At 40.7% G+C, this 57,671-nt stretch carries 56 protein-coding genes and 1 other annotated feature (2 of these 57 cut by a window edge); of the genes, 50 read left to right on the plus strand and 6 right to left on the minus strand.

All coding sequences use genetic code 11. The features are described 5' to 3' along the window. The 9 genes from J2T50_RS03875 to J2T50_RS03915 all read left to right on the plus strand — a co-directional run. Positions 1–310 carry the end of an ABC transporter permease gene (locus tag J2T50_RS03875; RefSeq protein WP_253363930.1) on the plus strand. It extends 497 nt beyond the left edge of the window, so only the last 310 of its 807 coding nucleotides appear in the window; its start codon lies beyond the left edge, outside the window; its stop codon occupies positions 308–310. Then, positions 310–1,542 (plus strand): ABC transporter ATP-binding protein, encoded by a 1,233-nt coding sequence (locus tag J2T50_RS03880; protein ID WP_253363931.1) that lies wholly within the window; start codon positions 310–312, stop codon positions 1,540–1,542. Before J2T50_RS03875 ends, J2T50_RS03880 begins: the two co-directional genes overlap by 1 nt. A 49-nt stretch (positions 1,543–1,591) precedes the next feature. Beyond that, the gene (locus tag J2T50_RS03885; protein ID WP_253363932.1) at positions 1,592–3,010 is read left to right on the plus strand and encodes a glycosyltransferase; all 1,419 of its coding nucleotides are present in this window, start codon (positions 1,592–1,594) and stop codon (positions 3,008–3,010) included. Continuing rightward, the gene (locus J2T50_RS03890; protein ID WP_253363934.1) at positions 3,010–4,755 is read left to right on the plus strand and encodes a rhamnan synthesis F family protein; all 1,746 of its coding nucleotides are present in this window, start codon (positions 3,010–3,012) and stop codon (positions 4,753–4,755) included. The genes J2T50_RS03885 and J2T50_RS03890 overlap by 1 nt, the downstream gene beginning before the upstream one ends. Next, on the plus strand, positions 4,752–6,380 hold the full coding sequence (locus J2T50_RS03895; RefSeq protein WP_253363936.1) for an LTA synthase family protein: 1,629 nt from the start codon (positions 4,752–4,754) through the stop codon (positions 6,378–6,380). The genes J2T50_RS03890 and J2T50_RS03895 overlap by 4 nt, the downstream gene beginning before the upstream one ends. 80 nt (positions 6,381–6,460) lie before the next feature. Further along, positions 6,461–7,732, plus strand: coding sequence for a hypothetical protein (locus J2T50_RS03900; RefSeq protein ID WP_253363938.1), 1,272 nt, complete (start codon positions 6,461–6,463; stop codon positions 7,730–7,732). Next, positions 7,729–9,264 carry a glycosyltransferase family protein gene (locus J2T50_RS03905; RefSeq protein WP_253363940.1) on the plus strand — a complete coding sequence of 512 codons (1,536 nt, stop codon included), beginning with the start codon at positions 7,729–7,731 and terminating at the stop codon, positions 9,262–9,264. Before J2T50_RS03900 ends, J2T50_RS03905 begins: the two co-directional genes overlap by 4 nt. Continuing rightward, the gene (locus tag J2T50_RS03910) at positions 9,261–10,433 is read left to right on the plus strand and encodes a hypothetical protein (RefSeq protein WP_253363943.1); all 1,173 of its coding nucleotides are present in this window, start codon (positions 9,261–9,263) and stop codon (positions 10,431–10,433) included. The genes J2T50_RS03905 and J2T50_RS03910 overlap by 4 nt, the downstream gene beginning before the upstream one ends. 96 nt (positions 10,434–10,529) lie before the next feature. Beyond that, complete coding sequence (locus J2T50_RS03915) at positions 10,530–11,006, plus strand: EbsA family protein (RefSeq protein ID WP_253363945.1); 477 nt, start codon at positions 10,530–10,532, stop codon at positions 11,004–11,006. On the opposite strand, the gene J2T50_RS03920 is transcribed toward J2T50_RS03915, so the two are convergent. After that, entirely contained in the window at positions 11,003–11,197 is a 195-nt protein-coding gene (locus J2T50_RS03920; protein ID WP_253363947.1) for a ferredoxin, read from the minus strand. The two genes, J2T50_RS03915 and J2T50_RS03920, sit on opposite strands and share 4 nt — an antisense overlap. Before the next feature lie 49 nt (positions 11,198–11,246). Between J2T50_RS03920 and J2T50_RS03925 the strand changes: the two genes are divergently transcribed. The 5 genes from J2T50_RS03925 to rplT all read left to right on the plus strand — a co-directional run bounded on the left by J2T50_RS03925 (position 11,247) and on the right by rplT (position 13,758). After that, entirely contained in the window at positions 11,247–11,747 is a 501-nt protein-coding gene (locus J2T50_RS03925) for an SAG1386/EF1546 family surface-associated protein (RefSeq protein WP_253363949.1), read from the plus strand. 8 nt (positions 11,748–11,755) lie between these two features. Further along, a complete protein-coding gene (cmk, locus tag J2T50_RS03930; protein ID WP_253363950.1) occupies positions 11,756–12,433 on the plus strand; it encodes a (d)CMP kinase in 678 nt (225 codons plus the stop codon). 26 nt (positions 12,434–12,459) lie between these two features. Then, positions 12,460–12,584: a sequence feature (ribosomal protein L20 leader region), on the plus strand. A gap of 15 nt (positions 12,585–12,599) precedes the next feature. Further along, positions 12,600–13,130, plus strand: coding sequence for a translation initiation factor IF-3 (gene infC / locus J2T50_RS03935; protein ID WP_253363952.1), 531 nt, complete (start codon positions 12,600–12,602; stop codon positions 13,128–13,130). Between the two features lie 26 nt (positions 13,131–13,156). Beyond that, complete coding sequence (rpmI, locus tag J2T50_RS03940) at positions 13,157–13,357, plus strand: 50S ribosomal protein L35 (RefSeq protein ID WP_222347870.1); 201 nt, start codon at positions 13,157–13,159, stop codon at positions 13,355–13,357. 41 nt (positions 13,358–13,398) lie between these two features. Then, complete coding sequence (gene rplT, locus J2T50_RS03945) at positions 13,399–13,758, plus strand: 50S ribosomal protein L20 (protein ID WP_253363954.1); 360 nt, start codon at positions 13,399–13,401, stop codon at positions 13,756–13,758. 170 nt (positions 13,759–13,928) lie between these two features. On the opposite strand, the gene J2T50_RS03950 is transcribed toward rplT, so the two are convergent. Continuing rightward, entirely contained in the window at positions 13,929–16,076 is a 2,148-nt protein-coding gene (locus tag J2T50_RS03950; RefSeq protein WP_253363955.1) for an LTA synthase family protein, read from the minus strand. A 118-nt stretch (positions 16,077–16,194) separates the two neighbouring features. Between J2T50_RS03950 and J2T50_RS03955 the strand changes: the two genes are divergently transcribed. From J2T50_RS03955 to J2T50_RS04030, 16 genes are all read left to right on the plus strand, one after another. Further along, positions 16,195–17,358 carry a class I SAM-dependent rRNA methyltransferase gene (locus J2T50_RS03955; protein ID WP_253363956.1) on the plus strand — a complete coding sequence of 388 codons (1,164 nt, stop codon included), beginning with the start codon at positions 16,195–16,197 and terminating at the stop codon, positions 17,356–17,358. Continuing rightward, positions 17,355–18,029, plus strand: coding sequence for a type I 3-dehydroquinate dehydratase (gene aroD / locus J2T50_RS03960; RefSeq protein ID WP_253363957.1), 675 nt, complete (start codon positions 17,355–17,357; stop codon positions 18,027–18,029). The genes J2T50_RS03955 and aroD (J2T50_RS03960) overlap by 4 nt, the downstream gene beginning before the upstream one ends. Then, positions 18,030–19,196: a chorismate synthase gene (aroC, locus tag J2T50_RS03965; protein WP_253363958.1), complete on the plus strand. Its 1,167-nt coding sequence runs from the start codon at positions 18,030–18,032 to the stop codon at positions 19,194–19,196. A 68-nt stretch (positions 19,197–19,264) separates the two neighbouring features. Continuing rightward, entirely contained in the window at positions 19,265–20,365 is a 1,101-nt protein-coding gene (locus J2T50_RS03970) for a prephenate dehydrogenase (RefSeq protein WP_253363959.1), read from the plus strand. Between the two features lie 11 nt (positions 20,366–20,376). Next, a complete protein-coding gene (locus J2T50_RS03975; RefSeq protein ID WP_253363960.1) occupies positions 20,377–20,715 on the plus strand; it encodes a YlbF/YmcA family competence regulator in 339 nt (112 codons plus the stop codon). 158 nt (positions 20,716–20,873) lie between these two features. Further along, the gene (locus tag J2T50_RS03980) at positions 20,874–21,860 is read left to right on the plus strand and encodes a LacI family DNA-binding transcriptional regulator (RefSeq protein ID WP_253363961.1); all 987 of its coding nucleotides are present in this window, start codon (positions 20,874–20,876) and stop codon (positions 21,858–21,860) included. Next, positions 21,853–22,764: a ribokinase gene (gene rbsK / locus J2T50_RS03985; protein ID WP_253363963.1), complete on the plus strand. Its 912-nt coding sequence runs from the start codon at positions 21,853–21,855 to the stop codon at positions 22,762–22,764. The genes J2T50_RS03980 and rbsK overlap by 8 nt, the downstream gene beginning before the upstream one ends. Beyond that, on the plus strand, positions 22,739–23,137 hold the full coding sequence (gene rbsD, locus J2T50_RS03990; RefSeq protein WP_253363965.1) for a D-ribose pyranase: 399 nt from the start codon (positions 22,739–22,741) through the stop codon (positions 23,135–23,137). The genes rbsK and rbsD overlap by 26 nt, the downstream gene beginning before the upstream one ends. A 15-nt stretch (positions 23,138–23,152) precedes the next feature. Next, a complete protein-coding gene (locus tag J2T50_RS03995) occupies positions 23,153–24,631 on the plus strand; it encodes a sugar ABC transporter ATP-binding protein (RefSeq protein ID WP_253363967.1) in 1,479 nt (492 codons plus the stop codon). Between the two features lie 22 nt (positions 24,632–24,653). Further along, positions 24,654–25,574: an ABC transporter permease subunit gene (locus J2T50_RS04000; protein ID WP_435533066.1), complete on the plus strand. Its 921-nt coding sequence runs from the start codon at positions 24,654–24,656 to the stop codon at positions 25,572–25,574. Between the two features lie 59 nt (positions 25,575–25,633). Further along, positions 25,634–26,602, plus strand: coding sequence for a substrate-binding domain-containing protein (locus J2T50_RS04005; RefSeq protein ID WP_253363971.1), 969 nt, complete (start codon positions 25,634–25,636; stop codon positions 26,600–26,602). A 469-nt stretch (positions 26,603–27,071) separates the two neighbouring features. Continuing rightward, positions 27,072–28,031: an ABC transporter substrate-binding protein gene (locus J2T50_RS04010; RefSeq protein WP_253363973.1), complete on the plus strand. Its 960-nt coding sequence runs from the start codon at positions 27,072–27,074 to the stop codon at positions 28,029–28,031. A 15-nt stretch (positions 28,032–28,046) separates the two neighbouring features. Continuing rightward, positions 28,047–29,021: an ABC transporter substrate-binding protein gene (locus J2T50_RS04015; RefSeq protein WP_253363975.1), complete on the plus strand. Its 975-nt coding sequence runs from the start codon at positions 28,047–28,049 to the stop codon at positions 29,019–29,021. A gap of 11 nt (positions 29,022–29,032) precedes the next feature. Then, positions 29,033–30,001 (plus strand): ABC transporter substrate-binding protein, encoded by a 969-nt coding sequence (locus J2T50_RS04020; RefSeq protein ID WP_253363977.1) that lies wholly within the window; start codon positions 29,033–29,035, stop codon positions 29,999–30,001. Positions 30,002–30,053: 52 nt separating this feature from the next. After that, entirely contained in the window at positions 30,054–30,938 is an 885-nt protein-coding gene (locus J2T50_RS04025) for an ABC transporter permease (protein ID WP_253363979.1), read from the plus strand. An 8-nt stretch (positions 30,939–30,946) separates the two neighbouring features. Continuing rightward, a complete protein-coding gene (locus J2T50_RS04030; RefSeq protein ID WP_253363981.1) occupies positions 30,947–31,750 on the plus strand; it encodes an ABC transporter ATP-binding protein in 804 nt (267 codons plus the stop codon). 27 nt (positions 31,751–31,777) lie between these two features. Here J2T50_RS04030 and J2T50_RS04035 read toward each other — a convergent pair whose 3' ends face one another. Then, positions 31,778–32,683 (minus strand): LysR family transcriptional regulator, encoded by a 906-nt coding sequence (locus tag J2T50_RS04035; protein ID WP_253363983.1) that lies wholly within the window; start codon positions 32,681–32,683, stop codon positions 31,778–31,780. Between the two features lie 155 nt (positions 32,684–32,838). Between J2T50_RS04035 and J2T50_RS04040 the strand changes: the two genes are divergently transcribed. The 6 genes from J2T50_RS04040 (at position 32,839) to J2T50_RS04065 (ending at position 39,148) form a co-directional block, all read left to right on the plus strand. Further along, positions 32,839–33,681: a sugar phosphate isomerase/epimerase family protein gene (locus tag J2T50_RS04040; protein WP_253363985.1), complete on the plus strand. Its 843-nt coding sequence runs from the start codon at positions 32,839–32,841 to the stop codon at positions 33,679–33,681. A 71-nt stretch (positions 33,682–33,752) separates the two neighbouring features. After that, positions 33,753–34,610 carry an SDR family NAD(P)-dependent oxidoreductase gene (locus J2T50_RS04045; RefSeq protein ID WP_253363991.1) on the plus strand — a complete coding sequence of 286 codons (858 nt, stop codon included), beginning with the start codon at positions 33,753–33,755 and terminating at the stop codon, positions 34,608–34,610. Between the two features lie 62 nt (positions 34,611–34,672). Beyond that, positions 34,673–35,983 (plus strand): MFS transporter, encoded by a 1,311-nt coding sequence (locus J2T50_RS04050; RefSeq protein WP_253363993.1) that lies wholly within the window; start codon positions 34,673–34,675, stop codon positions 35,981–35,983. Positions 35,984–36,058: 75 nt separating this feature from the next. Then, the gene (locus J2T50_RS04055) at positions 36,059–37,273 is read left to right on the plus strand and encodes an MFS transporter (RefSeq protein WP_253363995.1); all 1,215 of its coding nucleotides are present in this window, start codon (positions 36,059–36,061) and stop codon (positions 37,271–37,273) included. 15 nt (positions 37,274–37,288) lie between these two features. Continuing rightward, positions 37,289–38,173 (plus strand): shikimate dehydrogenase, encoded by an 885-nt coding sequence (locus tag J2T50_RS04060; protein ID WP_253363998.1) that lies wholly within the window; start codon positions 37,289–37,291, stop codon positions 38,171–38,173. Between the two features lie 102 nt (positions 38,174–38,275). After that, positions 38,276–39,148 carry a quinate/shikimate dehydrogenase gene (locus J2T50_RS04065; RefSeq protein WP_253364001.1) on the plus strand — a complete coding sequence of 291 codons (873 nt, stop codon included), beginning with the start codon at positions 38,276–38,278 and terminating at the stop codon, positions 39,146–39,148. A 37-nt stretch (positions 39,149–39,185) separates the two neighbouring features. Here J2T50_RS04065 and J2T50_RS04070 read toward each other — a convergent pair whose 3' ends face one another. Beyond that, entirely contained in the window at positions 39,186–40,046 is an 861-nt protein-coding gene (locus tag J2T50_RS04070) for an MBL fold metallo-hydrolase (RefSeq protein ID WP_253364003.1), read from the minus strand. Positions 40,047–40,379: 333 nt separating this feature from the next. Here J2T50_RS04070 and J2T50_RS04075 point away from each other — a divergent pair, with 333 nt between their 5' ends. Together J2T50_RS04075 and J2T50_RS04080 are read left to right on the plus strand one after the other, a co-directional pair. Beyond that, the gene (locus tag J2T50_RS04075; protein WP_366515776.1) at positions 40,380–41,198 is read left to right on the plus strand and encodes an alpha/beta hydrolase; all 819 of its coding nucleotides are present in this window, start codon (positions 40,380–40,382) and stop codon (positions 41,196–41,198) included. A 27-nt stretch (positions 41,199–41,225) separates the two neighbouring features. After that, a complete protein-coding gene (locus J2T50_RS04080) occupies positions 41,226–42,563 on the plus strand; it encodes an SLC13 family permease (protein WP_253364007.1) in 1,338 nt (445 codons plus the stop codon). A 26-nt stretch (positions 42,564–42,589) separates the two neighbouring features. Here the strand turns inward: J2T50_RS04080 and J2T50_RS04085 are convergent, their stop codons facing one another. After that, positions 42,590–43,480 (minus strand): LysR family transcriptional regulator, encoded by an 891-nt coding sequence (locus J2T50_RS04085; RefSeq protein ID WP_253364009.1) that lies wholly within the window; start codon positions 43,478–43,480, stop codon positions 42,590–42,592. Positions 43,481–43,639: 159 nt separating this feature from the next. Between J2T50_RS04085 and aroD (J2T50_RS04090) the strand changes: the two genes are divergently transcribed. From aroD (J2T50_RS04090) to J2T50_RS04140, 11 genes are all read left to right on the plus strand, one after another. After that, positions 43,640–44,413 carry a type I 3-dehydroquinate dehydratase gene (gene aroD / locus J2T50_RS04090; RefSeq protein WP_253364011.1) on the plus strand — a complete coding sequence of 258 codons (774 nt, stop codon included), beginning with the start codon at positions 43,640–43,642 and terminating at the stop codon, positions 44,411–44,413. A gap of 5 nt (positions 44,414–44,418) precedes the next feature. Next, positions 44,419–47,328 carry an oxidoreductase gene (locus J2T50_RS04095; RefSeq protein WP_253364013.1) on the plus strand — a complete coding sequence of 970 codons (2,910 nt, stop codon included), beginning with the start codon at positions 44,419–44,421 and terminating at the stop codon, positions 47,326–47,328. Between the two features lie 132 nt (positions 47,329–47,460). Beyond that, positions 47,461–48,738, plus strand: coding sequence for a 3-phosphoshikimate 1-carboxyvinyltransferase (gene aroA, locus J2T50_RS04100; RefSeq protein WP_253364015.1), 1,278 nt, complete (start codon positions 47,461–47,463; stop codon positions 48,736–48,738). Positions 48,739–48,753: 15 nt separating this feature from the next. Beyond that, positions 48,754–49,254, plus strand: coding sequence for a shikimate kinase (locus tag J2T50_RS04105; RefSeq protein WP_253364017.1), 501 nt, complete (start codon positions 48,754–48,756; stop codon positions 49,252–49,254). Then, on the plus strand, positions 49,245–50,072 hold the full coding sequence (gene pheA / locus J2T50_RS04110) for a prephenate dehydratase (protein WP_253364019.1): 828 nt from the start codon (positions 49,245–49,247) through the stop codon (positions 50,070–50,072). Before J2T50_RS04105 ends, pheA begins: the two co-directional genes overlap by 10 nt. Before the next feature lie 12 nt (positions 50,073–50,084). Then, complete coding sequence (locus tag J2T50_RS04115) at positions 50,085–51,443, plus strand: LCP family protein (RefSeq protein ID WP_253364021.1); 1,359 nt, start codon at positions 50,085–50,087, stop codon at positions 51,441–51,443. Positions 51,444–51,530: 87 nt separating this feature from the next. After that, positions 51,531–52,886: a 23S rRNA (uracil(1939)-C(5))-methyltransferase RlmD gene (gene rlmD, locus J2T50_RS04120; protein ID WP_253364023.1), complete on the plus strand. Its 1,356-nt coding sequence runs from the start codon at positions 51,531–51,533 to the stop codon at positions 52,884–52,886. 342 nt (positions 52,887–53,228) lie between these two features. After that, positions 53,229–54,458 (plus strand): NADH:flavin oxidoreductase/NADH oxidase family protein, encoded by a 1,230-nt coding sequence (locus J2T50_RS04125; RefSeq protein WP_253364025.1) that lies wholly within the window; start codon positions 53,229–53,231, stop codon positions 54,456–54,458. A gap of 1 nt (position 54,459) precedes the next feature. Continuing rightward, positions 54,460–54,777 (plus strand): ArsR/SmtB family transcription factor, encoded by a 318-nt coding sequence (locus J2T50_RS04130; RefSeq protein ID WP_253364026.1) that lies wholly within the window; start codon positions 54,460–54,462, stop codon positions 54,775–54,777. A gap of 1 nt (position 54,778) precedes the next feature. Next, the gene (locus J2T50_RS04135) at positions 54,779–55,453 is read left to right on the plus strand and encodes a type 1 glutamine amidotransferase domain-containing protein (protein ID WP_253364027.1); all 675 of its coding nucleotides are present in this window, start codon (positions 54,779–54,781) and stop codon (positions 55,451–55,453) included. A gap of 434 nt (positions 55,454–55,887) precedes the next feature. After that, on the plus strand, positions 55,888–56,406 hold the full coding sequence (locus J2T50_RS04140; protein WP_253364028.1) for a ClbS/DfsB family four-helix bundle protein: 519 nt from the start codon (positions 55,888–55,890) through the stop codon (positions 56,404–56,406). A gap of 136 nt (positions 56,407–56,542) precedes the next feature. Here J2T50_RS04140 and J2T50_RS04145 read toward each other — a convergent pair whose 3' ends face one another. Continuing rightward, positions 56,543–57,073: a TetR/AcrR family transcriptional regulator gene (locus J2T50_RS04145; RefSeq protein WP_253364030.1), complete on the minus strand. Its 531-nt coding sequence runs from the start codon at positions 57,071–57,073 to the stop codon at positions 56,543–56,545. A gap of 168 nt (positions 57,074–57,241) precedes the next feature. Between J2T50_RS04145 and J2T50_RS04150 the strand changes: the two genes are divergently transcribed. Beyond that, on the plus strand, positions 57,242–57,671 hold part of the coding region annotated (locus J2T50_RS04150; protein WP_253364033.1) for a YPDG domain-containing protein (this coding region is incomplete at its 3' end). 3,397 nt of the annotated region lie beyond the right edge of the window; 430 of 3,827 annotated nt are visible.

Here is a 57,671-nt window from a genome sequence, read left to right on the forward strand (position 1 = left end):
GTTCCGTGATTTGGGACAAATTTGGGAAGTTGTGATGCAGGCAGGCCTCTATGCAACGCCAATCATCTACTCAATTGGATTTGTTAGAGAGCGCAGTGTGCTAGCTGCTAAACTCATCATGCTCAACCCGCTCGCACAGATTATCCAAGATGCACGTTATATCTTGATGGATAGAGCTAATATTCCAATCTGGCAATTGTCACATAACTGGATGTATATCCTTTTCCCATATGTGGTTCCAGTTTTTGTTTTTGCGATTGGTTTGATGGTATTCAATAAAAATGCCAAACGTTTTGCGGAGATTATCTAATGACAGACAAAAATATTGCAGTAAAAGTAGACCATGTCAGCAAGTTTTTCCGCTTGCCGACAGAACAGACCTACAGCTTGCGAACAGCTATGGTCAACCGTTTTAAAGGAATAAAAGGCTACCGGGAACAACATGTTCTAAAAGACATTTCTTTTGAAGTTGAAAAAGGAGATTTCTTTGGGATTGTTGGACGAAATGGTTCAGGTAAGTCTACTCTCTTAAAAATCATTTCTCAGATTTATGAGCCTGAAAAAGGTTCTGTAACCATTGATGGGAAATTAGTTTCCTTTATCGAGCTCGGTGTCGGATTCAACCCTGAATTGACTGGTCGTGAGAATGTCTACATGAATGGAGCTATGCTTGGCTTCACAACTGAAGAAATTGATAGCATGTATGACGATATTGTCGAGTTTGCAGAGTTGAAAGACTTCATGAACCAAAAACTCAAGAACTACTCAAGCGGGATGCAGGTGCGACTTGCCTTTTCCGTAGCTATCAAGGCACAAGGTGATATCTTGATTTTGGACGAAGTTCTTGCGGTCGGAGACGAAGCCTTCCAGCGTAAGTGTAATGATTATTTCATGGAGCGCAAAAAAAGCGGCAAGACAACTATCCTTGTAACCCATGACATGGGCGCAGTAAAAAAATATTGTAACAAGGCAGTCTTGATTGAGCATGGCTTGGTAAAAGCTTTGGGCAATCCAGAAAATGTAGCCAATCAATACAGCTTTGATAACACAGCTCCTCTTCACCATGAAAATCATGAAACAGAAGAAGTGGTCGAAGAAGTAGAGGAGGAAAAAGCAAGAGTGGAGAACTTCCAGTTGCAGCTCTTGAGTCCTGCTCAAATAACACCAAAAGATACTATTCATTTTCAAATTGATTATGATGTATTAGAAGACATTGAGACGTATATCGCCCTGTCCTTGACAGACATCGACCGAAATATCTGGATTTACAATGATAACTCGATGGATAGCAAGCAGTCAGGTTCTGGTCACAAAACGGTGCACTATACTTGCTCGATGCCGACAGTTAATGACTTGAAAATGAAATTAGAAGTGACAGTCCGTGACCAAGATGGCAATATGTTGGCTTTTTCGGATGCTACTCAGATGCCGATTATCTTTATCGCGCGTGATGATATTGCTCCAGATGACCTTTCTGCCTTGGATTCAGCAAGTGGCTTGATTCAGCGAAATGGTCAGTGGACATTCCACAATGAAAAATAAGAAAGAGTGGCCAATTCAGTTGGAACTCGTTTGAATGGAAGAGGTTTTTATGACAGAAACTCCACTTGTTTCTATTATTTGTACAGTCTACAATAAGGCGCCGTGGTTGCAGCAGACTCTAGGGAGTCTTCTTGCACAAGAAACGGATTTTCTATTTGAAGTGCTGATTGTGGACGATGCCTCAACGGATCATTCGGTACAGATTATTCAAGAGGTTGCGCAGTCTCATCCTGAGCAAGTTCGTGTATTTCTAAATGAGGAAAATCAAGGAATTTCCAAGACTTGGGTTGCGATTTGTCAGGAAGCAAGAGGCCATTACATTGCGCGCTGTGATGGGGATGACTTCTGGTTGGACCCTCACAAATTACAGAAACAATTGACTTTGTTGCAGGAAACGGGTGCTAAGTGGTCCAATACAGATTTTGATATCTATGATGAAAATGGCAACTTTGTTTCAGCTGCTGGTTTCCAAAATGGGACGATTCCATTAGCAGATACCTTTGAGAAGATGTTAGCAACTCGTGGTTTTACTATGGCTTCCACTTGGCTTGTCGAGCGTCAATTGATGCTGGAAGTCAATAGTCAACTAGATCTGACAACGTCTGACGACACTTTTAATCTGCAGATGGACCTGTTCCAACGAACGACATTGGCCTATCTTCCAGAAGCAACAGTGGCTTATCGGATCAACCAAGGCTCTGACTCGCGCCCCAAAGATTTTCAAAAGTTAGAACATCGCTTTAACAAGCTCTTGGAAACGCAAAATGATTATCTCGACAAGTATCCGACCAGTGATTACCGTGAGATGTTACGGATTTTATTGGAGCGCAACAACAACTATGAATTGACTCTGACACAGCAAGCGGCTGGTTTGGAACAACTTGGTTTTGAGCGGGTGACTATTTATTTTGATTGTGATGACAAAGGCTTTAATCAAGAGGAGATTTTACAAGTACCATTAGAGAAAAATGGGAAAGTAGCTATCCACTTGCCAGACAATTGCCATCGTATTCGGATTGACTTGTCTGAACGCCCTAGTTTTTATTCATTCGTAAAATTGCAAGCTGACTCTACTCAAACGCGTTTGCTTCCTCAGTACATGAATGGAAGTGTCTTGAGTGGGAATGTCATTTTCCCAAGCCCAGACCCACAGATGATTTATGAAATCGATACGGAGATGTATGGCCGTGATTTCACCTTGTCGTATGAAGTGGCTGAACTCAATAATCTCTACTCGGACGATTATCTTGCTAAAGTATTGGCACAAGGTTGGGCCAATGAAAAACTCTTGGTTCATGATTTGACACACGAAAAAGTTGCGACCATCCAAGAATTGTCACAACTTCGATCATTGGTAGAGAAGCAACAAGTAGACTTAGAAGAAGTGACCCTTCTCTATAATGCCGTCACTCATTCCCGTCGTTGGACCATTCCAACAAAAATAATCAATTTCTTTAGGAGAAAGTAATGAAGCGCCTACTCTTATATGTGCATTTCAATAAATTCAATTCACTTAGTGCGCATGTCACCTACCAACTGGAACAAATGCGACCACTATTTTCAAAGGTTATTTTTATCTCAAATAGTGAGCTGGCTGCAGATGTGGAGTCGGGATTGCGGGAGCGTCAATTGATTGATGACTGCGTCCGCCGTGAAAATGTTGGATTTGACTTTGCGGCATGGCGAGATGGGATGAATGTCATTGGTTTTGATACTCTCAAAGAATATGATTCCGTAACGCTCATGAACGATACCTGTTTTGGCCCCTTGTGGGATATGAATGAGGTTTACCAACGTTTTGAAAATGACCCTGAAGTGGATTTCTGGGGAATGACCAATTTCAGAGCCAATTCACAATTTCGTGAGCACATCCAAAGTTACTATCTTTCTTTTTCAAATTCCGTTATTCGGTCTCAAGTCTTCCAGGATTTTTGGATGAATCTCCAAAACTTTACAAATGTACAAGATGTTATCGACAACTATGAAACACGTGTGACAACAGTTTTGACAGATGCTGGATTCAAGTACAAGACGGTATTGGATACAGTTGATTTGGATACAACGGGGATGTTGCATCCAGACTTCTCTTACTACAATCCAACGGCGATTTTGAAGCACAAAGTTCCGTTTATCAAGGTCAAGACAATTGATGCCAATCAGCATATCACGCCATATATTTTGGATGAAATTGACCGTTGTTCAGATTACCCAGTTGATTTGATTGTGACACACATGTCCAATATCAATTATCCAGACTTCAAATATCTCTTGGGGCGCAAGTACTTAAAACCAGCTCAAGCAGATTTTTCAGGTCAAAAGGTTGCTGTTCATCTACATGTTTTCTATGTGGATCTGTTGCAGGAGTTTTTAGATGCTTTTGGTCATTTTCATTTTGACTATGATTTATTTATCACGACAGATGTGGCTCAAAAAGAAGAGGCTATTCAAGCAATTTTGGACGAAAACAATCGTCCGGCCCAGATTTTTGTCACAGGAAATATCGGTCGGGATGTCTTGCCCATGCTGAAATTGAAAGAGCAGTTGCAGGACTATGATTTCGTTGGTCATTTCCATACCAAGAAGTCTAAGGAAGCAGATTTTTGGGCCGGCGAGTCTTGGCGGAAAGAATTGATTGAGATGTTGATTGTACCAGCAGATAATATTTTGGCAAACCTTATCCAAGAAGATAGTTTGGGAATGGTGATTGCCGATATTCCGACCTTCTTCCGCTACAATAAAATTGTGGATGCCTACAATGAAAATCAAATCGCTCCAGCTATGAATGACTTGTGGGAGCAGATGGGCTTGCAGAAAGCTATCGATTTTAATGCCTTGCACACCTTTGTCATGTCCTACGGAACCTATGTTTGGTTCAAGTATGACGCCCTCAAGCCTCTTTTTGATCTGAACTTGACGGATGAGGATGTGCCAGCAGAACCTCTGCCACAAAATTCCATTCTTCATGCTATCGAACGTCTTTTGATTTATATTGGATGGGTTAAGCAGTACGACTTCCGCATTGCTCCAAACCCAGTCCCATTAACAGCCTTCATTGACAACAAATTGCTCAATGAAAGAGGAGATGCGCTTCCTCATACCTATGTCAACTTTGACCACTTAGGAGGTATCAAAGGCGCAGCTAAATATATTTTCATCGGACCAGCGCGTGCGATAAAATATATTTTAAAACGATTAAGGAGCAAAATGAATTGAAATTTTTTGAAAATAGAAAAGGATTTCTACTGACCATCAGTAAGTATATCTTTTCATCTATCCTCCTATGTCTAGCCTACACGTCAAATGGAGGAAAACGATTTTTAATTGTAGGCTTGCTAGAGCTTGTTATCATTGCTATGATGACAAATGCGCTACTAAAAGTAGATAAGAAATGGACTAATATTGCAGCTTATTTATTCAATATTGTCTTGCTGTTTTTATACAATGCCCAAAATTTAGTCATGTTCTTTGGTCGTTCCTTTACGACCTTGGTCATGCTTACAAATTTGGAATCCTTAGAATCACTCAAAGGAAATGCCCTGGCTATTGGAGTTGGAGTTCTAGCCTTGCTCGTCTTCACCTTCTTGCCAGTTTCACGATTGGAATTTAAGCTTGTACGGACAAGTTGGATTTTGTCAACGGTATTATTGTTGGAGTTGGCAATGACAGCTTTATACGGCAATAGTTATTCGCCTATTTTTGCGGTTTATCGTTTAGGATTAGATGCCCGCGTGTACCAGCAACAAATGGCTGCGATAGCGGATCAACCAGACCAGACGAAGAAATTCTATAAACCAGAAATCAAGTCTTCCATCGAAAAACCTGATAGCTTGCCTGACCAACCAAATGTCGTCTTGATTTTTGCAGAAGGGCTGTCTCAGAATATCATTGATGATGAGCGTAATGTGATGCCGCATTTGAAGGAATTACAAGCCAAATCATTGAATTTCACAAATTATTACAATCACACTTTTGCGACTTATCGTGGATTGATTGGGCAATTGTATTCAGGATATCAGTTAAATAACTATGATTCAAATAGTCTTATTTCCATGCAAGATATTTTGGCAGATCAAGGTTACCAAACGACCTTTATCAATACTGAGCCTGCAAACACACAATTTACAACTTACTTAGAGAGCTTGAATTTCCAAGAGCTGATCAATGATGCTTCTAAGGCTGATGGTGTGAATGGTAGCTTGACAGATAAGACAGCTTTTGATGTCCTTTATAAGACCATTTCGCAGAAAAGCAAATCAGAACAACCGTTCTTTACAGCCATGTATACCTACGGAACACACATGAGCTTTGATACAGCGGACAAGAGTTTTGGAGATGGCAGTCTGGATTTATTAGATCGATTTTACAATTTTGACTACCATTTCAATAATTTCTTGAAGAAATTTGACGAAAGCGGGTTGTCTGAAAATACGATTTTGGTCTTTACAGCTGATCATTCAACTTTCCAAGATAAAGACTTTACTCAGGCTTACCCAGATTATCCTCGTGTTAACTCGGATGTTGACCGTATGCCACTCTTTATCTACCATAAGGGAGTGTTGGACTATGATCGAGATGTTGAGGGACGCAACTCTCTCAGCATGGCACCAACTGTTCTGGATTATTTAGATATTAGCGCACCAAACTACTTCTTGGGTCAATCATTGTTCTTCTATAAGGAAAACAATAACTCATTTGATACGGTATTTTATGACAATGCCTATCTGTTGAGTACAGACCATGCAGCAATTAGCAGTTTATCTGAAACGAATGAGCAAACGGTTCGAACATTGTTGGACCAGTATTTTGCAGCAAAAACTCAGCTACCTCAAAAACCCTAGAATAGAGCGAGGAGGCGTTGACAAGCCTCCTCTTTTTTAATAAACTTTAAGAAAGTATAATGAATAATATTGGAGAATACATGAGAATAGAAAAACTAAATAAAAAAGCTTTGGTGACAATGGGGCTAATCTTGTTTTCCTGGCTGTTCTATTTTTTTATGATGAAATTTGAGTATAAGAATGATGACGCCTGGTTTTTGCATCGCATACAGAAATTGTACCATTATGATGTCATCAATTTTTCAGTAAAACGGTATGAATTATGGACTTCGCGGACCTTAATTGAGGCGGTCTTGGTATTCCTTGTTCAGTTTCCTTTTTTATGGAAATGTGTGACAGCCTTTGCCTTCAGTATAGCGAGCATCGTACCGAGTCTGATTTTTCAACCACTTCATAAAGTGGATTATCGGACATTACTCTTGTCCTATGCCTTCATGTGGGTCATTCCAATGGAAGTCTATAAAGACGCTGGCTGGATTGCGACCACGACCAACTACATCATCCCTTATTCCGCTTTCTTGCTTCTTGCCTATACATTTGCAAAACGTTTTCGAGGGGAGAAGTTAAGTCGGAATCTCTATGTTTTCAGCTTGATTTGTTTGCTCTACGCGGCAAACCAAGAACAATTAGCCTGTGTCATCCTAGGGAGTTTAGTTCTGTGGAGCCTGTATTTCATGTTTTACGAGAAGAACACTTCTAAAGTTCGCTTCGCATTGATTCCGTTAGTCTTATCTGTTCTTAGTTTTGTCAATATCTTGGTATCACCCGGGAACAAAGTTCGAACAGCTGCAGAAATTAAGCGATTTTTCCCAAATTTTAGTCAGATGTCACTTCTTACAAAATTGAAACTAGGAATCAGCGACACGATGAATACCTTGTTCTTTGAAGCCAATCTTCCTTTTCTAGTTTTGTTGGTATGTTTACTTATCATCTGCCTTCTACTTAGAAAGAAACTTGCTGCTTTCTTTACCATTTTCCCTCTCTTTATTGTCTTAAAGAACTGGAATCCAAGTCGAGAAGTACTGATTTTCCGTCATCAGGCAGACGTAGCTGCGTCAAAAGGAGTTTTCCTCCCTGCAACCATATTTGTCTTTGCTATTGGCTCCCTCTGCATGATCGGAATTTTATATTTCTTGTTCACCGATAAGATGAAGTCACTATTCGCTATTTTGTTAATGGGCATCGGTGTGTGCACGCGTTTGATGATTGGTTTTTCTCCAACGATATTTGCATCTGGGAAGCGTACCTATTTCTTAATGTATATGAGTTTTCTGTTTGTCATCCTATTTATTTTTGTATTTCAGGAAAAATATAGACGTCCTCAATCTAGTCTGGGGGAAAATATCGTATGAAACACCTAGGTAAATTTTTAGGTAATAGCCTACTGATTTGGTCTTTGTGTCTGTTATCGCTCTTGTCCCTAGCATCTATCTTTTACCGTACTCAGTTGCCAATGGATGGTTCTGAATTGGCCGTTATCCAGAAAAATGGCTTGATTTTTTGGGCGGGTCTTGTAGTTTTTGCTCTCTTACTTTGGGTTCTAATTCATTTTTTATTGGAATTAGATGCGTCCCATCTACTTATTGGAGGCTTCATTTTTTACGCTGTAGTTGGGCTCTTTTTGATTTTTCATCAAAATAACCTTCCGCGGCATGATGCACTTGCAGTTCTAGAAGTAGCAAGAGCAGTTAATCGAAATGAATTTTCTCCTTTAACATCATTGAATGGCTATATTTTCAAATATCCTCATCAATTGGGCTTAGTAACATTTGAGCGCGGAGTACTAGCGGTATTTGGTCAAGCCAATACTCAAGTCTTCTTCTATATCAATTTACTGTTTGCATTAGCAGATAATTATTTGCTTTATCTATTGGCAAAACGACAATTTCCAAAGACAAGAGTTGGCAAGATAACAGTGATTCTTTCATTCTTATTTTTACCACAGATTTTTTATATTTTATTTGTCTATGGATTGACCTATAGCATACTCTTTGCTTTACTTGGTCTTCTATTTTTACAATCCTATTTTCAGCATCGTCGCCTTGTATCGGTCGGCTTAGCGCTTATCAGTGTTACAGTAGCTTATCTTCTCCGCAGCAATAATTTGTTGTTATTGCTGTCAATTGTTGTTGTTCTTTTTTTAGATTATCTTCAAAATCACTATGCAAAAAGTCTGATTGTGGCAGCGACAGTGTTAATAGTACCAATGGGAGCAAGTAAATTAGTAACGTATTCTTACCAAGCTCAGACTGGCGTAACTTTGGAGGGAGAGCCTAAGATTGCTTGGGTTGCGATGGGACTGGATGATAATCCTATCTACAATCGTATTCCTGGCTGGTATGACGCTTACCTAGAAACAGTTTACACTGAACATCAAGGGAATGCGAAGGCTATCAAGCGAGCTAGTCAGCAAAAAATAAAAGAGCGGATCCAATATATGAGACAAAATCCGCTATATACAATACAATTTTTTAAAAATAAATTTTTATCGACATGGACGGATAGTTTATTCCAGTCAGTCTGGTCTGGTCCATTACCTCGCTCGAAAGTAGAAGGGCAAAAGGTAGAGGGCGAGACGATGGCCTCTCTTTATAAAGGTGGAGCTATCTGGAAAAATATCTATCTTTATTCGGCTGGGCTATTGACTGTAATTTACATATGTAGTATAGTAGGGGTTGGAGAGGTAATGCGTCAGCGACAGGGAGTAACAATCGTACTTGTTATTCTAACCTACCTTTCAGCAGGTTTTCTTTTCCATCTGATATGGGAGACGAAAAGTCAGTATGTTTACCCCTATATTTATATGTTGTTACCACTAGCGGCATTGGGAGTAGATCGGCTCTATAGAAGAACAAAGGGGGACAGTTCTGAGGAGAAAATATGAAAAAGGATTCATTCAAAAAATTACTGATCGGTATTCTAGTAGGTCTTTCCACACTAGTTTCAGTAGGTGTGCATGCAGATACCACGATTTATCGTTTGTACAATCGCATAAATGGTGAGCACCTCTATACAGCTGATGCCAATGAAAAAGAAGTTCTTTTCCGACAACACGGATGGGGCTATGAAGGCGAATCATGGCATGCACCAGATGCAGGTCAAGGAGCACCTGTCTATCGTCTCTATAATCCAAGATTGCAAAATCACCTCTATACAATCGATACCAATGAAGTTGCTGTTTTGACGAGTAAGCATGGCTGGAAAACAGATAATGGAGGTCGTCCGGTATTCTACTCAGGTGGGAATGTGGCGATCTATCGTGTTTACAATAAAGCACTTCGTGGGCTACACCATTTGACAACGGACACCAATGAATACAATGTATTACCAAGTCATGGTTGGAGACAAGAAGGTATTAAATTAAATGCGATACGAGTAGGTGTGCCAATTCGTACTCAATATTATGAAGCACTTCCATCTGGTGCAAGTAACATCGAAAACACAGGTTCACAGTATACGCTAGAAGCAGATGTTTCTGTATCGGGAAGCGGTACCGGCTACCATGCAAAAATCTTAGCAGTTAGCCCAGTTTCAGGCATTAGTTTCGGTTTGCAATATGATGTAGCAGCGCGTGCACCTCATACAGGGAAAACATCGTTTATGGTGGAAAATATTGGCAACAATACCGCAGGTGGACAAGCTTACCAATGGACTGGACTTTATGCTCAAAACAAGGGAACAACCTACCACTTGATGCTAGCTGTTCAACGCGATGGTAGCTATGCAGCTTATATCAATGGAGCAGTAGTCGCTCAAGGTAGAAATGCGGCGATGGCTAACCGTACAGATATTGCTTTACGAGTAGAAGGTTCTGGACGTAAGAACGGTGATAGTATCAATGCCGTCTTCTCAAATATCAAACTTAAAACAAATGGAGTCTATCAAGCAAATAAAGGCTGGGGAACTCATGAATTTCGTACAAATCCAGGCATCGTTGCCCAAGGCAACACAGGTCGGATTACCATTGATGGAACGGTAACTGGTCTAACGCCACTTCAGGATTGGGACAATGCTTATGGAATTGTATCAAGTATTATCCAGTTTGTAGGATAAAAGCTAGTTTATCTAGCTTTTTCTTTTTCCCGTTTTAAAAAAATTACATGGAAAAATCCCCCTCTTTATGCTAAAATAATAAGGAGGAGGAAGACCATGATAAAAATATTTGGTAAAGTACGCTATCATTGGCAACCGGAGTTGTCCTGGTCCATTATTTACTGGTCAGCAGCGCTGTCACTTTTTTTTATTGGGCTTTCTATGCTTTTTGAAAAGTTACAGTTATCGCGCTCGATATTAGGTCTGTTTGGCATCTTTGTCCTACTGGCTTTAGTTGGTCTTCATCGCTATTTTGTTATTGAAGATGAGAATTTGGAAATTGCTTCGGTCAACCTTTTTGCCATAAAAAAAATCCCTATTAAAGAGATTGAAAAGGTGTCGGTGACTTATTTGTCGATTGAATTGTTTTGTCGTCAATATCCGAATGGAAAAATTTTCTACATGAGAAAATGGCCTAAAAAATACTTTGTCAATGCCTTGGCTTTAAATCCACATTTTGGTGGAGAGGTAGAGTTATCAGACCATCTCATCAAGCAAGATTATTTTGAAGAATATTACGCTCAAAAAGACTAGTCTGCAATAATAGCCTTTGTCGGGCAGGATTTGCTAGCTAATAAAATATCGGTATCGTCTGGAAATGTTTTTTCAAGTTCAGAACTGTCGGAAAACAGGACGATTCCATCATCATCGTAATCAAATACTGGTGAATAGGTTTGGCAGAGTCCGCAAGCGATACATTTTTCAGGTAATAATTTAACTTTCATACTGCTATTGTAATCAAGATTTATAGAAAACACAAGGAGAAACAGTCAAATGTCACAAGAACCATGGAACGAAGAAATTTACGAAACTGCTGATAGTAGCGAATCATCACGTCGCAGCCGTAGTGGCCGTAAAAAAGCGAGCACAACCATTTTTACCATTTTAATGAGTATCTTTATTGTTCTCGTTGTGGCGATTATTGCCCTATCTGTCTACCTTTCGAGCGGAGGTAGCAAGACAAATTCGAGCCAAGAATTTTACAATACAAGTAAGTCCGCGAGTGCGAGCTCATCAAGTAGTAGCAGTTCATCATCTACTTCGACAACAACTGAAGAAAGTAGTACAGAAGCCTCTAACGAACAAACAAGCACAAGCTCTACAACAGTTGCCGCTACCGATGGTTCAACTTTGACGGTTAATGCTGGTGAAGGGGAAGCTTCTATCGCAGCCCGTGCAGGTATTTCCATGGCTCAATTAGAGAGTCTCAATCCAGACAAAATGTCAACGGGTTCATGGTTTGCCAACCCAGGTGATATCGTTCGTATCAAGTAAGGAGAATCATGAAATCTATTCAAATTGCGATTGACGGCCCAGCATCAAGTGGGAAAAGTACGGTTGCTAAAATCATTGCGAAAGATTTTGGATATACCTATCTTGATACAGGTGCGATGTACCGTTGTGCGACTTATTTGGCTCTGAAAAATGGACTGACCAATCAAGACGTACCGAAAATATTAGCTGAATTAGCCAATCATCCAATCAGTTTTGGAAAAGCAGCTGATGGCACTGCCCTTGTCTTTCTAGGGGATTGCGATGTCAGCTTGGCCATTCGACAAAATGATGTGACCAATAACGTTTCGTGGGTATCGGCGATCCCAGAAATTCGTGAAGAATTGGTGGCACAACAACGTCGGATTGCTGCTGAGGGTGGCATTGTCATGGATGGTCGTGATATTGGAACAGTTGTTTTGCCGGATGCAGAGTTGAAGATTTTCTTGGTTGCTTCTGTGGAGGAGCGTGCGCTACGCCGCTTTAAGGAAAATCAAGAAAAGGGAATCCCGACTGACTTGGAAACATTGAAAGAAGAAATCGCGGCGCGTGACTTTAAAGATAGCCACCGCGAAGCTTCACCATTGAAACCTGCCGAGGATTCTATTACATTTGACACGACAGGTGTTTCTATCGACGGTGTTGTTCAATTTATTTCAGAAAAAGCAAAAGAAATTCTTGACAAGTAGTGTATCTACTGGTATACTAGTAACAATGAGAAAAGCAGAAGTGAGAGCTTCTCGCCTTGCGACTAACGTTGTCTGGCTCTACGGTTACAATTTCTTTTGAAATGATAATGTAGGGACGGACTTGTGAGCAAGTCCGTTTCGTTTTTCTCGAAAAAAATATAAAGAGGTGAATACCATAGCAAAGCAAGATTTGTTCATCAATGATGAAATTCGTGTGCGTGAAGTTCGTCTTATCGGTATCGAGGGTGAACAGTTAGGCATCGAACCGCTCAATGAAGCACAAGCATTGGCCGACGCTGCTAACGTTGACTTGGTTCTGATCCAACCGCAAGCTAAACCACCTGTTGCGAAGATTATGGACTATGGGAAGTTCAAATTTGAGTATCAGAAGAAACAGAAAGAACAACGGAAAAAACAAACTGTTGTTACTGTGAAAGAAGTTCGCTTGAGTCCAACGATTGATAAAGGCGACTTTGATACGAAACTTCGCAATGCCCGTAAGTTCCTTGAAAAAGGAAACAAGGTAAAAGTATCTATTCGATTTAAAGGTCGGATGATTACGCACAAAGAAGTTGGAGCGAAAGTCTTGGCTGAGTTTGCTGAAGCAACACAAGATGTTGCTATTATCGAGCAACGTGCTAAGATGGATGGACGTCAAATGTTCATGCAACTTGCCCCAATTTCAGAAAAAAAATAAGCTTAGAAAGCTAAAGGAGAAAAATCATGCCAAAACAAAAAACTCACCGCGCATCAGCTAAACGTTTCAAACGTACAGGTTCTGGTGGCTTGAAACGCTTCCGCGCCTTCACATCACACCGTTTCCACGGTAAGACTAAAAAACAACGTCGTCACCTTCGTAAAGCAGGTATGGTACATGCTGGTGACTTCAAACGTATCAAAGCTATGCTTACTCGTCTTAAATAAGACAAGACTTGAAATTAGAGAATTATTCGGAGGATAAATAAATGGCACGTGTTAAAGGTGGCGTTGTTTCACGCAAACGTCGTAAACGTATTTTAAAATTAGCTAAAGGTTACTACGGTTCAAAACATCTCTTGTTCCGCACTGCGAAAGAACAAGTAATGAACTCTTACTACTATGCATACCGTGACCGTCGTCAGAAAAAACGTGATTTCCGTAAATTGTGGATCACTCGTATCAACGCGGCTGCTCGTATGAACGGTTTGTCATACTCTAAATTGATGAACGGCTTGAAAAAAGCTGAAATCGATGTAAACCGTAAAATGCTTGCTGACTTGGCTGTGAACGATGCTGCAGCATTCTCAGCACTTGCTGATGCAGCAAAAGCAGCTTTGGCTAAATAAGCTGATAAAGCAATAAATAACGGAACCTAGGTCTTGACCAAGGTTCTTTTTATATTTTGCATATTAAAATAGATAAAAAAAGAATGAACCTGAGCTTAGTCCTAGGTTCAGGTTCATTCTTTTTTTAGAATTAGCAGTTTTACGTAGGGTGACTGAATATTTTCATTCCTTTACTTTTGGGAGGTAGAAGAGCTGCTTGTCGTTGAGCTATCCGGATGAAGATCCTTGTAACTTGGCGATTTGTAGAACTCTGCCGTAGTTTTTTCACCATGCTTACTGTAGATGCTAGTTGATTTATCAGCTAATTTATCTCGGATAGCTTCTAGGGCATCCATTGAGTCTTTGTAGCTGAAGGTGCTTGTATCAACAGTTGGTAAGCCGTTGTTCAAGAAGCGAAGTAGGTCACCTGTTTGGACAGCATCGCTTGCGGCCAATTGGGCATCAGCTGCTGCTTTAGAGGCTTCTATTTCTTTTTTGGTCGATTCATCTGGATTTGTGATTTCTTGACCTGTTTCAGTATAGTAGACTTTTCCACCAGTACTAGTGAACTTCGGTGTTATAAAAGCACCAGATGTACGCGTTGCAACGACTTGTTTGTGCTGTGGTGAGAGCAAGTCTTGTCCAACTTGGATGTATTTACTTGAATCAATACCAAGTAAGTGCTCAAGGGTTGGAAGGTTGTCTACATCACCACCATAGGTATCGATGATTTTTCCTTGTTTCATACCTGGTACGACGACCATATATGGAACACGTTGAAGCATCATATTGTCATAATCCGTCCAAGTCTCCGCATCTTTTCCAAGAAGAGGAGCGAGTTCGGTGTTACGGGAATTAGAGATTCCGTAATGGTCACCGTAAAGAACAATGATGGAATTGTTGTAGATTCCGACTGCTTTTAGATAGTCAAAGAAGGACTTGACAGAAGAGTCTAGGTAGTTAGCGGTAGCAAAATATCCATTGATAGTCTCGTCAGGCGTCTCTGCAAATGGGAAGCCGAGTTCGTCACCTTTGAGGTTGGACATGTAGGGATAATGGTTGGACACCGTGATAAATTTGGTGTAGAAGGGTTGTTGCATTTGCTCCAAGTATTGAATGGAGTCAGCAAACATGTTTTTGTCGTTTAGTCCATATTGGAAGGAGTTGTCTTCGGTTTGTTTTCGGAAATAGGACGAATCGAAGAAGTAATTGTAGCCCCATTGTTTGTAGGTGTTATTGCGGTTCCAGAAGGTTGCAGAGTTCCCGTGAAAGACTGCAGAAGTATAGCCGCCTTCTTGATTTAGGATGTGTGGTGCAGCTTGGGCAGTATTGCTACCACCGTATTGCACCATGTAGGAACCTTGGGAAAGACCGAAAAGTGAATTTTCCATGGTTGTCTCGGCGTCAGATGTTTTTCCGGCCTTGACTTGGTGGAAGAAGTTAGAGAAAGCAAATGTTTCAGATGAATGGTAGAGAGAGTTGAGGAAAGGTGTTACCTCGTACTCAGAGTTGTTGACTTTTAATTTGTAGTCAATTAGAAACTGTTGGAAGCTTTCCAAATGCAGATAGATGACATTGCGTCCTTTAGCAATACCAAACAGATTTGGATTTGGCGCAGCATAGTTGGCTTTGACATACTCTTGTACTTTGACCAAGTCATCTGCAGTTGCTTCAGAGCGGTCCTTGTGAGCGTTGTAGGTTTGATTGGCATTGTAGGCTAGAAAGGCAGGCAAACCAAGCCCCCGTACAATGTAGGTATTAGAGAAACCACGGGTTAGGAGTTCAGGTCGGTCGATTTCAGCTAAGAATAGATTGGCCGAAAAAAGCATGGTAGACAGAGCTGTCACAGCAAAGCTAGCCCGTTTGTTGAAGGGACGTTGGTCCATGACAAATTTTTTCTTAAATTTTAGGTAGAAGAAGTAGAAAAAGTCACTAAAGTAAAGAATATCCCAGGGAGTGAACAATTTAAAGGCGGATTCTCCCAAGCCCCCTGCTACACTCTTACTAGCCATAATTGTCGAAATTGAAATATAATCCGAAAATTCACGGTAGTAGATGGCGTTTGAAAATAGCCAAATGAAGAGTAAAAAGTAGATGGTGCTCGAAACTCGGTAGAAAGCCTTTGTATTCTTGATATAGAGGGCCAGTCCGATGAGCAGGAGCGCCAGCGGCAAAGGATTGATGAAGGCAATGAAGTTCTGGTAAAATCCTTCTGTATCTAGTTTAAAATTCGTTGCGTAGGCAACCAAGGTTTTTACCCAGTATAGAAGAACCAGACTTAGGATAAACCCAAGTCGAGTTTGCAGTACTTCATTGAATCGCTTTTTTATGTTTTTCACAGAAATTTCCTCATACAATATCTATAAAATCACTGACTATTATACCACACTTTTTATTGGACCATGAACTACAAAAGTTTTTTTGAGATATACTAGTGAATTTGTTATAATGTAGTTTATGGAAACAGTAAAACTCAATCGAATTGGTCAAAGGAAAATCAAGCAAGGCATCTGTGTCTTGGAAGAGTCAGATGTCCTCTCTCTTCCTGTTAGCAATCAGTATGTCCGTTTGTCTGATGAAAGTGGAAAAATCATGGGGCAGGGCTACCTTTCTCAGCAAAATAAAGGAATTGGATGGGTGATTTCATCTCAACAATTTACAGCCAATCCCGCCTTCTTCCAGGATTTATTTTCCAAAGCAGAAGCCAAACGTCAACACTATGCTCAATCAGAGTTGACAACAGCCTATCGTCTTTTTAATCAGGATGGAGATGGATTTGGTGGTTTGACCATTGACTTTTATGACCAATATGCGCTCTTTACATGGTATAATGAATTTATATACTCACAAAAAGAGATGATTCTCAAGGCATTTCAAGCGCAGTTTCCACAGATTCTGGGAGCTTATGAAAAAATTCGTTTTAAAGGGCTTGGTTTTGAATCTGCACATTTATACGGAAATGAAGCGCCTGAGACATTTTTAGTGAAAGAAAATGGCGTCAACTACCAAGTATTTTTGAACGATGGTCTCATGACAGGTATCTTTTTAGATCAACATGAGGTTCGTGGAAGCTTGGTGGATGGTTTGGCCTTAGGCGAGTCCCTTCTCAATATGTTTTCCTATACAGCAGCTTTTTCTGTGGCAGCAGCCATGGGAGGCGCTGTAGAGACGACATCTGTTGACTTGGCCAAACGTTCGAGAGAGCTATCAGAAGCGCATTTTGTAGCTAATGGATTGCCACTAGACAATCACCGATTTGTTGTTATGGATGTCTTTGAGTATTTCCGTTATGCTAAACGAAAAGGACTTTCTTACGATGTCATCGTGATTGACCCACCGAGTTTTGCTCGCAATAAAAAACAAACTTTTTCAGTTGCTAAAGACTACCATCGCTTGATTGAACAAGCTTTGGGCATTTTAAATCCAAATGGTATTATTGTCGCATCTACAAATGCGTCCAATCTAACACCTGAGAAGTTCAAAAAAGAATTACAAAAAGGATTTGGCAAAACCAAATTCCGCTATTTACAAACCAATCGCTTACCTGCTGATTTTGCAGTTAATAAAAATGATGAAAGTAGTAATTACCTCAAGGTATTTACGATACAGGTAGAAAAATGAAGATAGTCGTACCGATTATGCCACGAAGTATGGAAGATGTTGAAGCGCTTGATATGGGGCGTCTTGCTGCCGCTGATTTGATTGAATGGCGTGCAGACTACCTTCCTAAGGAAGATATTTTACGGGTTGCACCAGCGGTTTTTGAGAAGTTGGTTGGTCGTGAAGTTATTTTTACGCTTCGGACTAGTCGTGAAGGCGGCTTGTTGGACATCTCAGATGCAGATTACATTTCCTTGATTAAGGAAGTTGCTAGTCTCTATCAGCCAGAGTTTATTGATTTTGAGTATTATTCTCACAAAGAAGTCTTTGAAGAAATGATGGAATTTCCAAATCTGGTTTTGAGTTACCATAATTTTCAAGAAACACCAGAGAATTACATGGAAATCATGTCTGAGTTAACGAGCTTCTCACCAGCAGTGGTGAAAATGGCCGTTATGCCTAAGACGGAGCAAGATGTTTTGGATGTCATGAACTATACTCGTGGATTTAAGACGCTGAATATGGAGCAGTCTTACGCAACCATGTCTATGGGGAACTTAGGGAAACTATCACGTTTGGCGGGTGTCTTGACAGGATCATGCTGGTCATTTGCTAGTCTGGATGAGGCTAGCGCACCAGGTCAGATTTCCCTGACGAACATGAAAAAATTCTTAGAGGAATTGGAGAACTAGATGAGGTATTTGACAGCGGGTGAATCCCATGGACCACGTTTAACAGCGATTATCGAAGGAGTGCCAGCAGGGCTTTCTCTGACTGCAGACCATATCAATGCGGACCTGAAACGTCGTCAAGGCGGTTATGGCCGTGGCGGTCGGATGAAAATTGAGACTGACCAAGTGGAAATCACATCAGGCGTCCGTCATGGAAAAACGACAGGAGCTCCCATTACACTCAATGTAACCAATAAGGACCACCAAAAATGGCTAGAAATCATGTCTGTTGAAGACATCGAGGACAAGCTAAAAAGCAAACGTCGGATTACACACCCACGCCCAGGTCATGCAGATTTGGTCGGAGGAATCAAGTATCGCTTCGATGATTTGCGAAATTCTTTAGAACGTTCATCAGCGCGTGAAACGACCATGCGTGTGGCTGTTGGTGCAGTTGCCAAGCGGATTTTGGCGGAACTAGACATGGAAATTGCCAATCATGTTGTTGTTTTTGGTGGCAAGGAAATTGATGTACCTGAAAATCTGACGGTTTTCCAAATCAAAGAATTGGCTAGTCAGTCGGAAATTTCAGTTGTCAACCAAGAACGTGAGCAGGAAATCAAAGATTATATTGACCAAATTAAGCGTGAAGGAGATACCATTGGTGGTGTTGTCGAGACAATTGTCGGTGGTGTTCCAGCTGGTCTAGGTTCATTTGTCCAATGGGATAAAAAACTAGATAGCAAGTTGGCGCAAGCAGTTGTGTCTATCAATGCTTTTAAGGGAGTTGAGTTTGGAGTTGGTTTCCAAGCTGGTTACCGTAAGGGCTCTGAAGTCATGGACGAAATTCTGTGGAATGAAGATGATGGCTATACCCGCCGTACCAATCATCTTGGTGGTTTTGAAGGTGGCATGTCCAATGGTCAGCCGCTGATCATTCGTGGTGTCATGAAGCCTATTCCAACTCTTTATAAACCGTTGATGTCAGTAGACATTGAAACACATGAGCCTTACAAGGCAACGGTTGAGCGCTCAGATCCGACGGCTCTTCCAGCTGCGGGTGTGGTTATGGAATCAGTTGTCGCAACCGTCATCGCAACAGAAGTACTGGAGAAATTCTCTTCGGATAATATGGAAGAGTTGAAAGAAGCTGTTGCAGCTTACCGTGACTACGTAAAACATTTCTAAATCACTCTGGGTAGAACCTACTCGGAGTGTTCTACTATATGGTGAACATGGAAATAAAAGGAGGTCAGATGACCAAGACAATTTATATAGCAGGACTGGGTTTGATTGGAGCATCGCTTGCTTTGGGAATCCGTCGTGACCATCCTGATTACCGTATTTTGGGTTATAACCGCGGTGAAGCATCACGAACGATTGCACTGGAAAGCAATATGGTGGATGAAGCAACGGATGATTTTGCGGCATTTGTACCTCAAGCCGATGTGATTATCTTGGCGGTGCCCATTAAGCAGACCATTGCCTTTTTGAAGGAATTAGGGCAGTTGCCACTCAAAGATACAGCCCTGATTACAGATGCGGGTTCGACCAAGGCGGAAATTGTCGCAGCTGCTGAGCGCTACTTGCCAGAGACGGCCAACTTTATCGGAAGTCATCCTATGGCAGGGAGTCATAAGACGGGGGCCATTGCGGCGGATGTTCTTCTCTTTGAAAATGCTTATTTTATCTTCACACCAAGCCGATTAACCAAAAAGGATGCGGTACCTCGTTTGATGGATCTCCTATCTGGTCTCAAGGCACGCTTTATTGAAATTGATGCTCAGGAGCACGATCGAGTTACCAGTCAAATTTCTCATTTTCCCCACATTTTGGCTTCTAGTTTGATGAATCAAGCTGGTCAGTATGCTGGTGACCATCCCTTCACCAATAATTTTGCGGCGGGTGGTTTTCGCGATATGACACGGATTGCAGAAAGTGAACCTGGCATGTGGACGAGCGTTCTCATGACCAATCAAGAAGCAATTTTGGAGCGGATAACAGAATTTCAGGCAAGACTGTCTCAAGTCGCAGCCCAGATTGCCGCCGGCGACGAGGATGCGATTTGGGCATTCTTTGACCAGGGAAGTCGGACTCGTAAGGAGATGGAAATTCATAAACGAGCGGGAGTGGATTCATTCTACGACATTTTCATCAATGTGCCGGATGAAGAAGATGTGATTCTCATGATATTGGAATTATTGCGCGGGACATCTGTGGTCAATATTCGTATCAATGAAGAAAACCGAGAAGACATCAACGGTATTTTACAAATTACATTTAAAAATAAAGAGGACTTGGAACGTGCAGCTAGAGTTGTTCGTGAAAATACAGACTACCAAGTCTTTATTGGTTAGGAGGAACCATTATGTCAACAAATATCTATGATATCGCAAATCAATTAGAGCGTGCAATCCGCCAATTACCAGAGTACAAGGTAGTGGAGCTTGCAAAAGAAGCTGTAGAAGCTAATCCAGAAGCCAAGCAAATTTTTGCGGCTTATATGGATTTCCAGCAAGAAATCCAAGCTGTGTTGCAATCAGGACAAATGCCATCTAGCGACTTGCAAGCAAAAATGCAAGAATTCGGCCGTCAAATCGAAGGTAACCCTATCTTGACCGAATATTTCACCAAACAGCAACAGCTATCCCTCTACGTTTCTGACCTAGAAAAATTAATTTTTAAACCATTGCAAGATTTGTTGTGATGGCTACAGAATGCAGGAATAGAGTTAAATTCTTATCCTGCTTTTTTATTGTTGTTCCATTATTTCAAAAAAATTTTTAAAAATGGTTGACAAAATCAGAGAAAACGGTTACAATTCAAAATATGAGAACGTTCCCATGTTTTTAGAAAAGAGGAGATATGACTACAATACGGCAAGTTGCTAAAACAGCAGGAGTTTCGACTTCCACTGTTTCTAGATACATTTCTCAAAATGGTTATGTTAGTCAAAAGGCAGCCCAGGACATTGAAAGAGCGATAAGAGAACTTAATTATGTTCCGAATTTTATGGCTCAATCATTAAAAACGAAAAAAAATCAGTTAGTTGGATTACTTTTACCTGATATATCAAACCCGTTCTTTCCAAGATTGGCGCGTGGAGTAGAGGAATTTCTTAAGGAAAAAGGCTATCGTGTCATGCTAGGAAATACCAACAATAAAGGACAACTAGAAGAGGAGTATCTAAATGTTCTATTGCAATGTAATGCAGCTGGAATTATCACAACTCATGATTTTACAAAAGAATATCCCGAAATTTCGATACCTGTTGTTGTTGTAGATAGGGTCACTCAAGAAACCCAGTATGGCGTTTTTTCGGACAATGAAGCTGGTGGACGCTTGGCAGCTGAAGCTGTTTGGCAAGCTGGCTCTCGACATATTTTACTTGTTCGAGGACCCTTGGATAAAGCGGAAAATTTGAACCAACGTTTTCAAGGGAGTTATGATTTTCTTGAGAAACATCAGGCTAAATTTTCGATTTGTGATAGTAGCAGTTTTGACTTTGACCAGATTCAGCTGGAGGCTAGGGAACAATTAGCTATACACCCAGATATTGATAGTATTATTGCACCTTCGGATATTCATGCTATCGGTTATATCCACGAGGTACTCAATTGTGGCAAGCGTATTCCAGAAGATATTCAAATTGTAGGATATGATGATATTTTGATGAGCCGTTTTGTTTATCCTGCCCTATCAACGATCCATCAGTCATCCTATAAGATGGGACAAAAGGCAGCCGAGTTAATCTATAAAATTACAAATCAGTTGCCTGTACAAGAAAATCGGATTAAATTACCTGTTCATTATGTTGAACGCGAAACAGTTAGGAGGGAAAAGGATGAGTAAAATAGTTGTTATTGGTAGTATTTCCATGGATTTGGTCATGGAAACAGACCGCATTGCACTAGAGGGGGAAACAGTTTTTGGTCAACGTTTCTCCATGGTTCCCGGTGGAAAGGGGGCAAATCAAGCTGTTGCTATCGGTCGCTTGAGTCAAGTTGGTGATGAAATTATCATGCTAGGATCAGTTGGACAAGATTCATTTGGCTCAGTATTATTACAAAATTTAAAGGATAACAATATTTCTGTGGGCAATGTGGGAACGGTACCACAATCTTCAGGTGTAGCTCAAATTACTCTTTACAATGATGATAATCGTATCATCTATTGTCCAGGAGCCAATGGTGAAGTTGATCCAAAGAATTGGACGAACGAATGGCAAGCATTTGAGAATGCAGCGTTAGTGGTTTTGCAAAATGAAATTCCGCATGAAGCAAATCGTGCAATTGCAGTATTTTGTAAGGAACACGGTATTAAGATACTCTATAATCCTGCACCTGCTCGGTCAACAGACCTAGAGTTGTTGGATTTTGTGGATTACTTTACTCCTAACGAACATGAATGTCAGGAATTATTCCCAGACGAATCACTTGAAGAATTACTAGAGCAATATCCAGAGAAATTAATCGTAACTCTAGGAACACGAGGTTCTATCTACTCAGATGGAAAAAAAATTCATCAGATTCCTGCTTTAAAAACGAAACCAGTTGATACAACAGGAGCAGGAGATACTTTTAACGGAGCGTTTGGATATGGTTTATCTCAAGGTCTTCCAGTCTTTGAAGCTCTAAAATTTGCTACACTAGCCTCTCATTTGTCTGTCCAAAAATTTGGTGCGCAGGGAGGTATGCCAACGATGAAAGAAATGAAAGAGAGTTCATATTATGAAAAAAACTGGAATTTTGAATAGTGATTTAGCAAAACTAGCGGATGACTTGGGACATACAGACCGAGTGTGTATCGGAGATTTAGGTTTACCAGTACCGAGTGAAACGCAGAAAATCGATCTTGCTTTGAAAGTGGGTGATCCCAAGTTTCAAGAGGTATTGGACGTTTATTTAGAGCATATCTTGGTTGAAAAAGTCATCCTAGCAGAAGAAATTAAAACGGCTAACCCAGAACAGTTAACAGCCATCTTAGGAAAATTAGATGCTGATGTAGAGGTTGAATATGTTAGCCATGAGGAGTTAAAAAATAGAAATAAAGAAGTAAAAGCGATTATCCGAACGGGTGAGAATACACCGTACTCTAATATCATTTTACAATCAGGAGTCATCCTCTAGAAAGGACACTTATTCATGAAAATTAACATGAAGGATATTTCCAAATCATTTGGTTCCAATCATGTATTGGAGAAAATTGATTTGACATTAGAGTCTGGGCAAGTTCATGCTCTAATGGGGGAGAATGGGGCTGGCAAGTCAACCCTAATGAATATTTTGACAGGTCTTTTTCCAGCAAGCTCAGGGACTATTGTAATTGATGGTGTAGAACGAACATTTTCAAATCCTCAGGAAGCCGAAGAGTTTGGGATTAGTTTTATTCATCAAGAAATGAATACTTGGCCTGACATGACTGTTCTAGAAAATCTGTTCTTGGGACGTGAAATTAAAAACAGTTTTGGTTTGTTGCAGGAAAAAAAGATGAGAGAAAAGGCGCAAGAGGCTTTCAATCGATTGGGGGTAATGATTCCTCTAGATGTTGCTATCGGTACGCTATCTGTTGGTCAGCAACAAATGATTGAAATTGCAAAGAGCTTGTTGAATCAACTGTCTATTCTGATAATGGATGAACCGACAGCAGCTTTGACGGATCGTGAAACAGAGCATCTATTCCAAGTCATTAATAGCCTGAAAAAAGAGGGGGTAGGGATTGTTTACATTTCTCATCGAATGGAAGAAATCTTTAAAATTACTGATTTAATCACTGTTATGCGAGATGGAATTGTCGTCGATACCAAAGAAACTATATTAACAGATCCTGATGAATTGGTTAAAAAAATGGTTGGTCGAGAATTGGAAGATTATTATCCAGAAAAGAAATCTGAAATTGGAGAAGTTGCTTTCGAAGTAGAAAATCTTTCTGGTACAGCGTTTTCTAATGTATCTTTTAAGATACGAAAAGGAGAAATTCTTGGATTTTCTGGCCTGATGGGAGCTGGTCGCACCGAGGTCATGCGAGCTATTTTCGGAATTGATAGTAAAACGTCAGGTATTATCAAAATTGATGGAAAAGCAGTTACAATCACAAATCCTTACCAAGCTATCCAGCACGGTGTAGGTTTTTTGACAGAAGATAGAAAAGACGAAGGTTTAGTGCTAGATTTCAGTATCAAGGACAATATGACTTTACCCTCAACTAAGGATTTTAGCAAGCATGGGATTTTTGATGAAAAGACAAGTAGAATCTTTGTTCAAAAATTGATTGATCGTCTAGCGATTAAATCAGGGACACCAGAGTTAGAGGTGGGAAATCTATCTGGTGGTAATCAACAAAAGGTTGTCTTAGCGAAATGGATTGGTATTGCGCCGAAGGTTCTGATTTTGGATGAGCCAACGCGTGGCGTAGATGTTGGTGCTAAGCGTGAAATTTATCAGCTCATGAATGAATTGGCGGATAGAGGAGTGCCGATTATCATGGTATCTTCTGATTTACCAGAAGTATTGGGCGTTAGCGATCGTATATTGGTGATGCACGAAGGGAAAATAAACGGCGAGTTAAGTCGTGATGAGGCTAGCCAAGAAAAAGTTATGCAACTAGCAACAGGAGGAAAATAAGTTGAAAAATATCGTAAAAAATATGCCAGAGTTGACCACTTTGATAGCCTTAATTGCATTGATGATAGTCATCACTTTTCTCAACCCAAACTTTTTAACGACCAATAATTTACTGAACTTACTCTTACAAGTCACAGCAAATGGATTTATTGCTTTTGGTATGACCTTTGTTATCTTGACAGGGGGAATTGACTTGTCCGTCGGATCGATTTTAGCCCTATCAAGTGCCTTAAGCGCAGGATTGATTGGTCAAGGTATGCCTGTTGGTCTGGCAATTGTTCTAGCAGTTTGTATGGGGGGGATATTTGGAATGTTAAATGGTCTCTTTATCTCTTTTGGGAAATTAGCACCGTTTATTGTCACCCTTGCAACCATGACGATTTTTAGAGGAGCAACCCTAGTTTATTCAAATGGGAATCCAATTACAGAAGGCCTATCAGATAGCTTCCTCTTTCAATTTTTAGGTCAGGGGTATGTTGTAGGCATTCCATTCCCAGTTATTCTTATGTTTCTAACATTTGTTATTTTGTATATTTTGTTGCACAAAACAGCTTTTGGGAAATCTGTCTACGCTCTAGGAGGCAATGAAAAAGCAGCGTATATCTCAGGTGTTAAGTTAAACAAAGTTAAAATTATCATCTATACCATTTCTGGTATGATGGCTTCTATTTCAGGCTTGATTATCACATCACGTCTCAATTCAGCACAACCAACTGCGGGTGCTAGCTATGAAATGGATGCTATTGCGGCAGTCGTACTTGGTGGAACATCTCTTTCAGGAGGGAAAGGACGTATTTTGGGGACTTTAATAGGGGCCCTCATCATCGGTGTTTTAAATAATGGTTTGAATATCATCGGTGTTTCAGCATTCTGGCAACAAGTTGTTAAAGGCATTGTAATTTTAATTGCCGTTTTACTTGATCGTTTGAAAGTAGCAAAATAAACTCGATATTCGTATAAGAATAACTTTCATACGAATACACATTATAAAGGAGTATCCCCATGAAATTTGGAAAAAAATTAAGCATTTTGGCTCTAGGTTTAACACTTATCTTAACTCTCGGCGCTTGCGGAAAAACAGGACTTGGTAATTCTTCTGGTCAAGCTAGCAAAGAAGTTACTAAAAAAGAAGCTAAGGATTTGAAGTTGGGAGTATCCTTATCTACAACTAATAATCCCTACTTTGTTGCAATGAAAGACGGAATTGATAAATTTGCTAGTCAAGAATCAGTGACAGTAAAAGTAACGGATGCTCAAGACGATGCAGCTCGTCAGGCAGATGATGTTCAGAATTTTATTAGTCAGAATGTCGATGCTATCTTGATTAACCCCGTAGATTCAAAAGCCATCGTGACAGCGATAAAAGCTGCTAATACGGCGAATATTCCTGTCATTTTGATTGACCGTGGCAGTGAGGGTGGAGAAGTTTTGACAACTGTGGCCTCTGATAACGTAGAAGCTGGGAAAATGGCTGCTGACTATATTGTCAAAGAATTGGGTGAAAAAGCTAAGGCATTTGAATTGTCAGGTGTCCCTGGTGCATCAGCAACTGTTGACCGTGGCAAAGGTTTCAATGCTATTGCAAAATCAAAATTAAATGTTTTATCAAGTCAGTCAGCTAATTTTGATCGAGCTAAAGCGTTGAATACTGCTCAAAATATGATTCAAGGAAACAAAGATGTACAAGTCATCTTTGCTCAAAATGATGAAATGGCTTTAGGTGCAGCACAAGCGGTTAAGTCTGCTGGTTTGCAAAATGTTTTAATTGTTGGTATCGACGGACAACCAGATGCCCACGATGCAATTAAGAAAGGTGATATTTCAGCGACAGTTGCACAACAGCCAGCAAAAATGGGTGAAATTGCTATCCAAGCTGCTATTGATCATTATCAAGGTAAAAAAGTAGAAAAAATAACAGTGTCTCCGATTTATCTCGTAACTAAAGATAATGTTGACCAATATAACTGGTAAGATTTTCTAGAGAAAAAGTCCTCATGCCTAATAGCATGGGGACTTTATGCATTATCTAGCACCTCTATTCAAAAAAAGGTAAATTTATTCATAAAAATCCTTGACAAACCGATTGAAAAGTTTTATTATTTTACTAACATAAAAAATGAGAAAGAGAGAAACTCAGATGAGTCAGAATTGTCAGCTTAAAACAGCCAAGCATTCTTATTACTACAGCTACTTTAGATAGTGTTTGTAGACATGTTTACATGGATGCAAACACATAAACGAAAGTTTGTATCTATGTGGCTGTGGTTGTTTAAGCTGTGCCCACTAGATGAAATCTAAACGGGCACTGAGATGATTTTTCTGTTTTTCATTTACAGCAAAATATAAGGACCGTTTGGATTTCTATCTAACGGTCCTTATTTTTATACAATTCCTATTTGAGTTTGTTGATTTCACATGAACAGGAAATGGAGATTTTACAATGAAATTTAGAAAAGTTACTCTTGCCTCTCTTCTACTCGTATCCGCGTTTGGTTTGGCGGCTTGTTCGGGTTCTTCCAAAGATAAGTCTGAACAGGTCAGCGTAGGAATTATCCAATACGCAGAGCACGGCGCCCTAACAGCTGCGCGTGAAGGTTTTGTAGAAGGCTTAGGAGAAGATGGCTACAAAGAAGGTAAAAACTTGAAGATTGATTACCAAAATTCCCAAGGAGATCAAGCCAATCTTCAAACCATGGTAGAGCAGTTGGCGGGTAAAAATGATCTGAATTTTGCCATTGCAACACCAGCAGCACAAGCTTTGCTTAATGTTGATTCGGATACACCATCGGTGTTTACAGCCGTGACGGATCCCGTTTCAGCTGGATTGGTTGATTCCATGGAGAAACCTGGTGGGAATATGACGGGTTCGATTGATGCGACAGATGTAGCTGGTCAAATCAAGATGCTTCTGAAAGTTGTGCCAAGCGCCAAGACAGTTGGAATTTTTTATAACTCAAGCGAAGTAAATTCGCAAGTTCAGGCAGAAGCAGCTCAAAAAGCATTGGAAAAAGCTGGCGTAAAGGTGCTGGTAAAAACTGTTACAACCACCAATGATGTGCAACAAGTGATGACTTCGCTAGCCGGTCAAGTAGATGCTATTTACTTGCCGACGGACAATACAGTAGCTTCTACAGCCTCCACTATCGGAGAAGTTCTAAAAGCTAAAAAAGTCCCTGCCATCGGAAGTGACGAGGCTTACCTAGAAGGAGTTCTCTTCACATACGGTGTGGATTACCATGGAATCGGTGTTCAAGCCGGTCAGATGGCTGCTAAGTTACTCAAAGGAGAAAAAGCAAGTAAGGTTCCTGTTCAAAAGCCAAAAACAGCAGCTATCGCTGTCAATGAAGACATGGCTATGGCACTTGGTTTTGATGTAGCTACGATTAAGGCGTTGAAGTAGCGATGAGGAGATTGTATGAGAGTATGGAAAAAATTTGTCACATTAGGATTAGTCGGTTGGGGTAGTCTAGCGCTGGTAGCATGTAGCCAGAAGAAGGAAACAGCAGCTAAGGAAGATGTAAAAATTGGTATTTTACAATACATGGAGCATGATGCACTGGACACTTCGCGAAAAGGATTTATTGTAGCTTTGAAGGATGCCGGTTATGAAGAAGGAAAAAATCTAAGCATCGACTACAAAAATGCCCAAGGTGATCAAGCAAGCTTGCAAACTATGGCAGAACAGCTTGCAGGGAAAAATGATTTGAACTTAGCCATTGCCACACCGGCAGCCCAGTCACTGTTAAATGTGGATACCGAGACACCAACCGTCTTCACAGCCATCTATGACCCTGTGGCGGCTTCACTGGTGAATTCGCTTAAGAAACCTGGTGGGAATATGACAGGTTCAAGTCATGTGATGGATGTTGCTAAGCAGATTGAATTGCTTTTAAAAGTGGCACCAAATGCTAAAAAAGTAGGAATTTTTCATAATTCGAGCGAAATTAACTCGGAATCCCAAGCAAAATTAGCCATTGCTGCCTTGAAAAAAGCAGGTGTGGAGCCTGTTGAAAAGACCATTACATCAAGCAACGATGTCCAACAAGCCATTACCTCTCTAGCAGGTCAAGTAGATGCCATCTATCTGCCAGCAGATAACACGGTTGCTTCTACGGCGTCTACCATTGGAGAAGTCTTAAAGAGTAAAAAAATTCCAGCAATTGGTAGTGATGAAAATTCAAGTCAGGCAGCTCTCTTTACCTACGGAGTTGACTTTTATGTCTTAGGTCAGCAAGCTGGGAAAATGGCTGTTGAAATCTTAAAAGGAGCAGATCCTGCTGATATGCCAGTTCAAGGACCAGAAGTCATCAAGATTAAGGTCAATGAAGAAATGGCCAAAGCCTTGGAAATTGACACAAAAATGATTGAAAAATTGGATGATAAGAAATAGAGGAGAACAATATGTATAAATGGGTAAAAAAAGTAGCAGTAGCCGGTCTTATCTCTGCAAGTGTCATAGCACTGGTGGCATGTAGTTCAGGTGGTAAAAAATCAACGTCAGATGCAGTGAAGGTAGGGATTTTGCAGTATATGGAGCATGATTCCTTGACTGCAGCACGTAAAGGTTTTGTGGCTGAGTTAGAAAAAGAAGGCTATAAAGAAGGAAAAAATCTGACGCTCGATTATCAAAATGCGCAGGGTGACCAAGCAAACTTACAGACCATTTCAGAACAGTTGGTAAAAGGCAATGATTTGGTATTGGCTATCGCAACTCCAACGGCGCAAAGTTTGGCAACAGCTTCGACAGAAGTACCGATTCTCTTCACAGCTGTGACGGATCCTGTATCAGCAGATTTGGTTAATTCTATCAAAAAACCAGGTGGACTTTTGACAGGAACAAGTGACCAAGCTCCGATTGACAAGCAGGTTGAGTTGTTGGGACAAGCCTTGCCAAATGCAAAAAAAGTCGGAATTCTCTACACTACTAGTGAACGAAACTCAGAAGTGCAGGTCCAAGAAGCAGAAAAATTACTGAAAAAAGCAGGTTATACAGTTGAGAAAAAAGGCATCAACTCAACCAATGATGTACAGGATGCAGCAACTAGCTTGATGACGGATGTCGATGCAGTCTTTGTTCCAACGGATAATACAGTTGCTTCTACTATGACTATGATTGGTGAATTATCTGTCACCCACAAAGTCCCAGTTATCGGTGGGTCAACGGATATGGTTGATGCTGGTGGGCTGTTGACTTACGGTACAAACTATGAAGCACTCGGACGTCAAACAGCTAAAATGGCCGTCAAAGTTCTTAAGGGAGATGAGCCAGCTAAGTTGGCTGTTGAATACCCTGAGACAGTTGAATTGCATGTCAATAAAGGAATGGCAGAAAAATTAGGGATTGATGTCTCAAAACTTTCTGTAAAATAGTAATCAATGAAATACAGTTGATCAGCTGTATTTCTAAAAAAAGGAGTATATTGTGGATCTTATTTTATCAAGCTTATCACAAGGTTTGTTGTGGTCAATCATGGCCATCGGTGTGTATTTAACTTTTCGAATTTTAGACATTGCAGATATGACAGCTGAAGGGGCCTATCCCCTTGGAGCTGCAATCTGTGCGACCGGAATTGTCAATGGAGTCAATCCTCTTCTAGCAACAGGACTTGCCTTTTTAGGTGGGATGGGAGCAGGCTTGATCTCAGGTTTCTTGCATACAAAATTAAAAATCCCAGCCTTGCTGACTGGTATTGTTACCTTGACAGGTCTTTATTCGATTAACTTGAAGGTGATGGGAAAGGCCAATGTAGCCCTTCTTCGTCAAACAACTTTAGTCACTCAATTGCGTGATTTAGGTCTGGATAAAACAGGTGCTGTTTTGGTGATTGGCGCGGTGTTTGTCCTAGCCGTTATTGGCTTGCTAACACTTCTGATGAAAACACAAGTCGGACTGGCTCTTCGCTCGACTGGGGACAATATTCCAATGAGTGAGGCCAATGGCATCAATGTAGACCGAATGAAAATCTACGGTTACATGTTATCGAACAGCTTGATTGCACTTTGTGGTGCCTTATTAACGCAAAATAATGGCTATGCAGATTTGAATTCAGGAACAGGGACTATCGTTATCGGCTTGGCGTCTGTCATTATTGCGGAGGTCATTATCCGAAACCTCAGTATTGGTTGGCGTTTGGCGTCTGTTGTACTTGGTTCCATTCTCTATCGTCTGATTATCTTGGCTATTTTGGAAATTCCAGGTATGGATGCAGATTTGGTCAAACTCTTCTCAGCTATTCTCTTGGCAACAGTTCTCTTTGTACCTGAATTGCAGAAGAAATTGAAGATTCGTAAATTGAACTTAGGATAGGAGAAATCATGTCAACAATATTATCAATTCAAGAAATTCATAAAACATTTGAAGCGGGAACCATCAATGAAAACCATGTCTTAAAAGGCTTATCATTGGATGTTGAAGAGGGTGATTTTATCTCGATTATCGGGGGAAATGGAGCCGGTAAGTCAACCTTGATGAACTCGCTCGCAGGTGCATTGACAGTGGATAAGGGCGATATTTTATTGGATGGAAAATCCATCAAGCATGTCTCAGCAGCAAAGCGGGCAAAAGATATTAGTCGTGTCTTCCAAGATCCAAAAATGGGAACGGCCTCTCGTCTGATAATCGAAGAAAATATGGCCATCGCTTATCGCCGCGGTCTCAAACGTGGATTAGGCTGGGGTGTGAAAGATAGTGAGCGCAAGATTTTTGCTGAATCTCTGAAAGAATTGGATTTGGATCTGGAAAATCGGATGAAGGTAGAAACCCAGTTTTTATCAGGTGGTCAACGCCAAGCTTTGACTCTGTTGATGGCTTCACTTGTCAAACCCAAAGTCCTACTCTTAGACGAACATACAGCGGCACTTGACCCAAAAACCAGTGATATGGTCATGGAATTGACGAAAAAAATCGTGGAAAATCACGGCTTGACTACCTTGATGATTACCCACAATATGGAAAATGCTATCCAATACGGAAATCGTCTGGTCATGCTTCACCAAGGGAAAATCGTTGTGGATGTTCGCGGAGAAGAAAAGAAAAATCTGACGGTTCAAGATTTGATGAATCTCTTCCATAAAAATAGCGGACAAGTATTAACCAGTGATGAACTAATTTTGAGTTAAAAAACACCGATTCATAGGAATCGGTGTTTAACGTATATCAGGTAATTCAGGAGAGCTTGTCCGAAGAAAGTCGAGAAAAAGGGATAGTTCTGGGGTTGGTAGGACATCATTGCGGTAAGCCGCATAGTAGATACGTGCCTTCTTCAGAGCCTCTACCTCGATAATTGCGATATCATCGAGACTGTCTAAAAAATCAAATTTTGGAATGATGGCAAGACCAAATCCTTGTGCTACTAGTCCAGCAACCGTTTCATCCTCGCTGACTTCAAAGGCGACTTGTGGTTTGCTGTTTGCCTTTTCATAAATTTGCTCAATAATAGGACGAATACCGCTTCGTTTAGAAAACCAGACCTGTGGAAAAGGTAAAGTGTCTTCAAGTGTGATACTTTCTTGATGGGCGAGGGGATGATTTTTAGGGACAATCACTACCAAATCCTGCGCAAAAACAGGAAGGTAGGAAATAGTCGGATAGTGGTCCAATTTAGAGCAAAATGCGACATCGTATTTATTTGTGACCACTCCATCGATCAAATCACCAGACATCCCACTGTCATTATGAAAATCAAAATTGATATAAGCAGTCGGATACTGGTCAAGAAATCGGCGAACTAGATTGGGCACAGCTTTTCGGCCCAATACCCGAAGAAGGGTGAGATTAAGCGTGGTCCGGCTACCGTTATTTCGTTGTAGCTGTTGGACGCCATTGTCAAGAATGGCTAATGAAGACTGAACCGTCGTATAAAATTCACGGCCAGCCTTGGTCAGTACGATATTGCGTCCTTGCTTTGAAAATAGGGATACGGTTAATTCTTCCTCTAGCATCATAATGGCATGGCTGAGGGTCGGCTGAGTGATGTGTAGCTGGCGCGCAGCATCAGTATAATGCTCCAAATCCGCTAATGTCAGAAAGTAACGTAAATGTTGTAAGTTCATAAATTCACCAAATAATTTCTAGCAATAGTGTAGCATAATTGATAAATTTTTTCTATAAATAGTTGTAAAAATATTGATTTGTTTTTCTTTTAGGGCTGGATTATAATTGAAATTGTAGAAAGTGAAAAAATTAACAAACTAAGGGGGACATGATTATGTCAGAACTTTCACCAATTACAATCAGCTCTTGGACACTCGGTGACCAATGTAAATTTGAAGATCGTGTAAAAGCTGCAAAAGAAGCAGGTTATGAAGGAATTGGTCTTCGTGCAGAAACTTATGTTGATGCCCTTCAAGAAGGCTTGACTGACCAAGACATTTTGGACATCTTGGCAAAATATGACATCAAAGTAACAGAAGTTGAATACATTGTACAATGGGCGGAAGAACACCGTAGTTACGAACAAAAATACAAAGAACAAATGTGCTTCCACATGTGTAAACTCTTTAACGTTGGTCACATCAACTGTGGTCTCATGGAAAATTACTCAGTAGAGTACACAGCACAAAAATTGAAAGAATTGTGTGAACGTGCTGGTGAATTGATCATCGGTGTTGAGCCAATGCCATATTCAGGTCTCCCTACATTTGAAAAAGCTTATGCAGTTGTAGTAGCATCAGGTTGCGACAATGCGATGTTGATTTTGGATACATGGCACTGGGTACGTGCGGATCAACCATACATTGATTTGACTCCTGAGCAAGCAGCAAAAGTTATTTCTATCCAAATCAATGACGCTTACGATCGTCCATATGCAGCTTCTATCTTGCGTGACGAATCTATGCATGACCGTCTTGCTCCAGGTACTGGTGCCAAAGATACAGCTGGCTTTGTACGCATGATTAAAAATGCAGGCATCACACCAAAAGTTATCGGGGTAGAAGTAATCTCAGATGAAATTCTTGGTCGTGGATTGGCTGAAGCATCAGCTCATACATTTGACAATACAGTTAAAGTATTGGAAGAAACTTGGCCTGGACAATTACCAGGGAAATAATGAAAACGGTTTTCGCAACTAGATAAATCTGCTATAATAATAGAATATAAATAATAGAGGAGAACAGATACATGTCAGATAAATGGTTAGGTCTTGAAGGCAAAACGGCGGCTGTAACAGGTGCCGTAGGTGGTATGGGACGTACAATCGTTCAAGAATTTGCAAAACAAGGAACGAATGTTGTCTTGATGGACATTCGTGAAGATGCCTTGGTCGAATACGCTGAAGAAATCGCAAAAGAATACGATGTAGAAACACTCGCTGTTGCGACAAATTCAACTGTAGAAGCAGATGTGGACAAGGCAGTTGCAAAAGCAATTGAAAAATTTGGTACGGTAGATATTTTGGTCAATACTGCTGCCATGCTTCGTGCCTGTCCATTGGAAGATCTTCCGCTTGAAGAATGGCGTCAAACAGTGGATATCAACTTGACAGGTTACTTCTTGGTATCACAACGTTTTGGCCGTCAATTTATCAAACAAGGTAAAGGAAATATGGTGCACATCTCAACAATCGCATCTATTTTCCCAGAAACGTACTCAGCAGCCTACAGTTCAACTAAAGCTGGTGTCAATATGATGTCTCGTCAAATGGCGGCTGAATGGGGACAATTTGGAGTCCGTTCAAACTGTATCCAACCTTGCTTTGTAAAAACACCATTGTCAGAAAGTTTCTATGCTGATCCAGCTGTAGAAGAAGGACGCAAAGCATTGACTGCAAACAAACGCATTGGGAACACAATGGACATTGCAAATGCTGTTCTTTACTTGGCAAGTGATCGTTCAGATTATACAAATGGTCATGAGCTTCGTGTGGAAGGTGGATTTGGTATCATGATGGGTGACCAAACACCAAAACCAGGCGGACGTCGTGAATTTGCTGAAAAAGAGCACAATGCCTACCTTGAACGGATCAAGGGCAATAACTAATAGCATCATAGAGCCAAGGGGCAGGCGTCCCTTTGACCCATACCGAAAGGAATTATGAATTAATGTTTAAGAATAATAAATATAACTTTACAGCATTCTTGCTATGGTCAGCTTACTTCTGTCACGGGATTCAAGCACTCTTGATTTCACAAAATGCAAAATTCTTCGCAGTAAAATGGAACTTGATTTCACAAGCAAATTTGACTGACCCAGCTAAATTAGCTGTTGCAACAGGGACTGTTTTGGCAGCTGTTGCTTGGACTGGTTGGGGTAAATTATCCTTCCTTGCTTTCTCAGGACCTTTATCAGATAAAATTGGTCGTAAACCATTGATCGTACTTGGTTTGCTTGGGTACGTGCTGATGTTTGCATCATTCTTGTTTGCAACAAACATCACTCTTGTAAACTTCTTGGCCTTCATTGGTGGGGCTATGACATCCTTCTATGACGGTGCCATTAACCCAGCCCTCTTTGAAATGTATCCTGAAAACAAATCAACAGCATCTGTTCTTGGTAAAACATTCATCTCTGTTTCATCTATCTTGTACCCATTGGTTGTTGCCTTTGTAGCGACAAATGGTCTTGCTCCTGAAATTGGTATCTGGATTCCACTCGTACTCAGTGCTCTTGTATTTGCAGGTGTTCTCTTTGCCCAATTCCCAGATTTGGATTTGCAAAAAGCAGAAGGTTTGTCTGCTTCAGAAGCTATTAAAGAATTGGAAAAACGTCAGAATGTTGCAGCTGTGGGTTCAGTTGAAAAAGCAAACCATAGTAAATTTGCTCTGGACGGAACAGTCTTGTCTATCTTTGCTTTGACAATCTACTCAAACTTCTATCTCTTCCAACAAGCTTCAAAAATTTATGCCACAAACGTATTGAACATGTCAGAAGGTGCAGCAGCATCTGTTACTTCCCTCTACCAATTAGGTGGTTTGGTAGCAACATTTGTCTTTGCAATCATGATGGCACGCGGTGTACGTGATATGGCAATCCTTGCAGTCAGCCCAATCTTTGCTGGATTAGCAGGTCTCTTGGTTTACTTTATACCATCACCAGCAACATTGACAATTGCAGGTATCATTGTTGGTTTCTGCGCCGCAGGTGGTCTCCTTCAAATGGGTAACGGCGTGCTCAACCAATTCTTTGATACAAACAAAGGTCGTAATACTTCCGTTTACTACTTTGTAATGGCACTTGGTTCAATCATCATTCCAAAAGCAGCAGGTAGCTTGATTGCAGCCGGTAAGGGTGAATTGATCATGTTGATTATGGCTGGTACAGGTATTGTATCTGCAGCACTTATGTTCTTTGCTGGTACACGTTACAGCCATATCTTTGGTGTATCACCATTCTCAAATTCTAAAAAAGGCTAAAGCCTAAAAATAAGGTTCAGGACTGAGGTAAGACCTCGGTCTTGACCTGTATTCTCTTTGAAAGGCTAAAACTTAGTGGCAAAAAATAAATACATTCCAACTATTGGTAGTTTGTACGTAAACTACGTATTTCAAGGGATTGCAGCGATTATCGTCTCTCAAAATATGTCTGTTCTTCGTGAAAACTGGGGTGCTTCTTTCAAAGAAGTTTCCTTGGTGCTGAGTGCGATTGGTGTGGGGCGAATCTTGAGTGTCAACTTTGCAGGTGTCTTATCTGATAAGTTGGGACGACGTCGTTCGATTTTACTTGGGATTTTTTCCTACATTGTCTTTTTTATAGGCTTGCTCTTGTCGCCAAATTACATCTGGGCGTTTCTATTCTCGATTTTTGCAGGATTTGGAAATGCCTTTTTGGACACGGGGACCTATCCAGTGGTAGTCGAAGCCTTTGAAAATCCTTCAAGAAATAGTGCCCTTAGTGTGCTTAACAAGGCATTTATCTCGATGGGGCAGTTCATTTTTCCGATTATCACACGGTTCATTTTACAAAATGATTATTATTTTGGTTGGACCTTTATTGTTTCTGCAATCTGTATGGCGCTGAACTTGTTCTTAACGCTCCGTCTGCCATTTCCAAGGGTTCAAGACGGAAAAGTAGTAACGGTCAGCGAAGAAGACTTGGTCAAGGAAGAAGTGACAACTGTAGAAGATACGGGTGCTAATTTCAAAATTGAAGGAATTGCACTGTTGATTTTCTCCTTCGTTTCGGTTTCGCTCTTCAATATCTTTATCACTTGGATTCCATCGTTTGCACAAGATGTCCTTCAGATGAAAGAAGCAGATAGTTTAGTTCTTGTAAGCTATTACAGTATCTTTTCATTTATTTCTGTTTTTGTGACCTCCTTTATTGTCAATCGAGGCATCAACATTCCGAAATTCATGGTTTTCTGTACGAGCATTACTGGATTGGCCTTGACTATTATGCTCTTCCGTCCAAGTTTTGTGACAGTGATGTTGGCAACTTTCTGCGTTGGATTTTTCGCAGCAGGAGGAATTTGGCAACTGGGTCTAGCTATTCTGCTGGAATTTTTCCCATTCAAACGGGGAGTGATTACAAGTTTTTACTCGCTGGCAACATCTATCTCAGTGATGGGTATTCCTTACTTGACGGGTGTTCTTGCTGAGCAAAATATGCGCTATATTTTTGTCTTAAATGCTGGTTTAGCTTTTCTCGGGGCGGCTTGTCTCGTCCTAGTTTACAAACGTTATCAAACAATTTTTTACAAATAAGAAAGAGGTTCTATCATGACAGAACGTTTATCCGGTCACACACTCTTGGTTAGCTTGATTGCTACTCCTATCCGTCACAGCTTGTCTCCAAAAATGCACAATGAAGCTTATGCAAAATTAGGTTTGGACTATGCCTACCTTGCTTTTGAAGTTGGTCAAGAAGAATTGGCTGACGCAGTACAAGGTATTCGTGCATTGGGCATCCGTGGTTCAAACGTTTCTATGCCAAATAAACAAGCAATCATCCCTTACCTTGATGAATTGTCACCAGCTGCTGAATTGGTTGGTGCTGTCAATACTGTTGTTAACAAAGATGGAAAAGGTCACTTGGTAGGTCATGTGACAGACGGTACAGGTGCTGTTCGTGCTTTGGCAGAAGAAGGTGTCGATGTGAAAGACCAAATCATCACACTTACTGGTGCTGGTGGTGCAGGTACTGCGATTGCTATTCAGTTGGCGCTTGATGGCGCAAAAGAAATCCGTATCTTCAACCGTCAAGATGATTTTTATGCAAATGCAGAAAAAACAGTTGAAAAAATCAATACTCGTACAGATTCATCAGCTACATTGACAGACTTAGCTGACCAAGCTGCCTTCAAACAATCCATCGCTGAATCAAGCATCTACATTGATGCAACAAGTGCTGGTATGAAACCGCAAGAAGATGTTTCATTGATTGACGACCCCGCTATGATTCGCCCTGACTTGGTGGTATTTGACGTGGTTTACAGCCCGCTTGAAACAAAATTACTTAAATTTGCGAAAGAAAATGGCGCTAAGAAAGCCCTCAATGGTATCGGCATGATGCTCTACCAAGGTGCAGAAGCCTTTAAACTCCACACAGGTGAAGATATGCCAGTGGAATACATCCGCGATACATTCTTTAGCGACGCTAAGTAAGTAGAAATTGGTCCCCAGCCAATCGAGAATGATTGACTATAACAAAGAGAGGCCTAGCCTCTCTTTTCACGTGTAGAGAATTGAAATAGAAGGAAGTGTCTCATGACAGAACGTTTATCCGGTCACACTTTGATGCTGGCCCTTATCGCAACACCCATTCGCCATAGTTTGTCACCAAAAATGTACAATGAAACCTATGCAAAACTTGGCCTAGACTTGGCTTATCTGGCTTTTGAAGTTGGGCAAGAGGAACTACCGGACGCGGTGAAAGCCATTCGTGCTCTGGGGATTGTCGGTGGAAATGTTTCCATGCCCAATAAGCAAGCCATCGTTCCTTATATGGATGAGTTATCCTCAGCGGCTAAAATGATTGGCGCGGTCAATACCTTTGTGAACAAAGACGGTTATCTGATTGGGCATAATACAGACGGAGTGGGTGCTGTTCGTGCCTTAGAGGCTGAAGATATTGACGTCAAAAATCAAGTGATTACCCTAGCTGGTATTGGTGGTGCGGGTACAGCTATTGCGGTTCAGTTGGGATTGGAAGGTGCAAAAGAAGTTCGTATTTTTAATATCAAAGACAGGGCTTTTGATGCTGCAGCAAGTATTGTTGATACCATCAATACAGAGACACAAACAAAAGTGACTTTGGAAGATTTATCTGATACGGAAAATTTCTACAAATCTATCGGTGAAAGCAGCATCTATATCGATGCGACAGGCATCGGAATGAAACCGTTTGAGGACATGAAATTGATCAATGATCCTGCAGTTATTCGTCCTGATTTGATGATTTTAGATGTTGTATACAGCCCAGCGGAGACCCAACTCTTGAAGTTTGCCCGTGAAAATGGCTGTCAGAAAGCCTTTAATGGATTGTCTATGATGCTCTATCAAGGTGCAGCAGCTTTCAAATTGCATACCGGAGAAGATATGCCTGTGGACTACATCCGTGAATTGCTGTTTGAAAAATAAGATACAGAAAAAGAAGCTAATCCAAGCTTCTTTTCTTTTACTGTAATATATCATCGAGTTGGTCCATACGGAAACTCATGGCGCAAAAATCAGGATCATCAAAATCTTGACCGTAGTGAAACATACGCAAGTCAGGTGCATCGGGAATGTCCAATTTTGCATGCTCGGACTGCGTGGGATCAAAGGTGTCAATCAAGTGAAGGACCTGATCTAGAAAGCTAGTCGGAAGTGGTTCTGGCCAGTGAGCGGATAATATTTCTCGTACCGGAAGTGTCTTGACCTTCTCAAGAGTAGCTCGGTACTGGCTAAGTGGTACCCCAGCACCGTAAAAAATACGCTTAACGATAGCATCACCGCTAAAGAAGTAGCGACTTTTATGGTCGAAAAATCCAATAGATCCCTTGGTGTGACCGGGAATAGCAAGAACGGTGATCGTTCGTTTTCCTAAATCAATGATTTGGCCGTCTTCTAGGTAGTCAAAGCGGTAGTCGCCCCCATTTTCTACCTCTGGACAAACTGTCTGATCAGGGACCGTTTCAATTGAAAAGACGAACGCTTCTTGGCTTGGCCATTCATTTTTTCCGATAAAAATCGTGTCGGATTGACGGTTGCTACCCGAGTGGTCTGGATGGACATGACTATTGACAACCATGAGAGGCAGCGAAGTGAGCTGCTCCACATAGGCTTTCAAATCAGAAATACCAAAGTCGGTATCAATCAACAAGGCTTTTTCTTGACCGATAATCAGATAAGAAATACAGTAGCCCCAGCCAGGTAATCGTCCCGGTCCTGGGAGAAAACCAGGACATTGAATGGCGTAAGTCTGCTCTGTAATCTGCCAATGCTGGCATTCTCGTAGTCCATTATCTAGTCCGAGTGTGATAGTTGGTTTGCCCATAATATTCTCCTTTTTTATGATTATAGTCCCTTTTTATGAAAAATTCTATAGGATTTTTTATAGGAAAAAACTGAACTATGTATAAAGAAAATCTATGAAATCGGTTTATAAGTTTTATAGAAAGACAATGTGAAAAACTTCTCAAACTATGATAAAATAGAAACAGTTAAAACGATAGATTTGAAAGGAAGTTTATCGATGGAATTGAAATCTTTCCCAGGTTATGAAGACCACCTATTCAGTAATTTGGTAGATGGTAGTGAGGAGACCTTGGCGCGTAAGAAAGCGCAGGGGCAAGCCATGATGGCTTATGAACTTCCAGAAGGAATGACCATGGAAGACCGCACCATCCCTGATCCAGAAGAAGGTCAAGAGCTCTTGATCCGTGTCTTTACACCAGCAGGATTGCCTGAAAAAGCACCAATGATTTTGGATATTCATGGTGGAGCTTTTGTGTCTGGAACAGTCGCTTTTGACAATGCTCGTTGTATTGGAATTGCAGAGCGCGTGCCCGCGATTGTGGTATCGGTGGAGCATCGTCTCTGCGGTGCAACGGGTTATAGTTTCCCGGTTCCTTTGGAGGATTGCCATGCGGCTTATATGTACATGCATGATCATGCGGAGGAATTTGGTGGAGACCCAGAATGTATGGGACTTCATGGTTCAAGTGCAGGAGGTACCCTTGCAGAAGGTCTGGCCCTCTATCTTCGTGACCACAATGAACCAATGCCTGCCTTGACAGTACTCAATTGCCCAACCTTTGATACGGCGATTGAAGAAACATTTTCATTCCAACAGCTGACCCAGTTGAAAATGGGACCTGCCAATAAAGCTTTTGGCGCTGAATATGCTTATTTAGGAGGCTACAATGGCCAACAACCATCTTACTACGCCTTCCCGGCTTTCTGCCATGATATTGGTGGGCTTGGTCCAACCATGATTATCGCAGGCGAGTACGATACACTTCGAGATTCGGCTTGGAATTACGGTCAACGTCTCTTGCGTGCAGGTGTGCCAATGGAATTTTTCCTCGCACCACGACTGGGTCATACATTCACAGCAGCACCACACCCGTATACAGACTTTGTTCACGATATGATGGCGTGGTCCTTCAAACGTGAATTTGGCTTGCTAGATGAGTTGAAAAAATAATAAAAAGAATATTTAGGAGAAAAGATTATGAGTCCAGCTATCCTTGCTCTGATAATGCTAGCCATTATTGTTTTCTTTATCTTGTTTGAAAAACAGCTCAAAATTCCAATGAATTTTGTCTTGTTCACCATTCCTGTGATTTTTAGCTTCCTCATGGGCTATGACCTGACACAGGCCAGTAACTTTATTTTAATGCAGCTGAGTACGGTGATGAATCAAACGGGCTACATGCTCTTGTTTGGCTTGATTTACTTTGTGATGTTGACAGAGACTGGCATGTTTGACGTGATGGTCAATGCAGTTATGAAAATCATTGGGAATCGCCTCAATGTAGTCGGTATCATGGTTTTGACAACTGTCCTGGGAGCAATCGCCTATTTGACAGCCAATATGTCAACAACTTATCTGATCGTTTTTCCGATTGTCATTCCTCTTTATAAGAAATTCAAGATTGACCGTGACTTTGCCTTTATCATTTGTCAAACAGCGGTTGCAGCTATGTGTTGGTTGCCTTGGGGGATTGGTGTTATCATGTCTGCGATGATGGCAGGCACAGATGCAGAAACCTTGGCTGCTGCTTCAATTCCTTGGGGATTGTGCTTTATTCCAGCCATTATCTTGCAATATGTCTACTTTGCATGGCGCCATAAAAAAGAACATGGTACTCTAGGATTGCCAGAAGGGGCAGAAGCGGAAGCAGATAATGCAGAAGGAGCAAAAGAAAAAGAATTTGCACGTCCTGACTTATTCTGGGTAAACTTCCTTGTCTTTATCTTGGTAATCGTGGTCCTAGCAGTCTTCAAGGTTCCATCTTATCTCGTCTTTGTAGCGGCATCAATGGTTACAGCCTTGATAAACTATCCTAAGAATTTTGGACAAATTTGGAATAAGGCTGGCATGACATTCTTTAACGTTTTAATCATGCTTTTTGCCATCTGTTTCTACCTTGCGATTTTCAATGCAGCACCTGAAGACGGCAGTAAAATGTCAATGGTTGCATCCTTGGCGCAATTGCTAGAAAGTATTTTCCCAGCCTTCTTGCTCAACTACATGCACATCATCTTCTTGTTGTTGGCCGTGCCAATCATCTACTTTGTACCTTATCAATTGTATAACGCTCTCTACCCACTCTTCATCTCAGTAGGTGCAGCCTTTGGATTGTCACCAATCATGATTATTGCACCATTTGTATGTAACCTTGCCTTGGCAACTTCGGTTACACCAATGAACTCAGCGACCTTTGTCGGATGTTCCTTGATTGAGGAAGAAGTCGGACCTTACACACGTCATGCAGCACCAATCATGTTTGTCACAAATATTGTGGTCATCTTGACAGCTGCCTTGTTCGGAGTATTGCATTTCTAAAAAAGTAAACTAGGTTTCATTGAAACCTAGTTTTTCTTATCTTCTTCAAAAAAAGTTAAGCTGTACTGTTTGAATTTTTCTGTCAAAGGAGAAATATAATCTTTCTGCCGTAGAGCGAGATAGATAATCCGTTTTGATAGTGGATTTAGAATAGTGATTTTTTTGACGGGAAATGAGTTGATGCTTGGGATATCTGGCATAATGGCGATTCCAAAGTTTTGAGAAACAAAACCCAGGATACTGAGGTCGCTTTCCAACTCTAATTTAATGGTCGGTTTTAGTCCGAGATTGTCAAAGGTTTGGTCTAGATAAGGACGTAAGCCGCTGCTTTGATTATAGTAGACATAGTCGTAGCGCAAGCTCTCCTCAAGGCTGACTTGGTCAGAGGTGGCAAGTGGATGCTGCTCAGGTACGACTAAAACCAAGTTTTCTGTCGTGAGCGGTTCAAAGCGAATAGCGTCAAAATGGTCGACTTTTGAGACAAAAGCAAGGTCCAATTTTTCATCCATCAGTAGCTGAAGGAGGTGCTTGGAGTTATTTTGTTCAAAGTCAAAATGAACATCTGGATAATCTAGCATAAACTGTTTGAGAAGAGCAGGAGCTTTTTCAATTCCCATGGTATAGATAAAGCCGAGGTGAATCAATCCTTTGTTGGGATCAATTTCTGCTTGAATACGATGATTGCCCTCTTTAAGTGCACTAAGGGATTGCTCCGCTGCATCATAGAAAATTTTTCCATAGCGGGTCAAGCGGATGTTGCGCCCTGTTTTCTTGAAAAGGGGCACACCCAGCTCTTTTTCTAATTCGGAAATCATATAGCTGAGATTGGGCTGAGAGGTGTTGAGCTCTTGTGCAGTACGGGTCATATGTTCTGTTTTTGCCAGGGCAATAAAGTATTCTAAATGTTGTAAATTCATAGGGAACTCCTTGTTATCCACTTTCTATTATACGCTAAATTTGAATGAAAAAGATAAATATTATTGATAGATTGGATAAAATATATTTATTAGATTTATGTATTAGCGTGTGGTATAATTCTAGTGAAAAAACTCACAAAATGGAAAAAGGTGGAAAATATGGTAGAAAATTTCAAACCTGTTACAGTTGGAAACGTGACCTTTGGACAAGGTCGTCCAAAAATTATTGTTCCTTTGGTTGGAAAAACAGCTGAAGAAATTCTTACAGGTGCACGTCAAGCTAAAGACTTGGATTGTGATTTGATTGAATGGCGAATTGATTTTTACGAAAAAGTAACCACTCCATCAGAAGTTGCAGCCTTGTCAAAAGAAGTATGTTCCGCAGTTGAAAAACCAGTTTTGGTAACGTTCCGAACTGCCAAAGAAGGTGGTGTGCTAGAAATTTCAGACCAGCTCTACTTTGACATCTATGCTGCTGTATTGAACGAAGGTCATGCAGACTTGATTGACTTGGAACTCTTTATGTCAGACAAAGAAGTGCAAGAAACCATTGCCTTGGCCCATGAAAAAGGGACAAAAATCATCATGTGTAACCATGATTTTGATGCGACACCAAGCCAAGATGAGATTGAACGCCGTCTCCGTCTCATGGAAGAAAAAAATGCAGATATTTGTAAAATTGCGGTTATGCCACAATCAAATACAGACGTTTTGACCTTGCTTCAAGCTACTGCGACCGTGTATGCGACTGCAACTCGTCCACTCATTACCATGTCTATGGGTGCGCTCGGTATGGTGAGTCGTGTTAGTGGTGAAGTCTTTGGCTCATCAGCGACTTTTGGTGCAGCGGCTAAAGCTTCGGCACCAGGTCAAGTTCCAGTAGCAGAGCTGCGCAACATTCTCTCAACGCTTAAATTAACAAACGAGGACTAAGATACATGACAAAACAACTTTTTGAAACCATTGACTTCAAGTCAGGCGTTAGCTTGAAAAACCGTATTGTTATCTCTCCAATGACAACCCAATCTGCTTACTACGATGGTAGCATGACAGAAGAGTTGATTGAGTATTATGCTCATCGTTCAGGTGAGGTGGGTGCTGTTATTGTGGAATCAGCCTTTGTTGAAAACTATGGCCGTGGTTTCTTCGGTGCTGTAGGTATTGATACGGATGATAAGATTGAAGGGTTGTCACGTGTTGCCAAAGCCATTCAAGCCAAAGGTTCAAAAGCCTTTATTCAAATCTATCACGCAGGTCGTATGGGCTTCCCAAATATGAATGGAGGTCGCAATCCGATTTCAGCATCACCAGTGGCCGCTCTCCGTCCAAATGCACCAGTTCCAACTGAAATGACTCACCAAGAAGTCTTGGCGATGATTGACCATTTTGCTGAAGGGGTACGTCGTGCTATTAAGGCAGGTTTTGATGGGGTCGAACTCCATGGTGCCAATACTTTCCTTCTACAACAATTCTTCTCACCACATTCAAACCGTCGAACGGATGCTTGGGGTGGTAGCCGTGAAAAACGTGCTAAATTTGCGACAGAAGTTGTCAAAGCAGCAAAACGTGTGATGGCTGAAGAAGGGGCTGAAAACTTTGTACTTGGTTACCGCTTCTCACCAGAAGAATTGGAAGAGCCAGGTATCCGCTTTGAAGACACCATGTACTTGCTTCATACCTTAGCAGAATATGATTTGGATTATTTCCATTTCTCAATGGGAATTTACACACGTGGTTCCATTGTAACGCCAGACGATCCAGAAATGCTGATCAGCAAATTTAACAAACTCAAATCAGGTAAATTGGCTGAAACTCCAATCATCGGTGTGGGAAATATTCGCCAAACAGCAGATGCCCAAGGTGCCTTGGAAGCTGGTTATGATGTGATTGCTGTAGGTCAAGGATTCTTGATTGAGCCAAATTGGGTTGAAAAAATCCGTGATAATCAAGAAGTACGTCCATATGCAGATGTTTCTGAACGCGAAGCGCTTGTGGTACCAACACCATTGTGGCACTATATGGATGAAGGTTTCGGTCTCGTAAAAGACATTGAAGCTGAAAAAGCAAAAGCAGAGCGACTCAAAGAATTGATGAGCAAACCGCTTGAATTTACACCAGGACAATACCATGTGACTGCGCAAGGACACAACAGCGAGTTACCAATGGTTGTCACATTTGACCAATCACGTATTATTGGCGTAGAAATTGACAGTGAAGGTGAGTCTGCTGGACTTTCTGACTTGGTATTTGAACGGATGCCAAAACAAATCATCGAATTCCAAACCTTGAATGTAGATGCGGTTTCAGGTGCATCTTCAACAAGTAAAGGGGTTATTGATGGTGTGTCGGATGCGGTTCGTTTGGCAAGTGGTCAGGATGCAGTTGATGTCTTGAAAGCACGCCAAAAACCAGTTATCGAGCGCTCAACAGAAGTCTTGGAAGAAGAAGTTGATGTAGTTATCGTCGGTGGTGGTGCAGCTGGTATTGCCACTTCACTTCGTGCAGATGAGCTCGGTCTCAAAGCAACATTGATTGAAAAACTCAGCTTTATCGGTGGTGCAATTTCTGTATCAGGTGGTAACCAGGTCGTTACAGGTTCTCGTTTGCAAGTTGAAGAAGGAGTTTCTGATGATACGCCTGAATTGATGGCAGAAGATTTCCTTAAGAACGGGAATAACCAAAACGTTATGGAACTCTTGAATCTCCTTGCCAACAATGTTGGTGCAGCGACTGACTGGGTACATGACTACATCGGAGTAGAATATGACATGGCTGGCGGACTTCACGTGCTTGCTGAATACCGTAAGAACCGTGAATTGGCCTATGCGCACGGTGGACATGGATTTGCCGCATCTGTTCGTGAAAAAATGGCTGCTTCAAATGTCAACCTTCTCCTTCAAACTAAGGCTGAAAAATTGTTGACAGACGGTCAAGGCAATGTCACAGGTTTGGTTGCTGTAGAGGAAAATGGTATAACTCATCGTATCTCTGCTAAAGCCGTTGTCCTTACAACGGGTGGTTATGGTAATAACAAGGCTATGTTGTCAGACGCACTCAAGGACGTTCTCTTCTACGGAACTCGCTCTTCAATGGGTGAAGGTGTGCAAATGGCGCAAGCACCAGAAGTAGATGCCGCAACTCGTATGATGGAACTTGGTAAGATTTATCCAAATGGTGTCGAAGTGTCACCGGGTACAGCTAAGTCAACTATCGGTGGGAACATTGCTATTCTCCGTCGCAACGGTATTTTGGTCAACACCAACGGTCAACGTGTTATCAATGAACGTGCAAGTAACCATGAGATTTTGGATGTTCTGATGGAACAAGATCCAAAACTCCTCTATCTCTTGATGGACCAAGAAACCTTCGATATTTTCCGTAAGGAAATTGCTGAAGGTGGTATTTCAGAAAAAGAAGTCGAAGGCTGGTTGGAAGCAAATGGTAGCAAGACTCCATTCCTCTTCTACGCAGATACCTTGGAAGGTTTGGCTGACTTAGCGGGTATGGATACACAAGCTCTTGCCGATACAGTAGCTCGTTTCAACCAATTTGTAGAAAATGGTAAAGATGAAGATTTCGGTCGTCAAGTCGAATTCTTGCAAACACCAGTTGGTGCTGGTCCATACTACATGATTGAACAAAAACCACGTTTTGCAACAACCATGGGTGGTCTCGTTGTCAACGAAAAACTGGAAGTTCAAAACAATTCTGGTAAGACAATCGGTGGCCTCTATGCAGCCGGTGAAGTCGTTGGTGGTGTCATGGGGACAGACTCTCCTTCAGGTGCTAACAACGCTTGGGCTCTTACATCAGGTAAATTGGCAGCGGAAAATATTCAAGCCAAATAATATGAAATCAATAAGCTGGGGTTACCTCAGCTTATTTTTCATACACTATTTATGGGAATTTTCAGAACATTTCGCTTTTTCATTGATTTTATGGTAAAATAAGGGATATGATTCCATGAGAGGTAGGATAGTATGCAATTAAAAACGGGTGTGAAACACCTTCAAGGAACTATTCGTGTTCCGGGAGATAAGTCCATTAGTCACCGTTCCATTATGTTTGGAAGTCTAGCTAAGGGGATTACAAAAGTATATGATATTTTGCGTGGGGAAGATGTCTTGTCGACCATGCAAGTCTTCCGTGATATGGGAGTTGTTATTGAGGATAAAGGAGATGTCGTTGAGGTTCATGGTCTTGGCTTTGATGGTCTTCAAGCTCCGAAAAATCCGCTAGATATGGGTAATTCAGGGACGTCTATCCGATTGATTTCAGGTGTCTTAGCAGGACAGGATTTTCAAGCGACCATGTTTGGCGATGACTCACTTTCTAAGCGTCCAATGGACCGAGTGACTATTCCGCTCAAGCAAATGGGAGTGGAGATTTCGGGTCAGACAGAGCGGGATTTGCCTCCGTTGACGATTCATGGCAGTCAACAACTCAAACCCATTACTTATCAGTTGCCAGTGGCTTCTGCCCAAGTCAAGTCAGCCTTGATTTTTGCGGCCCTGCAGGCTGAGGGAGAGTCGGTGATTGTTGAGAAAGAATTGACACGCAATCACACTGAAGACATGATTCGTCAGTTTGGTGGTGAGATTGCTGTCAATGGAAAAGAAATCCGTATCAAGGGGAGACAAACATTTACAGCCCAAAAGGTGGTGGTGCCTGGGGACATTTCAAGTGCAGCCTTTTGGCTGGTTGCAGGTCTCATCATTCCCAATAGTCGAATCGTCCTTGAAAATGTCGGTATCAATGAAACGCGTACGGGTATCATTGATGTCATTCAAGCTATGGGTGGAAAATTAACCATTAGCAATCGGGATGAGATTGCTAAGTCAGCGACCTTGACGGTTGAGACTTCGGACTTACATGGGACAGAAATTGGTGGCGACCTCATTCCTCGTTTGATTGACGAGTTACCGATTATTAGTCTTTTGGCGACACAGGCCAATGGGACAACTGTTATTCGCGATGCAGAAGAGCTCAAGGTCAAAGAAACGGACCGCATTCAAGTGGTGGCAGATGCCCTCAATAGCATGGGTGCCAACATTACACCGACGGACGACGGTATGATTATCCAAGGCAAGACAAGTCTCCACGGAACGGATGTCAACACCTTTGGGGATCATCGGATTGGAATGATGACAGCTATCGCGGCTCTATTGGTCGAAGAGGGACAGGTAAACTTGGATCGAGCAGAGGCTATCAACACCAGCTACCCAAGCTTTTTCGCAGACTTGGATTCACTACTTTAGAAAGGAAAAGATAGTATGGCAATTTTATTACTTGGATTTATGGGAGCAGGAAAGACTACGGTGGCGTCTTATCTACAAGAACATTATGAGCAGTTTTTAGATATGGATATGATTATTGAAGAAAAAATCGGAATGTCCATTACAGAATTTTTTTCCAAGGAGGGGGAAGCAGCCTTTCGTGTCATCGAATCAGAAACATTAGAAGAACTGTTACAGACTCCAGGGGAGGTCATCATTTCAACAGGTGGTGGTGTCGTTATTTCGGAGAAAAACCGTGAATTATTGCGGTCGAATCGAAAGCACAATGTTTTGCTAGCAGCCTCGTTCGAAGTGCTCTATGATCGCATTGCTAACGATAAAATTTTCCAACGCCCTCTTTTCCTCAATAACTCAAAAGAAGACTTTCATGGGATTTACGAGCGTCGGATGATGCTCTATGAGGGATTGTCAGACTTGATTATCAATACAGACAATCGCAGTCCAGAAGAAGTAGCAAGGATTATCAGATGCGTATAGCCTATCTTGGACCACGTGGCTCCTTTACTCACCACGTTGCGAGTCAGGCTTTTCCAGAGGAGGAGCTGGTCTCTTTCAAGACTATTACGGATGTTATCAAGGCTTTTGAGCGAGGAGAGGTGGCTCATTCAGTTGTCCCAGTTGAAAATTCGATTGAGGGCTCTGTTCACGAAACCTTGGATTATTTGTTTCATCAGGCGGACATTCATGCAGTGGCAGAGGTGATTCAGCCGATTGCCCAGCAACTGATGGCGACTTCGGCTACAAAGCCGATTGAAGTCATCTATTCTCATCCACAGGCCATTGCTCAAGGGAAGCGGTACATTCTGGAACATTATCCACAGGCCAAGATTGAGATGACAGCTAGCACAGCCTATGCAGCCCGTCTGGTTGCGGATAATCCCGCCCAGCCTTATGCTGCCATTGCCCCTCAAGCAGCGGCAAGTGAGTATGGTTTGGAAGTCATTGCCCAAGATATCCAGGAAATGGATGAGAACTTTACACGTTTTTGGATTTTGGGAAAGGAACAGGTCTGTCTTCCCCTGGAAAGTCAGGTCAATAAAATCTCTCTTGCTCTTACTCTGCCAGACAATCTTCCAGGTGCTCTGTATAAGGCCATGTCCGTTTTTGCTTGGAGAGGCATAGACTTGACCAAGATAGAAAGTCGTCCTTTGAAAACGGCCTTGGGCGAATATTATTTCATCTTGGATGCGGTTCATAAAGAGGCTGACCTAGTGGGCTTTGCCTTGAAAGAATTGACAAGTCTCGGCATTTCATATAAAATACTAGGGTACTATTTGGTATACATTGTCAAATAGGAAGGAATACCGATGAGAAATAATAAACGGCCCCTCAGTCATCATGAGGAACTCAGACTGGATTATCTGCAGAAGAATATCCATTTTTTAAACGATAAGGAAAAGCGGGAGTTAGCTTTTTTAAATTATAAAGATCAATATGGGGCAGAAAGTGCCTCTCTTCAGTCATGGCAGCTAAGCTCTTATGAGGAAGAACAGGAAATCCCAATCAGAGGACGCAAGCAATTCCTTGATGATGATGTGGAAGATTTGCCGGAATACCCACGAGAAAGACCAAGTCGCTCTCGTGCTCGTAAAGCTGAGAAAAAGAGCAGACCAAAGGCTGTGCGCGTGCCAAAAGAGGTAGAGATGCCAACTCCGCCCCAGCCAAAAGTAAAAAAGCCTCGTAAAAAAGGCCGAGTAAAACGCTTTTTCAAGTGGCTTGCCTTTCTTTTACTTACTGTCCTAGCGGGTATGGGCTTTATGTTTTACAAGGGGATGAAATCAATCCAAGATAACCCAAATGCTAAGGCTGCCGAAACAGAAGTTTTCCACGGGAAAGACACTAAGGATGGGGTTAATATCTTAGTCCTTGGTACAGATGGCCGTGTTGGTGAGACATCTGATATGACGCGGACGGACTCTGTTATGGTGGTCAACATCAATAATTCTGAGAAGAAGGTCAAGATTGTCAGCTTTATGCGTGATACTCTGATCAACATTGATGGCAATGACTACAAGTTGAATGTGGTTTATACTTTTGGTGAGCAAAATAATCATCAGGGGGCTGAAAATGTCCGTGAAGTGCTGAAAGAGAATTTTGATATTGATATTAAGCATTATGCCCTGGTTGACTTTTCAACCTTTGCAACGGCTATTGATACCATTTTCCCAGAAGGTGTCACAATTGATGCTCAATTTTCTACCATTGATGGCGTGGACGTGTCAGCAGTGGATGTGCCGGACGATTTGAACATGAAAGACGGTGTGGTTCCAAATCAGACTATCACAGAAGGTAAGCAGAAAATGGACGGACGTACCTTGCTCAACTATGCTCGTTTCCGTAAGGATGACGAGGGTGATTACGGGCGTACACGTCGTCAGCAGCAGGTTTTGAGTGCTGTATTGACCCAGGTGAAAAATCCGACTAAGCTCTTTACAGGTTCGGAAGCGCTGGGGAAAGTTTACTCTTTGACATCTACCAGCATCCCATTTAGCTTTATTTTGACAAATGGCTTGGGTGCAACTGTCGATGGAGCAAACGGTGTGTCACAGACGACCATTCCAGAAAATGGCGATTGGACTGATGAGTTTGACGTGTATGGTGGTTCAGGTCTCAAGGTTGACTTTGAAAAATACAAACAAAAACTAGCGGACATGGGCTTCCGTTAGGCACCATTCACTCTCTAAATATGGTATACTAGAAGGGCCTTCGGTCGCTTCTTTTTTTGTAAATAGACTGAAATAGAAAGTAGAAACATGTTAAAGAAAAATGATATTGTAGAAGCAAAAATTGTCGATTTGACACATGAAGGACAAGGGGTTGCAAAGGTAGACGGTTTTGTCTTTTTTGTTGAAAATGCCTTGCCAGATGAAGTCATTGCCATGCGGGTGCTGAAACTCCGTAAAAATATCGGTTACGGGAAAGTGGAAGAATATATCGAAAAATCGCCATATCGCAATGAGAGCTTGGATGCGGCTTATTTGCGGACGGGGATTGCAGACTTGGGGCACTTAGCCTATGAGCAACAATTGAGTTTTAAGCAAAAGCAAGTGGCGGATAACTTGTATAAGACAGCACATATTTCGGATGTGGAAGTAGCACCAACAGTGGGAATGGACCATCCATTTGCCTACCGTAATAAAGCTCAAGTGCCTGTTCGTCGTGTCAATGGTCTCTTGGAGACTGGTTTTTTCCGTAAAAATTCACATGACCTCATGCCTATTGATGATTTTTTGATTCAGGAAAAAGAGATTGATGCTCTTATCAATTTTACGCGTGACTTGCTTCGCCGCTTTGATATCAAACCTTACGATGAGAAGGAGCAGTCTGGCTTAATCCGCAATATCGCCGTTCGTCGTGGTCATTATACTGGTCAGATTATGCTTGTGTTGGTAACGACTCGTCCGAAGATTTTCCGTATTGAACAGATCATGGAGCAGATTCGGGCGGAATTTCCACAAGTTGTATCTATTATTCAAAATATCAACGACAAAAATACTAATGCGATTTTCGGCCCTGAATTCCGTACGCTTTATGGCAAAGATACGATTGAAGATCAGATGCTTGGAAATACCTATGAAATCTCGGCTCAATCTTTTTATCAAGTTAATACTGAAATGGCTGAAAAACTGTATCAGCAGGCCATTGACTTTTCAGAATTGGCGGCTGATGACGTGGTTATCGATGCTTACTCAGGGATTGGAACGATCGGGCTTTCTGTTGCCAAGAAGGTTAAGCATGTCTACGGCGTTGAAGTGATTGAAAAAGCTGTTGCAGACGCTAAGAAAAATGCGGAGCGAAATGGCATCACCAATAGCACTTATGTATCAGACAGTGCTGAAAATGCCATGGCCAAATGGGTCAAAGATGGCATTAAACCAACTGTTATCATGGTAGATCCACCGCGTAAAGGGTTGACAGAAAGCTTTATCCGCTCTGCAGCACAAACTGGTGCGGACAAGGTGACCTATATCTCCTGCAATCCAGCAACCATGGCGCGTGACATCGCACTCTTTGAAGAACTGGGCTATAAATTGACTAAAGTACAACCCGTCGATTTATTCCCGAATACACATCACGTGGAGTGCGTAGCATTGTTGACTAGAAAATAGGGCGGATTCAGTAAATATGCTGATAAATAAAGGATTTCCAAGTGTTGTTCTATTTAGAATGATGCTTGGGAACTTTTTGTTTTGGGGAGAATATTGAATTTGAAATGGGTGTTGAGTTGATAGGAGTGTTGAAGTAAGGTGGAGTTGATAGGGTTGTTTATTTTAGAAAAAGTATACCATACTGTGTATATAAAACTCTATTGCCTTATATCGCCTTGTTCATTGTCCCATGTAAATTGAAAAAAGAGGGAGTGTTTTGTTGACACATCTCTCCAGATAAACTATAATACTTTTAAATATTTAAAAGTATGAAACGTAAAAAAGAGAGGCTAGAGATTAAAAATGGAGAAAGTTCTATTTACAAAACAAACATTAAAAAACGGAGTTATGATAAAAAATCGTTTCGTTAAAGCTGCTATGAACGAAGCGATGGGAGATAAACACTTTCAACCGAAAAAAGAGGTTATTCGTTTATATAAAACGTGGTCAAATGGGGGAACAGGACTCATTATTACGGGAAATGTCATGGTTGATTCAAATTATTTAGCGGAACCGGGAAATATTGTTTTTAATGAACACGCTGATAAAGAGTTGTTGAAAGCGTGGGCTAAAGCTGGACAAATGAACGAGACTAAGATTGTTGTTCAAATTAACCATCCTGGGAAACAAGCGCCAAAAACAGTTTCTAAAATACCTGTTGCACCTAGTGACATTCCAATTGAAGGAGAAATCGGCAAGATGTTCAACCCTCCTAGAGCATTAACGATTTCCGAAATTAAGAAAATAATTCAGCAATTTGCCGTAGCTGCAAAAGTGAGTCAAGAAGCAGGTTTCGATGGAGTTGAGATACATGCGGCACATGGATATCTTATTAGTCAATTTTTATCTCCGTATGATAATAGACGGACAGATGAATACGGAGGTAATTTAGATAATCGAATGCGATTTCTAAAAGAAATTTACTTGGCCATGCGAGAAAAGGTGGGAGAGAGTTACCCCATTGGCTTAAAAATAAACTCTTCTGATTTTAAAGAAGGTGGGTTTAGTGAAGAAGACTCTCTATATGTGATTCAAGAGATGGATGCGCTGGGTATTGATTTTGTAGAAATTTCAGGTGGTAGCTATGAAAATCCTAAAATGTCACAAGAACAAAAAAATAATCAGGTCATATTTGCTGAGTACAGTAAAAAAATTAAACATCTGATTCAAACGCCAGTTATTGTAACAGGCGGCATTCGTACGGTAGAATCGATGGTAGAACTGATTAATGATGGTTTTTCAGATTTTATTGGCTTAGCCAGACCATTGGCACTTGAACCTAAATTGCCTAATTTAATAGAAGCACAACACGTTTCTTCTATTCAAACAAAACGATTAACGACAGGATTTAAAAAACTAGATAAAAAAGTAGGCTCGTTAATTGGTTTGGTATACTATCAAATGTTGATGCAAAAAATTGGCCAAGGGAAAAAGACTAAAACGACAACGAATGCTTGGAAACCGTTATTTCATGCTGTTATTCATCAAGGTTTGGCAGTATTATCGCCACAAAGAGCAAAAAAGGAGAATTAAAATGGAAACAAAATGTAGTATTGAAATTTTTAATAAGTGTGTACCTGTTTTTGAGATGTTAAAAGATGAGCAGAGACAAGCGTTAATTATCAATATCGTGAAACATAAAGAATTAAATGTAACTGAGTTAGTGGAATTGTCCAATTTGTCCATGCCAGCGGTCTCACATCATTTAAAATTATTAACGCAGAGTGGCTTAGTTGTGTCAACCAAGAGAGGAACAAAAAAATATTACCGATTATCATTAAATGCCGCACTGAATCATCTGGAAGAATTACTGGCTTCGTTGCGAACGTTAGTAAATAATGAAGGAGAGTAATATGAAAAAAATTTTAATTGTACTAACAAATACAGAAAGGTATGACAAACACGATATTCCAACAGGTTTGTGGTTAAGTGAGTTAACTCACTTTTATGATGAAATACAAAAGTACGGTATTGAAGCAGACTTTATTTCTCCTTTAGGTGGTTACGTGCCATTGGATCCTTATTCAATGAAATTTATGGATAAGGTGGATTACAAGTGGTATTCAGATAAGACCTTTATCACCAGAGCACTAGCGGAATCTTTAAAACCTACTGGCATTGACCCCGATGATTATTTTGCTATCTATTATACTGGAGGGCACGGTGTGCTATGGGATTTTCCAGATAATACAGAAATACAACAATTAGCAATGGATATTTACAATCAAGGTGGTTTTGTAACTGCCGTTTGTCATGGTGTGGTAGGCCTATTAAACTTGAAATTAGAAACAGGGGAATTTTTAATAAAGAATAAACTGGTAACTGGCTTTACGAACACAGAGGAATTTCTTAGTCAAAAATATACAAAAGTCCCCTTTTCAACAGAGCAAGAGATGAAAAATAGGGGAGCAAACTATAAAAAAAGAAGATTTTTCAAATCACATGCTGTTTCAGATAGTCGTATCATTACTGGGCAGAATCCTTGGTCACCTAGAGAAGTTGCTCGCTTACTAATTGAAGAGATGTAGGTAACACAGGACAAAAAGATAAGTGTCTGAATGGCACTATCCACCTAGCGTGATAGGTTCTCAATCTATTTCCACAAACCCTGAGGGTATGTGGAAATAAACATATCCCCTACATTATTACCTAGATGGTTGTTGAAGTTTGAGTTCTATATGTTGATACTATGTATTTTAAAGCTAGTATTTTTAAATCAGTAAAATAATATCCTTATTTTAAAATTTAGAGAAAAATAGTATAATAATAGAAACGAAGAGAGTTTGTGGAATTTAATAGATATAATCTTGTTTACAAACAGAATATTGCTGAGAATAGTCACCGCCTTTTAAAAGCTTTATTCGTAAAAGGTATAGAAATATAATATTTTTTGAAGAGGCAAAGGAGAAAATAAAATCTGTTTAATTTAGAGTACTGATAAATCAGAATGGAGGTAATTTTTTTGCGAACATACGAAAATAAAGAAGAACTAAAAGCTGAAATAGAGAAAACATTTGAGAAATATATTTCAGAATTTGATAATATTCCAGAAAATTTAAAGGACAAGAGAGTTGATGAAGTTGATAGAACTCCAGCAGAAAATCTTTCATATCAGGTTGGATGGACAAGTTTGGTTCTTAAATGGGAAGAAGATGAAAGAAAGGGGCTTCAAGTAAAAACACCATCGGATGAATTTAAATGGAATCAGCTTGGTGAATTATATCAGTGTTTCACGGATACCTACGCTCATTTATCTCTGCAAGAGTTGAAAGCAAAATTAAATGAAAATATTAATTCTATCTATATAATGATTAATTCGTTGAGTGATGAGGAATTATTTGAACCGCATATGAGAAAGTGGGCTGATGAAGCGACTAAAACAGCGACTTGGGAAGTGTATAAATTTATTCATGTAAATACTGTTGCACCTTTTGGAACTTTCCGAACTAAAATCAGAAAATGGAAGAAAATAGTGTTATAAATTATATTTTTTAACTTTAAAAAATTTCATAAAATGTTCACCAAAGGCGATAGAAGAAAAAACTATCGTCTTTTTTTAATAAAGTATTAGATGAGAAAATGAAGTATTGGTTTTATTTTTCTAACTTTTATAAATGTTAAATTCTCACGACAGATGTGATATATTTTGCTATTTTTTCAGGACTTTCAGTAAAATTATTATCTATCCAATTTAAAATGATACTTTCAATTGTTGAGATATAAATATCAAGAGCGAAAGAATATGGAATTTGATATGCTGTTTCGAGTTGTTTCTGTAAGTCTGGTATATCGGAATGTATAATCATTCCTTTGATATAGTCTTTAATTATGTTGTCAATATTTGGAAAAAAACAAACAAAGGACTTAATAATTTCTTTGTTTGTATACATGTAGCTAAGCATTTCCTTTAGGATTACTTCTTCATATAATAAATCATTATTTAAAATTTTTGTGATATCATCAAAAATTATTAAAATAGACTCCCTAAGGAAGTCTTCTTTTGAATTGAAATGATTATAGAAAGCTCTTCTACTAAGTTGAGCTTTTTTTGCTAAATCGCTAACTGTAATTTGTTCAAAGCTTTTCGTTTCTAATAATTCAGAGAAAGCTTTTAAAAATTTTAAATTAGTGTTATCTGAACTCTCCAACGTATTATCACCTTCATAAATCTTATCGAATGTGATTATACAATACAAATTCAAATAATAGTTCACATTTATCAAGATAATGTAAACTACCCAAACCTTTAAAAAAGTAAAATACAGTAGATAACTTTTATAGTTAATCTATTTTTGCTTTTGAAAAGGAGATAAGTTATGCTTAGGAAGTATAAGCAAAGAAATTATGATGTCGCACATACGGAACAGCGTTTTTCGATTAAGAAATTCAAATTTGGTGCTGCATCGGTACTGGTTGGATTAGCATTTCTAGGAATGGGTGGGACAACTGTTCTTGCTGCTGAGACAACATCTATGGGGATTGAGCCTAAACAATCAGCACCAGCAGGGGTAGTATCAGATGAAGTAAAACTAGCAAAATCAGAATTAGCGACAGATGCAATAGCGTCAGTAGACAAAACAACCGAATCAGAAGTCGAAGCATTGGCAGATTACACAGAAAATGTCAATACTGACGATGGAGGTACGGTTCCTGAGCCTAGTGCCAACATAGACTCGAATAGTTCATCAAAAGATACAGATAAAATTGCTGATTTAGAAGAGACAGCCAGTGAAAAAAACGTAACTG

It is taken from the genome of Streptococcus gallinaceus (assembly GCF_024170225.1).
Taxonomy (GTDB): Bacteria; Bacillota; Bacilli; order Lactobacillales; family Streptococcaceae; genus Streptococcus; species Streptococcus gallinaceus.

Excerpts from the sequence above, each read along its gene's own strand:
- aroA (WP_253364015.1), top strand. The coding sequence starts at position 47,461 with ATGCAATTAAAAACGGGTGTGAAACACCTTCAAGGAACTATTCGTGTT.
- J2T50_RS04005 (WP_253363971.1), top strand. The coding sequence starts at position 25,634 with ATGAAATTTGGAAAAAAATTAAGCATTTTGGCTCTAGGTTTAACACTT.
- J2T50_RS03900 (WP_253363938.1), top strand. The coding sequence starts at position 6,461 with ATGAGAATAGAAAAACTAAATAAAAAAGCTTTGGTGACAATGGGGCTA.
- J2T50_RS04125 (WP_253364025.1), top strand. The coding sequence starts at position 53,229 with ATGGAGAAAGTTCTATTTACAAAACAAACATTAAAAAACGGAGTTATG.
- rbsK (WP_253363963.1), top strand. The coding sequence starts at position 21,853 with ATGAGTAAAATAGTTGTTATTGGTAGTATTTCCATGGATTTGGTCATG.
- rpmI (WP_222347870.1), top strand. The coding sequence starts at position 13,157 with ATGCCAAAACAAAAAACTCACCGCGCATCAGCTAAACGTTTCAAACGT.
- J2T50_RS04000 (WP_435533066.1), top strand. The coding sequence starts at position 24,654 with ATGCCAGAGTTGACCACTTTGATAGCCTTAATTGCATTGATGATAGTC.
- J2T50_RS04135 (WP_253364027.1), top strand. The coding sequence starts at position 54,779 with ATGAAAAAAATTTTAATTGTACTAACAAATACAGAAAGGTATGACAAA.
- pheA (WP_253364019.1), top strand. The coding sequence starts at position 49,245 with ATGCGTATAGCCTATCTTGGACCACGTGGCTCCTTTACTCACCACGTT.
- J2T50_RS04030 (WP_253363981.1), top strand. The coding sequence starts at position 30,947 with ATGTCAACAATATTATCAATTCAAGAAATTCATAAAACATTTGAAGCG.
- J2T50_RS04080 (WP_253364007.1), top strand. The coding sequence starts at position 41,226 with ATGAGTCCAGCTATCCTTGCTCTGATAATGCTAGCCATTATTGTTTTC.
- cmk (WP_253363950.1), top strand. The coding sequence starts at position 11,756 with ATGAAATCTATTCAAATTGCGATTGACGGCCCAGCATCAAGTGGGAAA.
- J2T50_RS04115 (WP_253364021.1), top strand. The coding sequence starts at position 50,085 with ATGAGAAATAATAAACGGCCCCTCAGTCATCATGAGGAACTCAGACTG.
- J2T50_RS03910 (WP_253363943.1), top strand. The coding sequence starts at position 9,261 with ATGAAAAAGGATTCATTCAAAAAATTACTGATCGGTATTCTAGTAGGT.
- J2T50_RS04040 (WP_253363985.1), top strand. The coding sequence starts at position 32,839 with ATGTCAGAACTTTCACCAATTACAATCAGCTCTTGGACACTCGGTGAC.
- rplT (WP_253363954.1), top strand. The coding sequence starts at position 13,399 with ATGGCACGTGTTAAAGGTGGCGTTGTTTCACGCAAACGTCGTAAACGT.
- J2T50_RS04070 (WP_253364003.1), bottom strand. The coding sequence starts at position 40,046 with ATGGGCAAACCAACTATCACACTCGGACTAGATAATGGACTACGAGAA.
- J2T50_RS03980 (WP_253363961.1), top strand. The coding sequence starts at position 20,874 with ATGACTACAATACGGCAAGTTGCTAAAACAGCAGGAGTTTCGACTTCC.
- J2T50_RS04075 (WP_366515776.1), top strand. The coding sequence starts at position 40,380 with ATGGAAGACCGCACCATCCCTGATCCAGAAGAAGGTCAAGAGCTCTTG.
- J2T50_RS03920 (WP_253363947.1), bottom strand. The coding sequence starts at position 11,197 with ATGAAAGTTAAATTATTACCTGAAAAATGTATCGCTTGCGGACTCTGC.
- aroD (WP_253363957.1), top strand. The coding sequence starts at position 17,355 with ATGAAGATAGTCGTACCGATTATGCCACGAAGTATGGAAGATGTTGAA.
- J2T50_RS03905 (WP_253363940.1), top strand. The coding sequence starts at position 7,729 with ATGAAACACCTAGGTAAATTTTTAGGTAATAGCCTACTGATTTGGTCT.
- J2T50_RS04065 (WP_253364001.1), top strand. The coding sequence starts at position 38,276 with ATGACAGAACGTTTATCCGGTCACACTTTGATGCTGGCCCTTATCGCA.
- J2T50_RS04105 (WP_253364017.1), top strand. The coding sequence starts at position 48,754 with ATGGCAATTTTATTACTTGGATTTATGGGAGCAGGAAAGACTACGGTG.
- J2T50_RS04015 (WP_253363975.1), top strand. The coding sequence starts at position 28,047 with ATGAGAGTATGGAAAAAATTTGTCACATTAGGATTAGTCGGTTGGGGT.
- J2T50_RS04010 (WP_253363973.1), top strand. The coding sequence starts at position 27,072 with ATGAAATTTAGAAAAGTTACTCTTGCCTCTCTTCTACTCGTATCCGCG.
- J2T50_RS04050 (WP_253363993.1), top strand. The coding sequence starts at position 34,673 with ATGTTTAAGAATAATAAATATAACTTTACAGCATTCTTGCTATGGTCA.
- J2T50_RS04060 (WP_253363998.1), top strand. The coding sequence starts at position 37,289 with ATGACAGAACGTTTATCCGGTCACACACTCTTGGTTAGCTTGATTGCT.
- J2T50_RS04045 (WP_253363991.1), top strand. The coding sequence starts at position 33,753 with ATGTCAGATAAATGGTTAGGTCTTGAAGGCAAAACGGCGGCTGTAACA.
- rbsD (WP_253363965.1), top strand. The coding sequence starts at position 22,739 with ATGAAAAAAACTGGAATTTTGAATAGTGATTTAGCAAAACTAGCGGAT.
- J2T50_RS04035 (WP_253363983.1), bottom strand. The coding sequence starts at position 32,683 with ATGAACTTACAACATTTACGTTACTTTCTGACATTAGCGGATTTGGAG.
- J2T50_RS04130 (WP_253364026.1), top strand. The coding sequence starts at position 54,460 with ATGGAAACAAAATGTAGTATTGAAATTTTTAATAAGTGTGTACCTGTT.
- J2T50_RS03925 (WP_253363949.1), top strand. The coding sequence starts at position 11,247 with ATGTCACAAGAACCATGGAACGAAGAAATTTACGAAACTGCTGATAGT.
- J2T50_RS03880 (WP_253363931.1), top strand. The coding sequence starts at position 310 with ATGACAGACAAAAATATTGCAGTAAAAGTAGACCATGTCAGCAAGTTT.
- J2T50_RS03890 (WP_253363934.1), top strand. The coding sequence starts at position 3,010 with ATGAAGCGCCTACTCTTATATGTGCATTTCAATAAATTCAATTCACTT.
- aroC (WP_253363958.1), top strand. The coding sequence starts at position 18,030 with ATGAGGTATTTGACAGCGGGTGAATCCCATGGACCACGTTTAACAGCG.
- J2T50_RS03995 (WP_253363967.1), top strand. The coding sequence starts at position 23,153 with ATGAAAATTAACATGAAGGATATTTCCAAATCATTTGGTTCCAATCAT.
- J2T50_RS03915 (WP_253363945.1), top strand. The coding sequence starts at position 10,530 with ATGATAAAAATATTTGGTAAAGTACGCTATCATTGGCAACCGGAGTTG.
- aroD (WP_253364011.1), top strand. The coding sequence starts at position 43,640 with ATGGTAGAAAATTTCAAACCTGTTACAGTTGGAAACGTGACCTTTGGA.
- J2T50_RS03885 (WP_253363932.1), top strand. The coding sequence starts at position 1,592 with ATGACAGAAACTCCACTTGTTTCTATTATTTGTACAGTCTACAATAAG.
- J2T50_RS04020 (WP_253363977.1), top strand. The coding sequence starts at position 29,033 with ATGTATAAATGGGTAAAAAAAGTAGCAGTAGCCGGTCTTATCTCTGCA.
- J2T50_RS04095 (WP_253364013.1), top strand. The coding sequence starts at position 44,419 with ATGACAAAACAACTTTTTGAAACCATTGACTTCAAGTCAGGCGTTAGC.
- J2T50_RS03970 (WP_253363959.1), top strand. The coding sequence starts at position 19,265 with ATGACCAAGACAATTTATATAGCAGGACTGGGTTTGATTGGAGCATCG.
- J2T50_RS03955 (WP_253363956.1), top strand. The coding sequence starts at position 16,195 with ATGGAAACAGTAAAACTCAATCGAATTGGTCAAAGGAAAATCAAGCAA.
- J2T50_RS04085 (WP_253364009.1), bottom strand. The coding sequence starts at position 43,480 with ATGAATTTACAACATTTAGAATACTTTATTGCCCTGGCAAAAACAGAA.
- J2T50_RS03975 (WP_253363960.1), top strand. The coding sequence starts at position 20,377 with ATGTCAACAAATATCTATGATATCGCAAATCAATTAGAGCGTGCAATC.
- rlmD (WP_253364023.1), top strand. The coding sequence starts at position 51,531 with ATGTTAAAGAAAAATGATATTGTAGAAGCAAAAATTGTCGATTTGACA.